The following is a 56086-nucleotide window of genomic DNA, read 5'->3' on the forward strand; positions in this document are numbered from 1 at the left end:
GGAGCGTCCAAAGAGCCCCCAGGAGCATCTGACCTTGCGCGGCAAGGACAGCGTGGGGGCGGCTTCTCGCTCAGGGGGCTTTGCCGAACAGCGCCTCGTGCAGCGGCACATAGCTGGCGGGGCTGGCAGCCTCGCGCAGGCGCGGGGCCAGCGCCACGAGCTGGTCGTAGCCCATGGCCGCCTCCACGGCCAGGTTGAGCCGGAATCCCTTGAGCCCCATATTGGCCGTGATGGCCACCGCCAGCGGATAGGCGTTGCGGTAGCGCACGGCCAGCGAAGGCTCGGATGGCGCAGACGCATCGCCGGCAGGCTGGGCCGGCGATGCGGCGGCAGCAGTGACGGCAGGCGCCGCAACGGCCACCACGCCCAGCCGGGGTTCGGCTGCATCGCGGGGCGCCAGCCATTCACGCTCCACCAGCGCCAGGATTTCGTCCTGGGTCACGCCCATGCCGGCAACGGCCTGCAGCACCTGCGCCACGCTGCGTTGGCCGTCAAACAGCAAAAAGGCCGAGCGCAGCCGGGGAGAGAGATCGGCATGGCGTTCCTTGAATGCCTGTTGGCCGGCGGACGTTTTCGCAAGATGCATGGCGGACGCAATTTTCTGCAGGGGATCGGATCGGACACGGCTCGCAGCGTGTCATGAGCCTCCGGCTCCCAAAAGCGGGTTTTCCAGCACGCGCGGGCTTCAGTTGGGCCGGGACTGATCCAGATCTGCCATCAAGACAAAAATTGGCAATTTCGTTGGCAATGTCGTCGGCCCATGGAGCCCATGCCGCGTCAGGCCACGCGCCCTGGCACGGAGCGCGCCGCAGCGCGCCGGCGCGGGTCCAGGCAGCTGACCAGCCAGGTCACCAGCAGGCCCGCCGGCACGCCGAAGACACCCGAGGAAATCGGCTGTATGCCCCACCACAGGCGGGCATGCAGCGCCTCGGGCAACACAGGCTGCAGCGCGGGCACGTGCGAGACCATGTAGTAGACGGTGATGCCCAGGCCGGCCAGCATGCCGGCCACCGCCCCGCGACGCGTGGTGCCGCGCCAGAAGATGCCCAGCACCATGGCCGGAACAAAGGCCGATGCCGCCAGCGAGAACGAGGCCGTGACCATGGGCAGGATGTCCGAGGAACGGCGCGAGGCCACGAAGGCGGCCGACAGCGCCACCACCAGCAGCGCGAACTTGGACAGGATCACGCGCTGCTCGGGCGAGGCGCGGCGCCGCCGCGCGCGAAAGTACAAGTCGCGCACCAGCGCATTGCTGATGGTCAGCAGCAGGCCATCGGCCGTGGACAGCGCGGCGGCCAGGCCGCCCGCCGCGACCAGGCCCGAGACCACGTAGGGCATGCCACCCAGCTCGGGCGTGGCCAGCATGATGAGGTCGGCGCCCATGCGGATCTCGCCGAACTGCAGGACACCGTCGCCATTGACGTCTTCCACGGCCAGCAACGAGGCATCGACCCGGGCCCACTGCGCCATCCAGGTGGGCAATTCGTCGAAGCGTATGCCCACCAGGTTGTTCATGACCTCGAACTTGACCAGCACGGCCAGGGCCGGCGCGCTCATGTACAGCACGCCGATGAAGAACAGCGTCCAGCCCACCGAGGCCCGCGCCCCCGACACCGAGGGCGCCGTGTAGTAGCGCGTGAGCAAATGCGGCAGGCCTGCCGTGCCGGCCATGAGACAGAACATCAGCGCCAGGAAGTTGCGCCGGCTGTCCTCGTAGACCTGACGTTCCTCGGCCGATCCATCGGGGTTGCCGGCAAAGGGCAGGCTGTGCAGCGGAATGCCGCCCAGCGGCTTCTCGCGCTCGCGCATCTCCTGCAGCTGGCGTGTCCACAGGGCGCGCGCAGTCGCTTCGTCGCGCGGCATGGCGGCCAGTTCGCGGCTGGCCGCCATGATGGCGCCAATGTCGCCGCTGCGCGTGCGCAGATCGCGTATGCGCTCGGAAAGCTGCTGGCGCTCGGCGGCCAGCACGCGCGGCACGTCCTTGAGCTTGTCCTCCAGCACCTCGGCGCGCAGGCGGTAGGCGGCGACCACTTCCTGTTCGGCCGGCGAGTCCAGCAGGCGCTGCTCCATCTCCGCAATCTGGCCGAGCTGGGCCGTATAGGCCAGCGGCGCCACGGGATTGCCCATCTGCCGGTAGGCCAGCCAGGACACGGGGATCAGAAAGGCCAGCAGGATGACCACGTACTGCGCGACCTGGGTCCAGGTGATGGCACGCATGCCGCCCAGGAAGGAGCACAGCAGCACGCCGCCCAGGCCCAGCATGATGCCGATCTCGAACTGCACGCCCGTCAGCCGCGAGGCAATGAGCCCCACGCCGTAGATCTGGGCCACCACGTAGGTGAACGAGCAGGTCACGGCAGCCAGCGCCGCGATCACGCGCGGCCAGCGCCCGCCGTAGCGCTGCTGGAAGAAGTCGGGAATGGTGTAGAGCTTCATCGCCCGCAGATGCGGCGCGATCAGCATGGCGACCAGGCAAAAGCCGCCCGTCCAGCCCAGCAGGTAGGCCAGTCCGCCGGCCTGCCCCGGCACGCCGGCAAAGCCCTGCAGGTACAGCGCCCCCGACAGGCTGATGAAGGACGCCGCGCTGACCCAGTCCGCCGCTGCCGCCATGCCGTTGTAGAAGGGCGGGATGCGCCGGCCCGCGACGTAGTACTCCTCGGGATCGCTGGTGCGCAGGTACACGCCGATGGCCGCGTAGACCATGACGGTGAAGAACAGGAAGATGGGGCCTATCCAGTGGCGCGACAGGCCTTGCTGCTCGGCCCAGAACATGAGGGCCAGAAAGCCGAGCACGCCCAGCGTGTACAGGGCCACGATGCGGTGCAGCCGCCAGCGGGAGGCGGCCGTCAGCAGCGAGCGCTCAGCCATGGCCGGGAGGCGACGGCGGGGCGGACGGTTGCGGGGCGGCGGGTTCAGACGGGGCAACGGCCCGGGCCTCGCGGCGCTCGAAATGGTCCATGGACAGACAATAGACGATGACGATGGCCAGGAACATCAGGACTGCCCCCTGGGCCGCGAACCAGTAGGCCAGCGGCCAGTCGGGGACCAGCGCCTGCAGGTCGCGTGCGTAGTAGCAGGCACCGAAGGAGACGGCGACCCAGACCGCGAGCAGCACGGCCTTGAGCCACAGATGGTGGATGTCGTGCAGGTCGGGGGCGAAGGTCTCGCCTTCGGACGGTCCCCCGACTGCGTCGTCATGCAAGTGCGCGTCCGGCGTATGCATGGCGACGCTGCCAGCCCTTACTGCGCCAGGCGCTGCCAGGTGGCGACCACGCTGTCGGGATTCAGCGAGATGGAGGCAATGCCTTCGTCAGCCAGCCATTGGGCGAAGTCAGGGTGGTCGGACGGGCCCTGGCCGCAGATGCCCACGTACTTGCCCTGGTCCAGGCAGGCCTTGATGGCGCGCGACAGCATCTTGCGCACGGCGGGGTCGCGCTCGTCGAAGTCGGCGGCCAGCAGCTCCAGGCCGGAGTCGCGGTCCAGGCCCAGCGTGAGCTGGGTCAGGTCGTTGGAGCCGATGGAGAAGCCGTCGAAGAACTCGAGGAACTCGTCCGCCAGGATGGCGTTGGAGGGCACCTCGCACATCATGATGAGCTTGAGTTCGTTGTCGCCGCGCTTGAGGCCGTTGGCCGCCAGCAGCTGGGTGACGCGCTCGGCCTGCTTGAGCGTGCGCACGAAGGGAATCATGATCTGCACGTTGGTCAGGCCCATGTCCTCGCGCACGCGGCGCAGTGCCTCGCACTCCATGCGGAAGGCCTCGCCGAAGTCCTCGGAGATGTAGCGCGCCGCGCCACGGAAGCCCAGCATGGGATTCTCTTCCTCGGGCTCGTAGCGGCTGCCGCCGATGAGCTTGCGGTACTCGTTGGACTTGAAGTCCGACATGCGCACGATCACGGGCTTGGGCCAGAAGGCGGCGGCAATCGTCGCCACGCCTTCGGCGACCTTGTCCACGTAGAAGGCGCGCGGCGAGGCATGGCCACGGGCCACGGACTCCACGGCCTTCTTGAGGTCGGCATCCACGGCGGGATAGTCCAGGATGGCCTTGGGGTGCACGCCGATGTTGTTGTTGATGATGAACTCCAGGCGGGCCAGGCCCACGCCCTCGTTGGGCAGCTGGGCGAAGTCGAAGGCCAGCTGGGGGTTGCCCACGTTCATCATGATCTTGGTCTTGATGGCGGGCATCTCGCCGCGCTGCACCTCGGTGACCTCGGTCTCGATCAGGCCGTCATAGATCTTGCCGGTATCGCCTTCGGCGCAGCTGACGGTGACCAGGGTGCCGTCCTTGAGCAGATCGGTGGCGTTGCCGCAGCCGACCACGGCCGGAATGCCCAGCTCGCGCGCAATGATGGCCGCGTGGCAGGTACGGCCGCCGCGGTTGGTGACGATGGCCGAGGCACGCTTCATCACCGGCTCCCAGTTGGGATCGGTCATGTCGGTCACCAGCACGTCGCCGGGCTGGACCTGGTCCATGTTGGCGATGTCATTGACCAGGCGCACCGGGCCCGTGCCGATCTTCTGGCCGATGGCGCGGCCTTCGGCCAGCACATTGCCCGTGCCCTTGAGGGCGTAGCGCTGCTCGGCCTGGCCCTTGGCCTGGCTCTTCACGGTCTCGGGGCGGGCCTGCAGGATGTAGAGCTGGCCGTCCGTGCCGTCCTTGCCCCACTCGATGTCCATGGGGCGGCCATAGTGCTGCTCGATGACCAGGGCATAGTGGGCCAGCTGCTGCACGTCCTCGTCGGACAGCGAGTAGCGGTTGCGCAGCTCATGGGCCACGTCGGTGGTCTTGACCAGGCGGCCGCTGGCGGCCTTTTCCTCGGGCGAGGCAAAGACCATCTGGATCAGCTTGGAGCCCAGGTTGCGGCGGATCAGGGCCTTCTTGCCGGCCTTGAGCATGGGCTTGTGCACATAGAACTCGTCAGGATTGACGGCGCCCTGCACCACGGTCTCGCCCAGGCCGTAGCTGGAGGTGATGAAGACCACGTCCTCGAAGCCCGATTCGGTGTCGATGGTGAACATCACGCCGGCCGCGCCCAGGTCGGAGCGCACCATGCGCTGCACGCCGGCCGACAGGGCCACCACGTCATGGGCAAAGCCCTTGTGCACGCGGTAGGAGATGGCGCGGTCGTTGTACAGGGAGGCGAACACCTCCTTCATCTTGTGCAGCACCGACTCGATGCCCACCACGTTCAGGAAGGTTTCCTGCTGGCCGGCGAACGAGGCGTCGGGCAGGTCTTCGGCCGTGGCCGAGGAACGCACGGCGAACGAGGCCGCCTCGTTGCCGCCCTGCAGGCGCACGAATTCCTCGCGGATGGCCTGCTCCAGATCGGCCGGGAAGGGCTGGTTCTCGACCAGGGCACGGATCTCGGCACCCACCTGGGCCAGGGCGCGGACATCCTCCACGTCGAGGGCGGCCAGCTTGGCACTGATCTTGTCGGCCAAGCCGTCGTGGGCCAGGAACTGGCGGAAGGCATGGGCCGTGGTGGCAAAGCCCGTGGGCACGCGCACGCCCTGCGGCAGCTGCGAGATCATTTCGCCGAGCGAGGCGTTCTTGCCGCCTACGGACTCGACATCGGTCATCCTCAGTTGTTCAAACGGAACGACGAGGGCGGTGGCCTCGAACAGTTGAGACATGGGAAAGCTCCAGAAGTTGAAAACCGTAGTGCGCCGCCCCGGCTGCCAAAGCCGGGCACGGTCGATCCACCCACGCAGGCGTGCGCGAGGCTTTGCTGTTCTGGTTGGAGGCCGGCAGCGAGCATGGATGGGAAATTGGGAATAATGGGCGCCATTGTAGGCGTTTGCCGTGAACCGACGGCAGCCCCCTGTCCAGAGCCCGACCACCATGCACACCCACACCATCTTCGTCATCTCCGATGGCACTGGCATTACAGCCGAGACCTTTGGCACGGCCATCATGGCCCAGTTCGACACCAAGTCGCGCCTGGTCCGCATCCCCTTCGTGGACACCATGGACAAGGTCCACCAGGCCGTGCGGCAGATCAACCATGTGGCCGAGTCGGAAAGCCACAAGCCCATCGTCTTCACCACCCTGGTCAACCAGGACATGCTCGACCTGATCGAGAGCCAATGCAAGGGCAAGGTATTCGACATGTTCGGCACCTTCGTGCGGCCGCTGGAGCTGGAGCTGGGCCAGAAGTCGCTGCACCGCGTGGGCCGCTTCGCCGACATCAGCGAAAGCAAGGAATACCTGGAGCGCATGGAGGCCATCAACTACACGCTGGCCCATGACGACGGCCAGACCCACCAGGACCTGACGGGCGCCGACGTGATCCTGGTGGGCGTCTCGCGCAGCGGCAAGACGCCCACCAGCCTGTACCTGGCCATGCAGTTCGGTCTCAAGGTGGCCAACTACCCGCTGATTCCCGAGGATTTCGAGCGCAAGCAGCTGCCGCCCGCCCTGGTGCCCTACCGCAAGAAGCTGTTCGGCCTGACCATCGACCCCCAGCGCCTGTCCAGCATCCGCAACGAGCGCCGGCCCGACTCCAAGTACGCCAGCCTTGCCAACTGCCGCTACGAGGTGGCCGAGGCCGAGTCCATGATGCGCCGCAGCGGCATCCAGTGGCTGTCCAGCACCACCAAGTCCATCGAGGAAATCGCCACCACGATCCTGCAGGAAGTCCTGCCCCAGCACCTGGGGCACTGAACCCTGTCTCAGGCCGAGGCGTTCCAGCGCAGCATGGGCTGCTGCGGCAGCGTCTCGACCAGGTAGTCCACCAGGGCACGCACCTTGGTCGGCACGTACTGGCGGTCGCGAAAGCAGGCGAAGAAATCCAGCGTGGTGTCATCGAAGTGCAGCTGCCCCTTGCGCGCCGGGCCCAGGGCCAGCGGCTGCAGCAGCCCTTCGCGCATGTACCGGTGGGCGATGAAGCTGCCGATCCAGACGATGCCGCCACCGGCCACGGCCATTTCGGTGAGTGCATCGACATCGCTGGCGATGGCGGTCACGCGCAGCTGCGGGTCCACGCGCTTGCCGTCGCGCGAAAACGGCCAGCGCATGAAGCGGCCATCGGCCTCGCGCCGGTACAGCAGGCAGGCATGGTCGAGCAGGTCCTGCGCGGTCTGCGGCCTGCCGTGGGCCTGCAGGTAGGCCGGCGAGGCGCACAGCACGCGCGGCACGGCCGCCAGCTGGCGCACGGCCATGCCGGGCTCCAGCACATCGCGGTAGCGCACGCTGATGTCCACGTCTTCCTTGAGCACATCCACCTGCCGGTCCACCACCAGCAACTCCAGCTCCAGCCGGGGATGCCGCGCGGCAAAGGCCGGCAGCAGCGGCGCCAGCACATGGCGGCCAAAGGCGGCCATGCAGGCGGTGCGCAGCCGGCCCTGCAGTTCGCCATGCAGCTGCGACAGGTCGGACTGCGCTTTTTCCAGCTCCTGCAGCACAGGGCCCACGCGCGCCAGATAGCGCTCGCCGGCTTCGGTCAACGCCATGGAGCGCGTGGTGCGCGTGATCAGGCGCGTGCCCAGTTCGCGCTCCAGCCGGGCGATGTTCTGGCTGGCCGCTGCAGGAGAAATACCCAGCTGGCGCGCGGCCGAGGCGATGGAGCCGCCTTCCAGGGCTTTGACGAAGGTCTCGATGGAGCGCAGATTAGGCACAAAAACCTATGGATGAAAAATCAATTCATCAATATAGCTTACGAGTGCACCAAGCTGCAGCCCTCTACACGGCGGCCCGGGCCTTGCCTACAGTTGCGCACTTGCCGCGCCGAATCGACAAGCGGCCTGACCGGATACGCCTTCATGCCCGATACCTCTGCCTCCATCGCTCCCGCAACCCCTGCGGCGCCGCGCAGCCGCAAGCTGCACCGCCGCTTCGCGCCCATCGTCTTTGGCTTCTACATGTCGGCCATCATGGCGTTTCTGATGTGCTGCGCCATCGTCGGCGCCAACAGCGGCCTGGGCGCCGACTACCTGCGGCGCGTGATGCAGACCTATGTGCTGGCCATGCCCGTGGCCTTTGTCTGCGTGATGGTGGTGCGTCCGCTGGTGGGCAGGCTGGTGGCCGCCACCGTGCATCTCTGAGGCGGCCCGGCCGGCTCTTTCCAGGGCCTGGGCCGCTCAGGCCAGTGCCTGCACTGCCAAGCGCGGCAAGCCCGCCACCAGCTCGCGCCATCCCGGCAGTTCGGCCAGGCCCGGTTTGCGCTCGCCAAAGAACATGGCCATCAGATCGCCCTGCGCGTCGAAGGCCTCGACCGAGGTGACCACGCCATCGGCCGTGGGCTTTTGCACGGCCCAGACGCTGGCGATCATGTCGCAGCGCAGATGCAGGTTGAAGCCCGGGTCCAGCACATTGATCCATTGCGCTCCGCCGGGCGTGCCCATGGGCTGGATGTTGTGCACGGGGCCGGTATGGATCTGGATGCAGCCGCCGCTGTCCACGAAGACCATGATGGGCAGCCCGTCCACCGCCGCATCGCCCAGCAACTGGGCCACGGACTCGGGTGCCAGCCGCGCGCAATGGCCGGGGACCAGGCGGAAGGCTTGCTGGCGCTCCACGCCGAACCGGCGCAGCAGGTCGAAGAATTCATGCGTGTCCTGAAGGGCATCCCAGGCGGCGCTCAGGCCGTGCACGTCGATGACCTTGTCGGACTGCGGCAGCGCTCTGGGCCGGGCATGGCGAAACAGGTATCCCGCGCTGGGCTCGGCAAAGCGCCGTACCAGCGCATCCCACGCTGCCATGTCGGTGGACTCGCGCGCATGGACCTTGTGCACGGCGCGGCCGTGGGCATTGAAGAACTGCAGGCTGTGCGTGGCCGGCCTTCCAGCCTGGGCGTGCTGCTCGGTCACGGCATAGCCGGCATGCCATTGGGCAAAGAACAGGCGCAGGTCGATCTCGCGGCCCAGCGCCAATCCCACGCCGCCGCTGGCCGAGAGCTTCTGGTACACGCCCGTCTTCTCATGCACCGTGGATTCATTGCGCGTGAGCGCCATCACGGTGCCGCAGTCCTGCAGCGCGCGCAGCACCTGCAGCCACTGCGCGCGCAGCGGCACGACCTGCAGGCCGCCGTCATGCAGGCCCGCGTGGGCGCCGATGGCGGCGCCTTCGGGCAGGCCCATGGATTCGGCGGCCTCCTTGGCACGCAGGCCGCTCTGGCGTGCCTGGGCAAAGCGCTGGCGCACGTCGGGCGCATTGACGGGAATCAGCAGGTCATCGCAGGCTGCGGCGGCGGTGGTGATCATTGCAGGGTCTCCAAAGGGGCATGCCAGAGCGCGTGGGCAACGGAGGGATGGCGGGTCTCGGCCGCCGCCTCGGCCCGGGGTGCGCGCTGCACGGCGCTGGCCTCGGAGACCGCCTGCCAGCGCCGCTGCAGGCGTTGCAGCAAGGCCCGCATGTCCGGCGAAAAGCTGCTGTCGCCGGACAGGCCCTGCAGTTGATCGGCCACCTTGCCGGCAATGGCGGGCCGGTGGGCCTCGCAGCAACCGTGGCCGAAGCCGGTCATCAGCGCCAGCGTGGCGGCCAGCTGGGCCTCGCCTTCGGCCAGCAGGTATTCCTCGTCACGGGCAAGGCTTTCACTCTCGGTACGGTGCATGGGGCTCTCCTTGCGTTGCAAAACATCGTTGGGACACGGGTCGCGGCGCCTGGCCTTCAGGCGCCGGGCTTCAGAAATCCTTGATCAGCGAGACGCGCGCATGGCGCCCCGGCTGGCTGTAGGCGTCGGCAATCGCCGTGGTGGCCAGCAGGCCGCGCACATCGGACCAGCGCCAGTACTTCCTGTCGGTCAGGTTGTAGATGCCGGCGTTCAGGCGCAGGTCGGGACGGATGCGCCATTGCGCGCTCAGGTCCAGCACCGTGGCCGAGGGGCTGAGCCAGGCCGTGCTGCCGTTGGACACGTCGCCGGCCTTCTTGCCGCTCCAGTGCGAGACGTTGAACTGCACGCCCACGACAGAGCGCTCGTAGCGCACGCCCAGCACCAGTTGCTGGGGCGAGATGGTGTCCAGCGGCTTGTCGGACTGCGTGTCCTTGCCGTCGGTGTAGCCGTAGGCCAGGCGCGTCTGCCAGTCGCCGCCGGCCCAGCGGCCCCAGTCGTAGTCGGCCTTGAGTTCGAAGCCGCTGATGCGGGCGCGGCCCACGTTGATGGACTGGTAGATGGCGGGGTTGGCCGCGTTGCCGGGCTGGCCCGCAACCAGTTGCTGGTCGACGATGAAGTCCTTGTAGCGTCCCCTGAACACGGCGGCGTCCAGGCGCAGCCTGTCCATGCGCCCGCGCAGGCCCAGCTCGAAGGTCTGGCTCTTTTCGGGCCGCAGGTCGGGATTCGGAATGTTGCGGTAGAACGCCACCGGGTTCTCGAAGAAGGCGTTGATCTGGCCGGCATTGGGGGCCCGGAAACCTGCCGCATAGTTGCCATAAACGGACCAGACCGGGCTGGCCTGCAGCATCACGCCCAGCTTGGGAGAGAGCGCGGAGTCCGAGTTGCTGACCACGGTGGGCACAAAGCCGTTCTGCCGGGGCTTGATGCTGTAGTGCTCTGCGCGCAGGCCCGGGGTCACGCTCCAGGGGCCGTTGTGCAGTTCGGCCTGGGCGAACAGGGCGGTGGCGCTTTCGGTGGTGTCGGGGAAGCGCTTGAGCGGGAAGCTCTCGCCCACGGGCGGCGTGATGCCGTTTTGCACGTTGACCACCTTGTTGCGGAGGTAGTCCAGCCCGTACGTGAACTTGCCGCTGGCCGAGGAACTCCAGCGCAGCAGGCGGCTGGCCTGGGCGTGCAGCTGGATCGCGTCCTCGTCATAGGTCACGTCGCGCTCGCGGTACGGCAGACCGATGCGCGTCTCGGTGACGAATTCGCGCGCGTCGGACTTCTGGTAGCTGGCCATCAGCTGCAGTTCGTCGGCCAGCGCCGTGCCCAGCTGCTGCCACTGGCCCTGCCAGCTGGCCCGCCAGCGCTTCATGTCGGTGCGCGAGTCGGAATTGGCCACGGTGGCCGAGCGCGCGGACAGCAGGGCGTAGTCGGCGCGCTTGTCCACGTTCTCGAAGGTGAAGACATGCTTTTGCACGGCGCTGGGCGTGAAGACCAGGCGGCCCATCAGCGATTCGCTGCGGTCTTTCTCGGGATTGGGCGTGGTGCGCGCCGCGCCCGTCACGTTGTTCGTGCCCATGTTCTCCAGCGCACGGGAGCGGCCCAGGCCCGCCGACAGCAGCCAGGCCCATTCGGGGCTGACTCGGCCCGCCACGGTGGCGCCCAGCTTGCGGCCGTTGTCCGAGCCGTCATAGCCGGCAGCCACGCGGCCGGCGATGCGCTTGTCCCTGCCCAGCAGATCGTCTGGCTGCACGGTCACGAAGTTGACCAGGCCGCCCATGCCGTCCGATCCATACAGCGCGGGCGTGGAGCCGCGCAGGATTTCCACGCGCTGCACCAGGCCCAGGTCCAGGTAGTCGCGGCCGAAGCTGTTGGCGCTGAAGCTGTAGCTGCGCGGCAGGCGCACGCCATCGACCAGCATGAGCACGCGGTTGCCATCCAGGCCACGGATGTTGAAGCCGCTGTTCTGGTCACGCCCGGCCGACGAGGCCGCCAGCGAGAAGCGCGCCGGGGCGCGCGGCACATCGACATTGGGCAGCAGGTTGACCATCTCGCGGATGTCGCTGGCCTGCTCGCGCTCCATGCGGCCGGCGTCGATCACGTCGATGCTCATGGGCAGGGTGTCAGGGTCCTGCACCTCGCGCGAGGCGCTGATCACCATCTCCTTGAGGGCCGGGGCACGGGTCCGTGCCCCGGGTGCGGCCTGCGCCAGCAATTGCGTGTCGGCATCTCCGGCGTTTGCGGCATTTGCCGCGTCTGCGGCGGCCTGCCCCGGCCCCTGGGCCAGGGCAGCGGAGGCGCACAGCAGCGCGCAGGCGGCGGCCAGGGGATGGCGCGCCCGCCGGGCGCATGATTGCATTGCGAAGTCGTAAGCCATTGCGAAGCCCTCTCTCTCTGATCAACATGGATGTGCGAGAGCTGGCTTCTGGTTGCAGCGGCTGGCGGTCGGCCCGCCAGCCGTTGGCGCGTCATGTGCTGGCTGGATGAAGAAAAATTATATGCGAATAGTTCTCATTCATTGATTTGATCTGGCGCATAGGCCCTGGAGCAATCCCTGCTGGCACACCGGGCTGCTGGACAGCCATCTGTGTGCCACCTGCGCCGGCAAGGCACGCGCCTGACAGCGCCGGAATGAAAAAAGGCCCGGATGCCGAGGCATCCGGGCCCTTTCTCACGCCTGTTCAGCTCAGTGGCGGATCAGGTGGTCGAAGGCCGACAGCGCAGCCGTGGAGCCGGCACCGGCAGCGATGATGATCTGCTTGTACGGCACGTTGGTGCAGTCGCCTGCGGCGAACACGCCGGGCACGCTGGTGTGGCCCTTGGCATCGATCACGATCTCGCCGAAGCGGGTCAGCTCCACCGTGCCCTTGAGCCAGTCGGTGTTGGGCAGCAGGCCGATCTGCACGAAGATGCCTTCCAGCGCCACGGTCTTGACCTCTTCCGTCGTGCGGTCCTTGTAGGTCAGGCCGGTGACCTTCTTGCCGTCGCCGTTGACCTCGGTGGTCTGGGCGTTGAGGATGACGGTCACATTGGGCAGGCTCTTGAGCTTCTTTTGCAGCACGGCATCGGCCTTGAGCTCGCTGGCGAACTCCAGCAGCGTCACGCTGCGCACGATGCCGGCCAGGTCGATGGCCGCTTCCACGCCCGAGTTGCCGCCGCCGATGACGGCCACATTCTTGCCCTTGAACAGCGGTCCGTCGCAGTGCGGGCAGTAGGTCACGCCCTTGGTGCGGTACTTGTCCTCGCCCGGCACGTTCATGTTGCGCCAGCGCGCGCCGGTCGAGAGGATGACGGTCTTGGCCTTGAGGCTGGCGCCCGAGGCAGTCTGCACCTCGATCAGCCCGCCTTCCGTGGCAGCCGGAATCAGTTTGGAGGCCGTCTGCAGGTTCATGATGTCCACCTCGTAGTCGCGCACATGGCGCTCCATGGCGGCGGCCAGCTGAGGGCCTTCGGTCTTGGAGACCGAGATGAAGTTCTCGATGTCCACGGTGTCCAGCACCTGGCCGCCGAAGCGCTCGGCGGCAATGCCGGTGCGGATGCCCTTGCGTGCCGCATAGATGGCAGCGGCCGCGCCGGCGGGGCCGCCACCGACGATCAGCACGTCGAAAGCGTCCTTGGCGGAAATCCTGGCCGCTTCACGCGAAGCGGCGCCGGTGTCGACCTTGGCGACGATCTCGGCCAGCTCCATGCGGCCCTGGCCGAAGCGCTCGCCATTGACGAAGACCGTGGGCACGCCCATGACTTCGCGCTGCTCGACTTCCTTCTGGAACAGCCCGCCGTCGATGGCGGTGTGGCTGATCTTGGGATTGAGCACGGACATCAGGTTCAGCGCCTGCACCACGTCCGGGCAGTTGTGGCAGGACAGCGAGTAGTAGGTCTCGAAGTGCAGCGGCACGTCGATATTGCGCACCTGCTCCAGCAGTTCGGCCGATTCCTTGGACGGATGGCCGCCGACCTGCAGCAGGGCCAGCACCAGCGAGGTGAATTCATGGCCCAGGGGGACGCCTGCGAAACGCACGCCGCTGTCCACGCCGGGATTGGTGATCAGGAACGAGGGCTTGCGCACCTCGGCGTCGTTGTGCTCGACGACGGTGATCTTGTCGCTCAGCTCGCGGATTTCCAGCAGCAGTTCCTTCAGCTCGCGCGCACCCTGGCTGTCATCCAGCGAAGCCACCAGCTCCACCGGACGCTGCAGGCGCTCCAGGTAGGCCTGCAATTGGGCTTTCAGGTTGTTGTCAAGCATGTCGGACTCCTAGGGAAATACGAATTTTCGGAAAAAAAAGCCCGGGCGCCAGGCACCCGGGCGTCTTCAACAGTTCAACTGTGAACAGGAAGCGGTGTACCGCTTAGATCTTGCCGACCAGGTCGAGCGAAGGAGCCAGGGTCTTGTCGCCTTCTTCCCACTTGGCGGGGCAGACTTCACCGGGGTGGTTGCGGACATACTGGGCAGCCTTGACCTTGCGCAGCAGGTCGACGGCGTTGCGGCCGATGCCTTCGGCGGTGATTTCCACGGCCTGGATCACGCCATCGGGGTCGACGATGAAGGTGCCGCGGTCAGCCAGGCCCTGGCCGGGACGCAGGACTTCGAAGTTGTTGCTGATTTCCCAGGTGGGATCGCCCAGCATCGTGTACTTGATCTTGCGGATGGTGTCCGACGCGTCGTGCCATGCCTTGTGCACGAAGTGGGTGTCGGTGGACACGGAGAACACTTCCACGCCCAGCTTTTGCAGTTCGTCGTAGTGGTCGGCCACGTCGCCCAGCTCGGTGGGGCACACGAAGGTGAAGTCAGCGGGGTAGAAGAAGAACACGGCCCACTTGCCCAGGACGTCCTTTTCGGTCACTTCGATGAACTTGCCATTCTTGAAGGCCTGCGTCTTGAAGGGCTTGATTTGGGTGTTGATCACGGACATTGCTGTTTCCTTTGTGGTTGGTGAGTGAACACAGGACGAAGTCTAGGCCCAGGCCATCGATTGATCCAATGAATTGATTGAATTCATCCGATTGCCAAAAACTATGTGAACATCCTTGTCTCCAGGCCTGCGGGCTTGACCAGCCCGCCACCGGCCTGAAGAGGCTATTTTGGGCCGAAATATGACAAGGCAATGCAGCAACCCCGCAGCCGCGTCAGCATGCCGGCCCGCAAACGAGAACGCGCCTCATAAGCAGCCAATGCGTGATAACAGGGGTTTGCTTGATCTGACGCAGAAACCCTAGACAATCCACCCCTATAGCGGCCGGCGATCGGCGCGGTCCCCCACGTACAACAAAGGAGTTCCCCATGCAAGGCGACGCACAAGTCATCACCTGGCTGCAAGCCCAGCTCAAGAACGAGCTGACGGCCATCAACCAGTACTTCCTGCACTACCGCATGTACAAGCACTGGGGCTTCGACAAGCTGGCCAAGAAGGAATACAAGGAGTCCATCGGCGAGATGAAGCACGCCGACTGGCTCATGGACCGCATCTTCGTGCTCGACGGCCTGCCCAACCTGCAGGACCTGGGCAAGCTGCAAGTCGGCGAGGACGTGCCCGAAGCCCTGGCTTGCGACCTGAGCAGCGAGAAAACCGCGCAGCAGACCATCAAGGACGGCATCGCCCACTGCGAAAGCGTGCGCGACTACGTCTCGCGCGACCTGCTGCAAAAGATCCTGGACGATACCGAGGAGCACATCGACTACCTCGAAACCCAGCTGGACCTGATCGACAAGGTCGGCATCCAGAACTATCTGCAGTCGCAGATGGACGAAGAGTCCTGAGCACCGGACTCAGGGGCGGCGGCACAGGCTGCGCCCCGCACGCGAAACGACGGGCCTGTGTGCCCGTTTTTTCATCTCATGGCCCAGCTATCGGTCACTCGTCGGCGTATCGCAGCGGAAACAGAAGCAGAAAGGTCGTGCCGGTCTGCGCGGCCGACTGCACCTCGATCGTGGCGTCCAGCAATTCCGCCAGCCGCTTGACGATGGACAGGCCTATCCCCTCGCCTGCGCCGCTGCGGTAGCGGGCCGCCGCGACGCCGGGCCGTGGCTCGCCCCCGGCGCGGACCTCTGCGGAGGCCGCCGACGTCAGATGGCCCGAAGGGTCCAGGTCCGTGGCGTGCTTGAGGGCGGCAACCAGGGGCGCCGCCGGCTCCATGCCGGGGCCCGTATCCCCGATGGAGAGCATCCAGCGGCGCTGGTCCTCCCCATCACCAAGGGCCCACTTCACCGTGACGCCGCCCTCCTGGGTGTACTTGAGCGCGTTGAGCACCAGGTTCTGCGCGATGCGGCGCAGTTTCAAGGCATCCCCCTCCACCGGCATCGTCCCCGGCCCCTGCAGGTGCAGGTACAGGCCGCGATCGTTGGCCAGGGCCTGCAGTCCCTCGCACAGATGGGTGATCACCTGGGCTGCGTCAAAGGAGGTCAGCTGGCGATGCTCGCGCCCGGCATGCAGCTTGGCCAGCTCCGTCACGTCATCCAGCAGATGTCGCAGCGACTGGACGTTGCGGTCCAGCATGCGCAGGAGTTTCTCGCGGGACTGCGCCGGCGCATGCTGCATGCCCAGGCCATGCGTCACATTGGCCACCACGCCGACGTTGCTGCGCAGGTCATGCGCAACCTGCTCCCACAGTTGCGAGCGCTGCAGGTCCAGCGCGCTCAGGTCATGCAGCGCCGCTTCCAGGTCCCGGACATGACCCTCGGCCTCCTGCTGCTGCAGGCGGAAATACTGGGTGCTGCTGTCCTGAACGTCGCGGGTATAGGTGGCGGCCCAGGCCTTGCGCGCAACGGGCATGGCGACGTGCGCATCAGGGCGCCCCTGGGCATAGTCCTCCAGCTGCGCCACCATGACTTCGTTGAGCAGCCCCAGCTCGCGCACGACTTCATGCAGGTCATAGCCCTGCTGCCAGCGGTGCAGGCCGTGGGCGGCGGCCTGCTCGCCATCGCCCGGCGGCTCGGCGGTGTCTGCCGGTGCACCACCCAGGGTCCGCAGTTGCTGCTCGAACGCGGCCAGCACGGCCGGGATGTGATCGTTCAGCTGGGTTCGGGGAAGCGCCTCACCAGCGGTCAGCGCCGGGTCCCGCCTGACGGCCTTGCGCCATGTCTGCAAGAGTCCTTCGCGCTGCGCCTCTAGGGCGTCTGCCAGTATGCAGAGTTCATTTCCTTGGCTTGTCATGGATCGGCATCCGGGCGGTCTGTGGATAGGGAAAAAATGCGCTGCGCCGATGATGGTAAGGCCAAAAACCCGGCCGATCAGGCACGGGCTGGCGTGCCTACAGGCCGGTGGGAAAGTGCACGCCCGCGCGCTGGGCCGCCTGCACGATGTGGGTGGCCATGGCCTGCTGGGCCAGTTCGGGATGGCCGCGGGACAGGGCATCGATGATGGCCGCATGCTCCTCGGTGGTCGCATGCCGTGCGCCCCGCTTGTAGAACGGCAGGCGCTGGCTTTCCTGCATGACCTCGCCGCTGCCGCGCAGCACGTCGGCGATGGCATGGTTGCCCGAGATGGTGGCGATCTGCAGGTGGAACTCGAAATCCAGTCGCGTGGCCTGCACGAAATCGGCCCGCTCTATGCTCTGCTGCATGGCCTGCAGATTGGCCTGCAGGGCCTGCACATCCTCAGGCTGCACCACCAGGGCCGCCAGGCGCGCCACAAAGCCCTCCAGCGCGTAGCGCAGCTGATAGACATCGGTGAGCGCATGCGAGTCGGCAAAGCGCCAGGCGTCTGCGGCCGCAGCCTCGGGCGCCTCGGTCACGTACATGCCCTTGCCAGGCCGGGCCACGACCAGGCCCAGCCCCTGCAGCGTGGACAGCGCCTCGCGCAGCGAGGTGCGGCTGATGCCCAACTGCTCCGACAGGTCGCGCTGCGAAGGCAGGAGCGAGCCCACCGGATACACGCCGCCCTCGATCCACTCGCGGATCACGCGGGCGGCATTGCCGGCAACGGCGGTGCTGGCAGGGTTGCCGGCGGGTGTGCTGATGGCGGTGCTGGGTTCCATGCGTTGGCGGATCTCTGGCCCGGGGGCGGTGCGCCGATCTTAGCGACTGCGCGCCTCGCCCGCCGGTTCACGCGCCCTGTCCGGCGCTACTTGTTGACCAGTTTGGCGGGCACGGTATAGGTCAGGAAGGCCCCGAACAGCAGCACGCCGGCCAGCACGAACATGGCCGCATTGGTGCTCTGCGTCGCATCCTTGATGAGGCCGATCATGTAGGGGCTGATGAAGCCGGCCAGGTTGGCGAAGGAGTTGATCAGCGCAATGCCGGCCGCAGCGCCTGCGCTGGACAGGATGGCCGTGGGCAGGCTCCAGAACAGTGGCGAGGTTGCCAGGCTGCCGCCCGCGGCCAGCGCCAGGGCGGCCAGCGACAGGTAGACGTTGCCGCTGAAGATGGCCGACAGCATCAGGCCCGCCGCGCCCACGCAGAACGGAACGATCAGGTGCCAGCGGCGCTCGCGCATGCGGTCCGAGCTGCGGCTGACCAGGTTCATGGACACCACGGCCACCGAAAACGGCACGGCCGTCAGCAGGCCGATCTGGAAGGCACCCTCCACGCCCGACTGGCGGATCAGGCTGGGCAGCCAGAACGTGAGCCCGTACTGGCCCATGACGGTGCAAAAGCAGATCATGGCCATCTTGATGATGCGCGGGTCGGAAAACAGTGCGCGCAGCGTGACGTGGCTGTCGCTCTTGCTGGCGTTCTCGCGAGCGATGTTGCGCTCCAGCAGGGTCTTTTCCGCCTCGGTCAGCCAGCGCGCTGCGCGGATGCTGTTGTCCAGGTACCAGAGCACGGCCAGGCCCAGGATCAGCGAGGGAATGGCCTCGATCAGGAACAGCCATTGCCAGCCGCGCAGCCCCGCCACGCCCTGCATCAGGTCCATGATGCCGCCCGACAGCGGTCCGCCCAGGATGCCCGAGACCGGGATCGCGCACATGAACAGCGCCACCATGCGGGCGCGCCGGTACGAGGGAAACCAGTAGGTCATGTACAGGATCATGCCGGGGTAGAAACCGGCCTCGGCCGCGCCCAGCAGGAAGCGCAGCACGTAGAACTGCGTGGGCGTGGTCACGAACATCATGGCCGCCGAGATCAGGCTCCACATGATCATGATCCGCGAGATGGTGGCCTTGGCTCCTATGCGGTGCATCAGCATGTTGCTGGGCACCTCGAAGAAGAAATAGCCGATGAAGAACAGCCCCGCGCCCAGGCCGTACATGGCCTCGCTGAACTGCAGGTCGGCCAGCATGTGCAGCTTGGCAAAGCCCACGTTCACCCGGTCCAGATAGGCCGCCACGTAGCAGGCCATGATGAAGGGCAGCAGGCGCCAGGCCACCTTGCGGTAGACGGCTGCCTCGGCCGGCGTTTCGCTGGACAGCGCCGGGGCCGCGCCGGCGGCCTCGGCGGATGCGGGAAGTGATGACATCAGGAAGTCCTTGGTTGAAGGGTTGCGATCAACTGGTATGACCGGTCTGAAAATACGGAGCGAATGTTGCCCTCCCCGCCGGCCAATGCACACTCGCATTTACCCGAACCACCGCAAATGACGCGCAGGACATAGGCTGGCGTCACTCAGGTTTGACAAAATCCCCAGGCAACAGCAAACTGGTAATACCAGTATGAAAACAAGAGGCAATACTTCGTGAGTACCTTGTCAGAAACCCGCCCCGCCCGCCTTCGCCTGCGCGTCCAACCGCTGACCGCCGAAGCCTTTGCCGAGTTTGGCGAGGTCATCGACAGTGCAGGCCACACGCCGCTGCTGATCAATGACGGCATGACCGAGCGCTACCATGCCCTGGCCCGCGTGGACACGGGCGGCAGCGAGGGCCATGCGCTGATCAACCTGTTCCACGCCCGCCCCTATGCGCTGCCCCTGCAGCTGACGAGCATGGAGCGCCATCCCCTGGGCAGCCAGGCCTTCATGCCGCTGGACGCCCAGCCCTTCATCGTGGTGGTTGCGCCCCTGGGAGAGCAGGTGGCGCCCGGCGACCTGCGCGCCTTCATCACCAACGGACGCCAGGGCGTGAACTACCGCCGCGGCGTCTGGCACCACTCGCTGATTGCCCTGAACGCGCCCGCGCGCTTCATCGTGGTGGACCGGGGAGGCCCTGGCGACAACTGCGACGTGGTGCCCATCGGCGATGCCGAAGGCGTTGTGCTGGAGCTGGACAGCGCGCAGGACTGAATGGCCCTGCCCCAATGAACAAAGCCGCCCGAGGGCGGCTTTGTTCATTGGGCGACGGCGGCTCAGGCAGGCACCAGGAAGTCGCGGCTGATGCCCTGACCCAGGTCGTGCACGCGATCCAGGAACTGCGTGAGATAGGCGTGCAGGCCCGTGGCCAGGATTTCGTCGATGCGCGCATAGCGCAGGTCAGCCAGCAGGCGGCCCGCCTTGCGCTGGGTCTCGCGCGACTGGTCGTTGGCCACGCTTTCCAGGTTGGCCACCACTTCCAGCATGCTGGCCAGCAGCGAGCGCGGCATGTCGCTGCGCAGCATCAGCAGCTCGGCCACGCGCTCGGGCGTGATCACGTCGCGGTAGACCTTGCGGTAGACCTCGAAGGCCGAGACGCTGCGCAGCAGCGCGCTCCAGTGGTAGAAGTCGAAGGGCGTGGCCCCTTTGCCCGACGCTCCGTTGCGCGCGCTGCCATGGTAGTCGCGCTCGATGGCGTGGAATTTCACGTCCAGCAGGCGCGCCGTGTTGTCGGCGCGCTCGATGAAGGTGCCCAGGCGCAGGAAGTGGAAGGCCTCGTCCTGCAGCATGGTGCCCAGTGTCACGCCGCGCGACAGGTGCGAGCGGTGCTTGACCCATTCGAAGAACTGGCCCGGATCGCGCTCCCAGTCCCCCTCGGCCAGCAGGCGCTTGAGTTCCAGCCAGGTCTGGTTCTGGGTCTCCCAGGCCTCGGTGGTCAGCGCCCCGCGCACGGCACGCGCATTCTCCCGCGCAGCGCGCAGGCAGGAGGCGATGGACGATGAGTTGCTCTCGTCGCGCACCATGAAGTGCAGCACGGCCTCTCGCTGCACCTCGCCGTGGCGGGAGGCATAGGCGGGGATCAGCTCGCTGATGGACAGCACGCCCTGCCAGGCCTTGCGCGCCGCCTGAGGCGCCTGGGGCAGCATGGAAGTGTCATAGGAGACGTTGAGCATGCGGGCAGTGTTCTCCGCACGCTCCGTGTAGCGGGACATCCAGTACAGATGATCGGCAGTACGGCTGAGCATTCAATGTCCTCCCTCGTTTGACTCACCGGCCCCGAGCACCCAGGTGTCCTTGGTGCCGCCGCCCTGTGATGAATTGACCACCAGCGAGCCTTCCTTGAGCGCCACGCGCGTGAGGCCGCCGGCCACCATGCGTACCTGATTGCCGCTGAGCACGAAGGGACGCAGGTCGATATGCCTTGGCGCGATGCCCTGCTCCACCAGGGTGGGGCAGGTGGACAGCGCCAGCGTGGGCTGCGCGATGTAGCCGCCGGGATTGGCGATGAGCGCGCGGCGGAAATCCTCTATCTCGCCGCGCGAGGCAGCAGGCCCGATCAGCATGCCGTAGCCACCGGCGCCATGGACTTCCTTGACCACCAGCTCATCCAGGTGGTCGAGCACGTAGCGCAGGTCGTCGGGCTTGCGGCACAGCCAGGTCGGCACGTTCTGCAGAATGGGTTCCTCGCCCAGGTAGAAGCGGATCATCTCCGGCACATAGGGATAGACCGATTTGTCGTCGGCCACCCCCGTGCCCGCCGCATTGCAGATGCTGACGTTGCCCGCGCGGTAGGCGCGCATGAGGCCGGGGCAGCCCAGCGTGGAGGTGGGACGGAAGACTTCGGGGTCCAGAAAATCATCGTCCACGCGCCGGTAGATCACGTCCACGCGCTGCAGGCCGCGCGTGGTGCGCATGTAGACCACGTCCTTGTCCACCACCAGGTCCTGGCCCTCGACCAGCTCCACGCCCATCTGCTGGGCCAGGAAGGCGTGCTCGAAGTAGGCGCTGTTGTACATGCCGGGCGTGAGCACCACCACCGTGGGCTCGGGCGTGCCGGCCGGAGCGCTGGCGCGCAGCGTCTCCAGCAGCATGTCGGGATAGTGGGCCACGGGCTCCACGGGATGACGGGAGAACAGGTCGGGGAACAGCCGCATCATCATGCGGCGGTTCTCCAGCATGTAAGACACGCCCGAAGGCACGCGCAGGTTGTCCTCCAGCACGTAGTACACGCCCTCGCCCTGGGCATTGGCGGCACGCACGATGTCGATGCCGGCGATGTGGGCGTAGATGCCGCCCTGCACGGCAAGGCCCCGCATCTCGGGGCGGTACTGGCTGTTGTTCAGCACCAGCTCGCGCGGCAGCAGGCCCGCGCGCAGGATTTCCTGGTCGTGGTAGACGTCGTGCAGAAAGCGGTTGAGCGCCGTCACGCGCTGCACCAGGCCTGCCTGCATGCGCTCCCATTCATGGGACGGGATGACGCGCGGAATCAGGTCGAAGGGAATGAGGCGCTCGGTGCCGGCGCCACTTTCATCCTTGTCGCCGTAGACGGCGAACGTGATGCCTACGCGCCGGAAGATGATCTCGGCCTCGGCGCTGCGCGCTCGCAGCGTCTGTTCGGACTGGCGCGCAAGCCATTGCGCATAGTCCTTGTAGTGCAGGCGCACATCGCTGCCGTCGAACGGCGTCATCGTGTACATCTCGTCAAATGGATGCATTCGTCACCTCCTGTCGCTGCATGTGTACGAGGTAAAGCAAGCTGCGGGCCAGCCCTCGTATCGCACCAGTGTAGCGATAGGTAACCTCAATCCGGACAAGCGGTATCCAGCATATGCCGGCTGCGCGGCCATCGGCACCCGTCCTATCCGCCCTGCCTCTGCGTGATGTGCCTGACGTGCGTGACATGCATGTCCCAGTAACGGCGCGCCCGCTCGCGCTCGCAGACCAGCTGTGCGGGATCGGCAGAGCGCCAATGCGCTGCGCCGCAGCGGGCCGACTGCACCACACTGGAGCCGTTGGCCTCATAGCGCCGCACCACCTCGGGGACCGGGTGTCCATAACGGCTGCGGTATCCCGCCTGAACCATGGCCCAGCGCGGTGCCAGGGCCTGCACCAGAGCGGTGCTCGATGAGGTGCGGCTGCCGTGGTGCGGCACCAGCAGCCACTGCACGGGCGTGAAGGCGCCGGCCTGCGCCAGCGCCCTTTCCTGTGCAGCCTCGATATCGCCGGCCAGCAAGGCCTGCACCCCGGATGCCGAACGCAGCAGCAGCACGCAGCTGCCCGCATTGGCGTGGGCCAGGGCCTGCGCGGCCGGCAGCGGTTCGCCCGCGGGTGGATGCAGCACCTGCATCTGCACGCCATCCCACTCCCACTGCTGGCCGGCCTCACATCGGCGCACGGCGCCCAGGCCGGCCAGAGCGGGGTCCAGGATCACGGAGTCCGATCCCCAGACCTCGGCCTGCGGCTGCGCGGCATGCACGGCCAAGGCACCGCCCGTATGGTCGCCGTCGCGGTGGCTGAGCCACAGCGCATCCAGGCGCAGCCCCAGGGCCTGCAGCAGCGGCACCAGCACCCGTTCGCCGGCATTGCTGTCCATGCCGTACTGCGGACCCGTGTCATACAGCAGGGCGTGCCGGGCCGTGCGCAGCAGCACGGCATTGCCCTGGCCTATGTCCACGGCCATCAAATCGAACTCGCCATGTGCCGGTGCGGCCGGCGGCCACCACAGGGCCGGCAGGCACATGGCCAGGCCCCAGCAACGCCATCCGGCCGGCACCGGAGCCACCAGCGCCAGGCCTGCACCCAGCGCAGCCAGCCCCGCCCACAGCGGCGGCTGCGGCAGCTGCAACACGGCCCAGCCCCACCGGTCCAGCCACTGCAGCAGTTCCAGCAGCGGCGCCAGCGCCAGCGCCGCGCCCGTCCAGAACGGGGGCCACAAGGCCCCCAGCAAGGCCAGTGGCGTGGCCACGAAAGTCACCCAGGGAATCGCGGCCAGATTGGCCAGCAGCCCCGACAGCGACAGCTGGCCAAACAGCATCAGCCCCAGCGGCGCCAGCGCCAGAGTGATGCGCCACTGCTCACCCCACAACGCCAGGGCACGGGCGGGCAGCGACGGCCGCACCGCGCCCTGCATGCGTGCATCGGTCGCCAGCAGCACGCCCACGGCCACAAAACTCAGCCAGAAGCCCGCCTGCCACAGGGCCCAGGGATCGAGCACGACAACCACGGCCAGCGCCAGGCACCACACGGCGGGCCAGGGCCAGCGCAGCCCTGTGACGCGCAACGCGGCCACCGTTGCCAGCATGCACACCGTGCGCTGCGCCGGCAGACCCCAGCCGCTGAACAGGGCGTAGCCGCCCGCCAGCAGCACGCCGGCCAGCAGCGCCGCCTGCGGTGCCGGGCACCACAGGCAGGCCCGGGCACTGCAACGCCACAGTCGCCCCACGACCAGCGCAGCCAGCCATGCGAACAGGGTGATATGCAGTCCGGAAATACTCATCAAATGGGCCACGCCGGTATGGCGGAACAGCGTCCAATCGTCACGCGCAATGGCCTGCTGATCGCCCATGGCCAGGGCGGCCACCACGCCCAGCATGCGCGGCGACTGCGCGGGGTCCATGCCTACGCGCTGCATGGCTTGCGCGAGTGCGGCTGCCCGGTTCACGATGGCCTCGCGCATCTGCTGGCGCCAGCGCTGCAGGGCGTAGGCGCCGGTGTCGGCCAGCAGGCTCGCCGCTGGCTGTTCGCGCACATAGCCCGTGGCCTGCACGCCCTGCTCCCACTGCCACAGCTCATAGTCGAAACCGTGGGGATTGCGCGCGCCATGCGGGCGCTTGAGCCGCACGGACAGGTCCCAGCGCTGGCCCGGGCGCAAGACGGGCAGCGACTCTGCGGCGCCCTTGGACGCCCGGCCCCGGGCTGCGTACCAGGACAGCTCGATCAACCCGGGAAACGGCGCCAGGGCCTCTTCGCGGCCCGCGATCTGCGCCTGCTCCACGGCCATGCGCCAGCGCACGCCCTGGGCCATGTTCTGGGGCAGCGATGCCACGACGCCGACGATGCGCAGGTCACGCCCTTCCAGCTGCGGCGACAGCGCGTGGCCCGCAAAGTCCTGGGCACGCCAGCCTGTCAGGCCGGCCACCAGCGAGGCTGCGCAAGCGGCGACCCACAGGCCGCTGACCGCGCCGCGGCGGCCGCCGGCCCGGGCCGGCCGGACCTGTCCTGACAGACACAGCAAGGCCAGCAAGGCCAGGCCCATCATCAGCAGATACATCCACAGCGGCCACAGCTGCGGCTGCGTGACCTGCCAGGCGGCACCGACCACGCAGCCGAGCAGCCACGGCGTCCACGAAGACGATGAAGGAGTGGGTGCAGGGACCACAGCGCGCATCCAGGCATGCTAGAAGCAGGTGCCTCGAAGCCGCCGTGCTCCGACTCAGATTCGGACAAGAATCAGACTGGCGCATGCCCATCCCCTGACATGCCAGGGTGCACGGGGGCTGTGTCACACTGTCCGCCACCCCGGCACTGGCGCCGGATTTTTCTTGTCTCGAAGGAATCAACGATGAGCGTTTACGAACAACTGAAGGCCCTGAACATCGAACTGCCGTCGCCTGCCATCCCGGCGGCGGCCTACGTGCCCTATGTGCAGACGGGCAATCTGGTGTTCCTGAGCGGACATATCGCACGCAAGGACGGCAAGGTCTGGGCAGGCCAGCTGGGCCGTGATCTGCAGACTGCCGACGGCCAGCAGGCCGCGCGCGCCATCGCCATCGACCTGATGGGCACGCTCCAGCACGCCGCCGGCGGCGACCTGGGCCGCGTGCGCCGCATCGTCAAGCTGATGTGCCTGGTCAACTCCACGGGCGACTACACCGAGCAGCACCTGGTGGCCAACGGCTGCAGCGAGCTGCTGGGCCAGGTCTTCGGCGATGCCGGCACGCATGCGCGCAGCGCCTTCGGCGTGGCCCAGATCCCGCTGGGCTCCTGCGTGGAAATCGAGCTGATCGCCGAACTGGCCTGATCGGCATGCCGCCGCACGGCGCCGCCGTGCTCGCAGGCGGCTAGAAACTCTCCCATTGGCCATCCTCGGCTGCCGGTGCGGCGGGCCGGGGCGCCGAGGCCAGCTTGGGCGCCGCCTCCCTTGCTGCAGCAGGCCGCGCGGCAACCGGCCCGACAGCCGCAGGCGCCACGGCTGCTGCCGGCCGCCTTGGCGCTGCGGCCGCGCTGTGCGCAGTGCGCACCGCCGGCGCAGCCTGCCTTGCGAGCGTCGTCGGCGAGGGCGCCAGGTGCGCCACCTTGAACACCGCCACAGTCCGCGACAGCTGCTCGGCCTGCTCACGCAGGCTTTGCGCCGCGGCCGCGCTTTGCTCGACCAGGGCCGCGTTCTGCTGCGTCATCTGGTCCAGCTGTCCCACGGCCTGATTGACCTGGGCCACGCCCGCGCTTTGCTCCGAAGAGGCCGCCGTGATCTCGCCGATGGTGTCGGCCACGCGCTGCACGGACTGCACGATGCCCTCCATGGTGGTGCCGGCATCGCCCACCAGGCGGGCGCCGTCCTCCACCCGCTCCACCGAAGCGCCGATGAGCTGGCGTATCTCCTTGGCAGCCGCCGCGCTGCGCTGGGCCAGCGTGCGCACCTCGCTGGCCACCACGGCAAAGCCCCGGCCCTGCTCGCCGGCGCGGGCCGCCTCCACGGCGGCGTTCAGCGCCAGGATATTGGTCTGGAAGGCAATGGAGTCGATGACGCCGACGATGTCGGCAATCTGCCGGCTGCTGTCGTTGATGCCTTTCATGGTCTCGACCACCCGGGCCACGACCTCACCGCCGCGCTGGGCCACCTGTGACGCGCCCGCCGCCAGGCTGCTGGCCTGCTGCGCACTGCTGGCGCTTTGCTGCAGCGTACTGGTGAACTGCTCCATGGCGGCAGCGGTCTCCTGCAGGTTGCTGGAGGTCTGCTCGGTGCGCACGGACAGGTCGTGGTTGCCGGTGGCAATCTCGGCACTGGCGATGGCAATGCTGTCCGTGCTCTGGCGCACCTGCTGCACCATGCCCGACAGCGATTCGCTCATGGCCTGCAGCGAGCGCAGCAGGTCGCCGAATTCGTCAGCGCGCTGTGTCTGTCCCTGCGCGGCTGCGCTCAAGTCGCCTGCGGCAATGCGTTCGGCCAGTTCCCTGGCCTGGGCCAGGGGACGGCGGATGCTGGCAATCAGGAAATGGGCGCCGATGACGATGCACAGCAGCAGCACGCCCACGGCCGCAGCGGCAAAACCCACGGTGAGCCTGCGCGAGGCTGCCGTCTCTTCCTGGCTGCTGCGCACCACCTGCTCCTGCATCTGCACGAAGTCGCGCAGCGACTGCAGATAGGCATCCACGGCAGGGTTGTAGGATTGCTTGACCAGGGCCAACGCCTGCTCCTGCCGGCCGTCGGCCTTGAGCTGGCGTGCCTGGGCACGCAGTTCGATCATGGTCTTGCGGGCTGCCGCAATCCTGGCCATCTGCGCCTTGTCTGCGTCGGACAGGGGCATGGCTTCCAGTGATTTCTGCACTTCGGTGATCCGCGCCGAGGTGGCGCTGATCACGTCCTTGAACTCGGCCTCGACGGCAGCATCACTGCTGACCACCAGGGCCTGGGTGCGGGCCGCATTGGTTTCGGTCAGCCCCATCCAGCGCACGGCGGCCTGGACCCGCGCCTGCATCTCCTGGGTGACGGCCTCGGACCGGGCCTGGACCTGGGCCGAGCGATAACCCGACAAGCCGACCACGCCCACCAGCGCCACCACGATGGCGGCCACGGCAAGCCACAGCTTGTGTGCCATGCGAAGTCGCAGCATATGCAGTCTCCCTCATGTTGGAAGACTCCATGTTGAGGCCTGCAGCAGGGCCCGGAGGCCGGAAAAACCCAGAGAAAACCCCTGATCCGCCCCTTTCGCGGAAGGCATTGCAGGGGCAGATGCGCTCTTTACTCCACGCGCGTCACGCTTTGCGGCTTGAAGCCCAGGTCGGCCGACTTGCCCTTGCGGCCGCGCGTGCCACGGGCATTGTTGAGACTGCGGATCTCCAGCGTCTCGCTGCGCTCCTTGCCGCCGCGGCCCAGGCCATCGATGCGGATGCTGCGCGTGTAGGCGGCAGCGCCCGCCAGGGTGTCCTTGTCCTCCAGGTCGAGCAGCATCAGCCCGCGGCCGCCCTTGGCCATGTGCTTGAGGCTGGCGATCTCGAAGGTGAGGATGCGGCCGCCCGTGGAGGCGCAGATCACATGCGTGGCCGGCAGCAGCAGGCCCGCGCCCTGCTCGCCTTCCTGCGGCTCGGCGCGTGCACCCATGGGCACGCCGTAGGCCGTGGACGGGGCGCACAGCGTCTCGCCGTCGGCCAGCGTCACGAAGGCCTTGCCCGCCTTCTGGCGCGAGACCATGTCGCCCACCATGGCCACGAAGCCGTAGCCGCCCGACCCCGACAGCAGCAGCGCCGTTCCTTCGGCTCCCGCGAAGTAGTACAGGATCTGGGTGCCGGCCTCCAGCTCGATGAGCGTGGTCACGGGCTGGCCATCGCCGCGCCCGCCGGGCAGCTGCGACACCGGCACCGAATAGACCCGGCCATTGCTGCCGAAGGCCAGCAGCTGGTCCACCGTGCGGCACTCGAAGGTGCCGTGCAGGCTGTCGCCGGCCTTGAAGCTGAGCGTGCCCGCATCGACGCCATGGCCCTGGCGCGTGCGCACCCAGCCCTTGTCCGAGATGATGACCGTCACGGGCTCATCGACCACCTTGACTTCGGCGACCACCTTCTTTTCTTCCTGGATCAGCGTGCGGCGCGCATCGGCGAACTGCTTGGCGTCGGCCTCGATCTCCTTGCAGATCAGGCGGCGCATGACGCTATCACTGCCCAGGATGTCTTCGAGCTTGCCCTGCTCGACGCGCAGTTCCTTGAGTTCCTGCTCGATCTTGATGGCCTCCAGCCGCGCCAGCTGGCGCAGGCGGATTTCCAGAATGTCGTCGGCCTGGCGCTCGGACAGCGCAAAGGCATCGATCAGCGCCTGCCTGGGCTCGTCGCTGGCCCGGATGATGGCGATGACCTTGTCGATGTTCAGCAGCACGGCCTGACGGCCTTCGAGGATGTGGATGCGGTCCAGCACCTTGGCCAGCCGGTGCTGGCTGCGCCGCGTGACCGTGGTCTGGCGGAAGGCGATCCATTCCTCGAGCATCAGGCGCAGGCTTTTCTGCACCGGCCGGCCATCCAGGCCGATCATGGTCAGGTTGATGGAGCTGGACGACTCCAGGCTGGTGTGCGCCAGCAGCGCCGTGACCAGCTCCTGCTGCGGCACCTTGCCGGTCTTGGGCTCGAAGACCAGGCGCACGGGCGCATCCTTGCTGGACTCGTCGCGCACGCCGTCGAGCACGGCTAGCATGCTGGCCTTGAGCTGGGTCTGTTCCTGGCTCAAGGCCTTCTTGCCGGTCTTGACCTTGGGATTGGTGATGTCCTCGATCTCTTCGAGCACCTTCTGCGCCGAGACGCCGGGCGGCAGCTCGGTCACCACCATCTGCCACTGGCCGCGCGCCAGCTCCTCGATCTTCCAGCGCGCGCGCAGCTTGAGGCTGCCGCGCCCCGTGCGGTAGGCATCCTGGATGTCGGAGGCGCTGCTGATGATCTGCCCGCCACCCGGATAGTCGGGGCCGGGGATGATCTGGAACAGTTCCTCGTCGCTGAGCTGCGGCCGCTTGATCAGGGCCACGCAGGCGTCGGCCACCTCGCGCAGGTTGTGGCTGGGGATTTCCGTGGCCAGGCCCACGGCAATGCCGCTGGCGCCGTTGAGCAGGGCGAACGGCAGGCGCGCGGGCAGCTGCTGCGGCTCCTGCGTGCTGCCGTCGTAGTTGGGCACGAAGTCCACCGTGCCCATGTCGATCTCGTCGAGCAGCAGGCCCGTGATCTTGGACAGGCGCGCCTCGGTGTAGCGCATGGCCGCTGCGCCGTCGCCGTCGCGGCTGCCGAAATTGCCCTGGCCATCGACCAGCGGATAGCGCTGGTTGAAGTCCTGGGCCATGCGCACCAGCGCGTCGTAGGCCGACTGGTCGCCGTGCGGGTGAAAGCGCCCCAGCACATCGCCGACCACGCGCGCGCTTTTAACGGGCTTGGCCGCCGTGTTGTGGTTGGGGCCGCTGTAGCTCAGGCCCATGCGGTCCATGGCGTACAGAATGCGCCGCTGCACGGGCTTGAGGCCGTCGGTGACATCGGGCAGTGCCCGGCCCTTGACGACAGACAGTGCGTATTCAAGGTAGGCGCGCTGTGCGTACTGGCCCAGGTCCAGGGCATCGCCGGCCGCCTGTTGGGCCAGATCCAGAGTGTTTTGATCGCTCATGAAGAAATTCGTGATCTCAATAAATGCAGTGAAGGCCGCTCATCGCGGCGATGGCAGCCCTGTGGACAAGGTCATCCGTATCCGGGGCGCTGTGCCAGGCTGTGCCGCCACCGCAGGCGCTGCCTGGCCCGCACGCTGGCGCCCGCCCTGCAGCTGCTCGTAGATACCGAGCACGGCCTTCACGTAATTGCGGGTTTCCTGATAGGGAGGAATGGCCTGCCCCGCACGCCGCACGGCACCCTCGCCCGCGTTGTAGGCGGCCAGCACCAGGTCCAGCCGCCCGGGGAACAGCCCCATCAGATGGTTGAGGTAGCGCGCGCCGGCCGGCACGTTGACGGCCGGGTCGGCCAGTTGCTGCTGCACGCTGCGCTGGCGGCTGGCCTCCACGCCGAAGCGCTGGGCCGTGGCGGGCATCAGCTGCATCAGGCCGACTGCGCCCTTGGGCGAGATGGCCTGCGCGTCAAAGCCCGACTCGACGGCAATCACGGCTTTGAGCAGGTCGTAGTCCACCCCCGTGTGGTCCGCCGCCTTGCGCAGGTGGCCGCGCACGCTCTTGTAGCGCGGCGAGATGTCGAAGAAGCTTTGCATCCGCGTGCTCGCCTGCAGCCTGCGCCCGGCATCGCTGCCGCCGTCATCGTCGGCAGCGGCCTCGGCTTCCACCAGCGGAGGCTTGAGTCCCTGCTCGGTGCTGTCATACAGCGAGCCGCGGAAGTAGAGCTTGTAGCGCTCGTCCAGCGCCTGCGCGGCGAAGTGCGTGATGCCGCGCTCGTCCACGAAGGCCCAGAGATCGGCATGCGCGGGCTGCGCCACCCCCCACAGCGCCAGGGCCGCGCCCAGCGCTGCAAGCGCGCGCGCGGCAGCGGCGCGCGCAGGGTCCGGGCGGTGCGGAAGGTGCTGTGGGGCAGCCGGGCGCAGGGGCATGGGGATCAGATATCCACTTCGATGGCGTCGCCGTGCAACTCCATCAGCTCGCGGCGCGCCGCAGCCTCGCCCTTGCCCATCAGCTTGGTGACGACCTGCTCGGCCGCCGCAAAGTCCAGATTCATGAACTGCACGGGCAGCAGGCGGCGCGTGTCGGGGTTGAGCGTGGTTTCCCACAGCTGCTCGGCATTCATCTCGCCCAGGCCCTTGAAGCGGCTGATCTGGCATTTCTCGCGCGGCACGCCATCCTTGGCGGACTTGTCGAGGATGGCGGTCAGCTCGCCCTCGTCCAGCGCGTACATCTTGGCTGCTGGCTTCTTGCCGCGCGCAGGCACATCGACGCGGAACAGCGGCGGAAGCGCCACATGGATGTGGCCGGCCTCGATGAGCTTGGGGAAGTGGCGGAAGAACAGCGTGAGCAGCAGCACCTGGATGTGCGAGCCGTCCACGTCGGCATCCGAAAGAATGCAGATCTTGCCGTAGCGCAGGCCGGACAGCTCAGGCGTGTCATGGGGGCCATGCGGGTCCACGCCGATGGCCACCGAGATGTCGTGGATCTCGTTGTTGGCGAACAGGCGGTCACGGTCGACTTCCCAGGTGTTGAGCACCTTGCCGCGCAGGGGCAGCACGGCCTGGGTTTCCTTGTCGCGTCCCATCTTGGCGCTGCCGCCGGCCGAGTCGCCCTCGACCAGGAAGACCTCGTTCAGGCTCAGGTCGCGGCTTTCGCAATCGGTGAGCTTGCCGGGCAGCACGGCCACGCCCGAGCCCTTGCGCTTTTCGACCTTCTGGCCCGCCTTCTGGCGTGTCTGGGCGGCCTTGATGGCGATCTCGGCCAGCTTGCGGCCCCATTCCACATGCTCGTTGAGCCACAGCTCCAGCGCAGGGCGAACGTAGCCGCTGACCAGGCGCACGGCATCGCGCGAGTTCAGGCGCTCCTTGATCTGGCCCTGGAACTGCGGGTCCAGCACCTTGGCATTGAGCACGTAGCTGGCGCGCGCGAAGACGTCGTCAGGCATGAGCTTGACGCCCTTGGGCAGCAGCGAATGCATCTCGATGAAGGCCTTGACCGCCTGGAACAGGCCGTCGCGCAGGCCGCTGTCGTGCGTGCCGCCGGCCGTGGTGGGGATCAGGTTGACATAGCTTTCGCGCAGCGGCGCGCCATCCTCGGTGAAGGCCACGCACCAGGCGGCGCCCTCGCCTTCGGCAAAGCTGTCGTGGTTGCGGTCGGCAAAGCCCTCGCCTTCGAACAGGGGGATGACGGCCTCGCCATGCAGGCTTTGCTGCAGATAGTCGCGCAGGCCGCCCTTGAACTGCCAGGTCTGGGTGTCGCGCGTCTTCTCGTTGACCAGGGTCACCGACACGCCGGGCATGAGCACGGCCTTGCTGCGCAGCAGATGCATCAGCTCGCCCATGGGCAGCTGGGAGGATTCGAAGTAGCGGGCATCGGGCCACACGCGCACGGTCGTGCCCTGCTTGCGCTCGCCCGCGGCCAGCGGCCGCGACTGCAGGGGTTCGACCACGTCGCCGCCCGAGAAGGCGATGGTGGCCACCTTGCCCTCGCGGTGGATGCAGGCCTCAAGGCGCGTGGCCAGCGCATTCGTGACCGAGACGCCCACGCCATGCAGGCCGCCCGAGAAGCTGTAGGCGCCGCCCTTGCCCTTGTCGAACTTGCCGCCCGCATGCAGGCGGGTGAAGACCAGCTCCACCACGGGCGCCTTTTCCTCAGGGTGCATGCCGAAGGGGATGCCCCGGCCGTCGTCCTCGACGCTGTAGGAGCCGTCGGAATGCAGGGTGAAGCGGATTTTCTTGCCGAAGCCGGCCAGCGCCTCGTCGGCCGCGTTGTCGATCACCTCCTGCAGCACATGCAGGGGGTTGTCGGTGCGCGTGTACATGCCGGGACGCTGCTTGACGGGCTCCAGGCCCTTGAGCACGCGTATCGAGCCTTCGGAGTATTCGCTGGCGGAAGTGGGAGATGGTTTGACTGCCATGGGGGCGGATTGTAGTGCGCGGCCCGGCTCAGTGCTGGATACATTCACAGTCATTGACATTGACTATCCCGAAAAAGCCAGTGCCGCCAAGGGCTACGAAGTGCCGCGCTGGCGCATGGGCGACCCACGCGTCGCAGCGCAAAACCCGGAGTTTCGCTAAAGTTTGCCGCATGCACAAAAACAACCAACCCATGTCCATGGTGCAGATACTGCTGTGCGGGGGCGCAGTCGTGACGCTGTCCATGGGAATCCGGCACGGCTTCGGCCTGTGGCTGCAGCCCATCACCCAGGAGATGGGCTGGACGCGCGAGTCCTTCGCGCTGGCCATTGCCATCCAGAACCTGTCCTGGGGCGTGCTCGGCATCTTCGGCGGCATGCTGGCCGACCGCTTCGGCGCCTTCCGCGTGCTCCTGGTGGGCGCGCTGCTGTATGCGCTGGGCCTGGCCGGCATGGCCATGGCGCCCACGACAACCTGGTTCGCCCTGACGGCCGGCGTGGTGATAGGCGCAGCCCAGGCCGGCACCACCTATGCCGTGATCTACGGCGTGCTGGGCCGCCAGATTCCCGTGGCGCGGCGCAGCTGGGCCATGGGCGTGACGGCGGCGGCGGGCTCCTTCGGCCAGTTCTTCATGGTGCCCGTGGAAGGCAGCCTGATCTCGAACTTCGGCTGGTCCAACGCCCTGCTGCTGCTGTCGCTGTGCGCCCTGATGATCATTCCGCTGGCCTTCGGCCTGCGCGAGCCGGGCTTCACGGCCGGCAATACCCGACCCGTGCGCGACCAGAGCGCGGGCCAGGCCGTCGCCGAAGCGCTGCGCACGCCCAGCTTCGTGCTGCTGACGGCCGGCTACTTCGTCTGCGGCTTCCAGGTGATGTTCATCGGCGTGCACATGCCCAGCTACCTCAAGGACTACGGCCTGGCACCGCAGGTGGCCAGCATCTCGCTGGCGCTGGTGGGGCTGTTCAACATCGTCGGCACCTACGTGGCCGGCAACCTGGGCCAGCGCCTGCCCAAGCGCTACCTGCTGTCCACCATCTACTTCACGCGCTCGGTGGTGATCGTGCTCTTCCTGCTCGCGCCGCTGACGCCCTGGTCGGTCTACATCTTCTCGGCCGCCATGGGACTGCTGTGGCTGTCCACCGTGCCGCTGACCAATGCCACCGTGGCCCAGATCTTCGGCGTGCAGCATCTGTCCATGTTGAGCGGAATGGTGTTCTTCAGCCACCAGGTCGGCAGCTTCCTGGGTGTCTGGCTGGGCGGCTATCTATATGACCACACCGGCAGCTACCAGGTGGTCTGGTACCTGGCCATCGGCCTGGGCGTGGCCGCCGGCCTGCTGAACCTGCCGATACGCGAAGCCCCGGTGGCAAGGCCGCGTGCGGCGCAGGCGGCGGCCTGACATGACGACAGCCACCACGCCCCGCCCACAGCTGCTGCGCAGGCTGGCGCTGTGGGCCGCCGTGCTGCTGGTGCTGGGCCTGGTCTTCATGCTCTATCTGCAGCCCGAGTTCATGCTGGGCATGGCCGACCAGCTCTGGGCCTGCTTCTGAAATTGAAGCGCGGCAAAGGCCTGGCGGCACAATGGCGGCCGCTTTCAATTCATTTCCGAGATTTCACATGCACGCAGCCACGCCGCCTTCGCCCTGGATCCAACGCTGGTCGCATCTTCTGGCACCCGAGGCCACCGTGCTCGACGTGGCCTGCGGCCCTGGCCGCCACATGCGCTGGTTCCATGCACGCGGCCATGCAGTGACGGGCGTGGACCGCGACGCCCAGGCCCTGGCCGGCCTGCAGGGCGTGGGCGAGCTGCTGTGCGCCGACATTGAAAACGGCCCCTGGCCCCTGCCCGGCAGGCAGTTCGGCGCCGTGGTCGTGACCCACTATCTGTGGCGCCCGCTGTGGCCGGCGCTGCTGGGCAGCGTGGCACCCGGCGGCGTGCTGCTGTACGAAACCTTTGCCCAGGGCAACGAGGCCTTCGGCAAGCCTTCCCGGCCCGATTTCCTGCTGGCGCCCGGCGAGCTGCTGCAGGCCTGCGCGGGCTGGCACATCGTGGCCTACGAGCACGGCCAGCTGGGCGAGCCCGATCGCATGGTCCAGCGCATCGCGGCACTGCGCCCCGATGCAACAGGCCGGGAACCCGTGGCCATGCTGGCGCATCAGAAGGCGTCAGGCTCTGCAATCGCCTGAATCCCTACAGGCGACCGCCTTGGGCCTGCCTCCGACACTCGTTAGAATGATCCTTTCCCGTTTTTTCTTGCGGACATGACATCCTCCTCCGTCGCTCTCACTGGCAGCATCGTTGCCCTCATCACGCCCATGCACGAGGACGGTAGTGTTGACTACCCGGCGCTGCGAAAACTCATCGACTGGCATGTGGCCGAGGGCACGGACTGCATCGGCGTGGTGGGAACGACAGGCGAATCCCCCACCGTCAACGTGGAGGAACACTGCGAAATCATCCGCGTGTCCGTCGAGCAGGCTGCGGGCCGCGTTCCCGTGATGGCAGGCTGCGGCGCCAACAGCACGCACGAGGCCATCGAGCTGGCCCGCTACGCCAAGAAGGTCGGTGCCGACAGCCAGCTGCAGGTCGTGCCCTACTACAACAAGCCCACGCAGGAAGGCCAGTACCAGCATTTCAAGGCCATTGCCGAAGCGGTGGGCGACCTGCCTGTGGTGCTCTACAACGTGCCCGGCCGCTCGGTGGCCGACATGCAGCACGACACCGTGCTGCGCCTGGCGCAGATTCCCGCCATCATCGGCATCAAGGAAGCCACGGGCAACATCGAACGCGCCCAGTGGCTGATCCGTGAAGTGCCCGAAGGCTTCGGCGTGTACTCCGGCGATGATCCGACCGCTGTGGCACTGATGCTGTGCGGCGGCCACGGCAACATCAGCGTCACGGCCAACGTGGCGCCGCGCCTGATGAGCGATCTGTGCAAGGCGGCCCTGGCCGGCGACGTGCGCACCGCCATGGACATCCAGATGCGCCTGATGCCTGTGCACAAGAACCTCTTCGTCGAGGCCAACCCCATTCCCGTCAAGTGGGCCGCAGCCCGCCTGGGCCTTTGCGGCCCGGCCATGCGCCTGCCGATGACACCCCTGAGCAAGAATCTGGAAGCCACCGTGGAAGCCGCCCTGAGCTCCGCTGGCCTGCTGTGAGGCGCCCCGCCCCACCGACCGAACGCACCAAGGATATTCGCGTGAAACAGCCCATTGCACGTCTGAGCCTGCTGAGCCTGGCCATCGGCCTGACAGCCTGCACGACCACGTTCCAAGAGAGCAAGATCGACTACAAGAGCGCCGGCAAGCAGCAGGCGCCCACCCTGGAAGTCCCGCCAGACCTGACACAGCTGTCCACGGACTCCCGCTACGCCGTGCCCGGCGGCGTGGTCTCCGCCGCCGCCATGGAAGCCAACTCCAAGGCGCAAAAGCCGGCAGAGGGCCGAACGGCCACCGCCGCCCTGGGCGATGTGCGCATCGAGCGCAATGGCGAGCAGCGCTGGCTGGTGATCAAGCGTCCGGCCGACCAGCTGTGGGAGCCCGTGCGCGACTTCTGGCTGGAAAACGGCTTCATCTTCACCACCGAAGACCGCCAGCTCGGCATCATCGAAACCGATTGGGCCGAGAACCGCGCCAAGATCCCGCAGGACGTGATCCGCAAGACGCTGGGCAAGGTCTTCGACGGCCTGTACTCCACCAGCGAGCGCGACAGGTTCCGCACCCGCCTGGAGCGCTCGGCCGACGGCTCCACCGAGGTCTACATCACGCACCGCGGCATGCAGGAGGTGTACACCAGCGCCCAGAAGGACCAGACCATCTGGCAGCCGCGCCCCTCCGATCCGGAACTGGAAACCGAATTCCTGCGCCGCCTGATGGTCAAGCTCGGCGTGAGCCAGGAGCAGGCCGACGCCGTGGCCAAGGCCAACACCACCACGGCAGCCGCCACCGGCAGCGTGCGCATGGAATCCGCCAACGGACAGCCCGTGCTGCAGATCGACGAAGGCTTTGACCGCGCATGGCGCCGTGTCGGCGTGGCCCTGGACCGCACGGGCTTCACCGTGGAAGACCGCGACCGCAGCCGCGGCATCTACTTCGTGCGCTATGTGGCGCCCGATGCCAAGGTCGAGCCCAAGGGATTCTTCAGCAAGCTGTTCAGCCGCTCGCCCGACGCGGCCGCGCCGGTCAAGTACCAGATCCAGGTGCGCAGCGAGGGCGACAAGTCCACCGTCACCGTGCTCAACACCCAGGGCCAGCCAGAGACCTCGGCCAATGCCCAGCGCATCGTGCGCGTCATCACCGACGACATGAAGTAGGCGATCCTCACGTCGGGATTGAGGCGGCAGCCGCCGCCCTCGCCTGCAGCCACCGCGCATTCACTTGCCGGTGGCTTTTTTGCATCCGGGCCGTCGTGCATAAACCATGGATTTGCATGACCGGGCCCCGGTGGACGAAAAAAACCGCAGCCCGAAGGATGCGGTTTTTTCGCAGCACAAGCCTAAGCCTGTGCCATCGGCGAAGGCCGGATTACTGCTTGGTGGCTTCCTTGGCGGCAGCGTCGGCAGCCGCCTTGGCGGCGTCTGCAGCAGCGCCTTCAGGAGCAACCGCTGTAGGTGCAGCTGCGTCAGCGGCGGGCGCTGCGGGAGCAGCTGCGTCGGCGGCGGGAGCAGCAGGAGCGGCTTCTGCGGGAGCGGGAGCTGCCGGTGCGGGAGCTTCAACAGCAGGAGCGGGAGCGGGGGCCGGAGCCTCTTCCTTCTTGCCGCAAGCGGCCAGAGCTGCAGCAGCGATCACGGTAGCCAGGATCAGAGAGTTCTTCATCACAGTTTCCTAGAGAGTAGGTAAGAAGACAGTAAACAGGAGGGCCCCGCCGTTGCGACACCGGATGCAGGCAACCGGAGCGCTACGGCCAAGCCGCGTCAAAACATTCATTCGACTCGCGTCAGATTATAGGGAGGTTTTCCCGAAGCTGACCGAAACTGACAGCCTCAGAACAATTCCGCACAAATCCTCTTGCAAAGTCCGGATGGGGCAGTGGATTGACTGCCTTGACATGCACTGTGTAACAAAAGCAGGTGGCTGTCAATTTACTGACGGACTCAAGACAATTCTTTACAAATCTAACGAAGTCCGCCCTTGTTCAGCAGCACGCTGTCAACAGTGAATGCCCGAACTTAGCATGCCTGTGGCGCAGCGTCTACCCGGTTCAGGACAGCTTGCCGCCACGCACCCAGCCTGCGTCAAACCACGAGGACAGCAGCTCCAGCGCATCGTCGCTGGCCTTGGCCAGATCGGTGCGCGACAGCGCGCGCGTGTCGGCCAGCTTGCGCATCAGCGTGGCATCGCGGCCACCGGCCAGATAGCTTTCTCCGTTGATGAAGATGTGCCTGGCGTCATACATCATGCGGGTGCGGCGGTCCAGGACCACGCTCTCGAACATGCCGTTTTCCTCGCCATGCTCGAACCACACATTGGCCTTGGGCTCGGTCATGTACTCGCCCAGAGCGCGCTCCAGCGCCAGCGGCTCGGCCAGCGCGCGTTCCAGCGACTTGCGGGCGAAATCGTGCAGGCTGGCGGGAATCTCGCCCGGGGCTTCGACGGCCGGCTGGTCGGGATCGCGGTAGACGACCGGCACTTCGGGCTCATCGGGCTCGTCGGACATGCGCAGCAGCAGCTCGCGGGCCAGCTCGTCGCGCGCGGGCGAGCGAAAGCCGATGGAGTACGTCATGCACTCGCCTTCGGCGATGCCGTCATGGGCCCACTTCGGGGGCAGGTAGAGCATGTCGCCGGGCTCGAGCACGAACTCCTCTTCCGGCTCGAAATGCGAGAGCACCTTCAGCGGCACATCGGGCTGCAGCGACAGGTCCTTCTGGCGGCCGATGCGCCAGCGCCGGCGGCCATGGGCCTGCAGCAGGAAGACGTCGTAGCTGTCGAAATGCGGGCCGACGCCGCCCTGGTCGGTGGCAAAGCTGATCATCAGGTCGTCCAGCCGCGCCTCGGGCACGAAGCGGAACTGCTGCATCAACTGGTGCACGCCGTCGTCGTGCAGGTCCACGCCCTGCACAAGCACGGTCCAGCCGGGCTTTTGCAGCGAAGGCAGGCTGCGGCGCGACAGCGGGCCGTGGCTGAGCTTCCAGCTGCCGCCGTCGTGCTGCTGGATCAGGCGCGATTCCACCCCGTCCTCGCCTGCCATGGCCAGCAGCCTGGCGCGCGGAATCAGGGGCTTGAAGCCGGGGATTGCCTGGCGCACCAGCAAGGGCTTCTTGTGCCAGTGGCGGCGCATGAATTGGGAAGCGGTAAGCCCGCCCAGCAGGGCAAGCGGGGTGTTGGTGTCCATGGAATGGTCCGAAATGAGCAGAAAGACAGGGCGGCATTGTCCTATGCGGCCATTGCCCTGTCCTGGCGCCAGCGCAAGCCGGCCCGAAATGGCCGGACGACGCTCAGCCCGCAGCCTTGCGCATGGCCCTGAAATCCGAGGGCGCCAGGCCCGTATAGGCCTTGAAGGCCCGGCTGAAATGCGCGCTGCTGCCAAAGCCGCAGTCCATGGCGACTTCGGTGATGGTGCGCTGCGCGTGCTCGGGCAGCAGCAGCTCGCGCATGCACAGCTCCAGCCGGCTGTGCTGTATGAAGGCGCCCAGGCTGGTCTGGCTGTCCGCAAAGGCGTTGTGCAAATGGCGCTTGCTGCAGTTGAGCGCGGCGGCCACGGACTCCACCGACAGGCCCGGATCGCGCAGATGGGCCACCACATGGGCGCGTATGCGGTCCTGCAGCGCCAGTTGCTGGGTGCCTGCCGTGCCCTGCCCGGCCAGCTCCTGCAGCGAAAGATGGACCATGTCCACCAGCAGCTCGCCCGCGCGGCGCGCCAGGTGCGGTGCCATGCCGGGCAGCTCCTGGTAGGTGCTGCGCATGGTCTCCAGCGCGATGCGGGCGATGCCCGAGCTGCCGCCCACATTGCGCCCCATCAGCCCTTCCAGCCGGATGCCCCGTTCCACGATGGCCTGGCGCGGCAGCATCACGATGAGGTGCTCCGACCATTCGGGATTGGCCACCTCGTACTCCTGCGCCGTGTCATAGATCACCCAGCTGCCCTTGCGCACGCTGGCCTCGCGGTTGTGCTGGCGCACGCTGGCCACGCCCTCCCAGGGCGCGACGATCTTCAGATAGGGGGACTCATGGGCGCGCAGGCCCTGCATGCTGCGCATGACGCGATGGCGGCCCGCCTCCAGCCGGGTCAGGACCACATCGCCGGCATTGGCCACGCGCACATGGCCCTCGAACAGGCGTTCGCCATAGAGATCGGTATCCAGGCCCGCAAACAGGCTCGACATCCAGGCATGCCAGGCCGACGCCGTCTCGCCGGGCGGCAGTCCGTCGGTGCTCAACACCATGGCATCGGTCATGTGCGGTCTCTCCTGCTCGCCGCACGGGTGAAGGATCTGTGTGCGGCCATGGACGTGATTATGGGAAAGTGCAGGCCCGTCGCGCCCCATGGCTTTCCCCGCGGACAGCCAGGACAAGGGTAAACCCCGGAGCCCGTGCACGATCCGTCATGCGCTTTGTGCGCCCAGCGGGCTGCCTGCGCCATCGCCTGCTTCTACGATGACCGGCACGCCCGGCTGCGCCAACGCCCAGGCCACAACCGCATACCAAGGAGACAGTCATGATCGAACAAACCATGCTCATCGCAGGCCAGGCCGTCCAGGCCGGCAACGGCGCCACCTTCGAGCGCCGCAATCCGCTGGACGGATCGGTGGCCACGCGCGCCCCGGCCGCGACGCCGCAGGATGCCGTGCGCGCCGTCGAAGCCGCGCAACAGGCCTTCCCCGCCTGGGCCGCGCTGGGCCCGACCGAACGCCGCCAGATGCTGATGAAGGCATCGCAGGCGCTGGAGGCCAAGACCGAGGCCTTTGCCGCCGCCATGGCCGCCGAGACGGGCGCCTCTGGCATCTGGGCCGGCTTCAACGTGCACCTGGCCGCCAACATGTTCCTGGAGGCCGCATCGCTGACCACCCAGATCAACGGCCAGATCATTCCCTCTGACGTGCCCGGCAGCCTGGCCATGGCCGTGCGCCAGCCCGCTGGCGTGGTGCTGGGCATTGCGCCCTGGAATGCGCCCGTCATCCTGGCCGTGCGCGCCATCGCCACGCCGCTGGCCTGCGGCAACACCGTGGTGCTCAAGGGCTCGGAGCTGTGCCCTGCCACGCACGGCCTGATCATCGAGGCCCTGCAGGAAGGCGGCCTGCCGCCCGGCGTGGTCAACTTCGTGACCAATGCGCCCGAAGATGCCGGCGCCGTGGTCGAGGCCATGGTGGCCCACCCGGCCGTGCGCCGCGTGAACTTCACAGGCTCCACGCGCGTGGGCCGCATCATCGGCCAGACCTGCGCCAAGTACCTCAAGCCCGCCATCCTGGAGCTCGGCGGCAAGGCGCCCTTCGTGGTGCTGGACGATGCCGACATCGACGCCGCCGTGGCCGGCTGCACCTTCGGTGCCTTCGCCAACTCGGGCCAGATCTGCATGTCCACCGAACGCATCATCGTGGACGAGGCCGTGGCCGGCGATTTCCTGGACAAGCTGGTGGCCCGTGCCACCTCGCTGCCGCTGGGCGATCCGCGCAAGGGTCCCGTGGTGCTGGGCTCGGTGGTGGACATGGCCACCGTGGAGCGCGCCAACCGCCTGATCGACGACGCGCTGGCCAAGGGCGCAAAGCTGCTGTGCGGCGGTAAGGCCACCAACACGCTGATGGCCGCCACGCTGATCGACGGCGTCACGCCCGAGATGGACATCTTCCGCGAGGAAACCTTCGCCCCTGTCAAGGCCATCGTGCGCGTGCGCGGCGAGGAGCAGGCCATCGCCATGGCCAATGACAACGAATTCGGCCTGTCCTCGTCCGTCTACACCCGCGACACCGCACGCGGCTGGCGCGTGGCTGCGCGCATCGAGGCCGGCATCTGCCACGTCAACGGCCCCACCGTGCATGACGAGGCACAGATGCCCTTTGGCGGCGTGAAGAACTCGGGCTACGGCCACTTCGGCGGCCAGGCAGGCATCGACGCCTTCACCGAGACGCGCTGGATCACCATGCAGACCGCGCCCCGCCACTACCCGTTCTGATCGGCAGGACTCGCCGCCCGGCCTGCGCAGCGGCCGGGCCGCCGTGGGAAAATCGCGCCAACGCGGCCGCCGGCACGCCTTCGTCAAACACGGGCGCGCGCGGCGGTCTTTCTTTTTCCCCACTGCGGCATGGGCCGCACAAGCTGCACACCATGGAAATCACAGAACAATGCGTGGTCGCTCTGACCTGGACCCTCAAGGACACCCTGGGCGAGGAACTGGACGTGCTCGATGAGCCCGTGGAGTTCCTGGTCGGCGGCGACGATCTGCTCAAGCGCATCGAGGAGGCCCTGCAGGGCCACGGCCAGGGCAAGGTCCTGGACCTGCACCTGGAGCCCGAGGAAGCCTTCGGCGACTACAACGAAAGCCTGATCTTCCTGGAGCCGCGCGCCCTGTTCCCGGCCGAGCTGGAAGAAGGCATGAGCTTCGAGGCCAGCGCCCTGCCCAAGGGCTGCAGCGCCGTGCCGCCCGACCTGCTCTACACGGTGACCGAAATCTATCCCGAGCATGTGGTGCTGGACGGCAACCATCCGCTGGCCGGCATCGCGCTGCGCCTGCACCTGAAGGTCGAAGGCGTGCGCGAAGCCACCGAGGAGGAAATCGGCCGCGGCTCGGCCGGCACCGGCTTCTTCCGCATCCAGCCCATGGCACCGGGCAACGACACGCTGCACTGAAATTGCCGCGCTGAAATGGCAAAGGGCTCCCTTCGGGGAGCCCTTTTGCATGGAGCGAGCCTGGTACTCAGCGCAGAAGCTGGTTGTTGTCCACGCGCACGCTCTCGCCTACGCGCAGCTGCGGATTGCTCTGGTAGTCGAACACGCGCGTGCTGCCGTCGTTCAACTGCACGGTGACACGGTAGACATCGCGCAGGTCGCCAGGGCCGGTGTTCTTCTCGATGGCATTGCCCGCCATGGCACCGCCCACCACGCCCGCAATGGTGGCGATGTCGCGCCCGCTGCCCTTGCCCACCTGGCGGCCCAGCACGCCGCCGACCACGCCACCCACCACAGCCCCTGCACCTATGCCCGAGCCACCGATGCCGCTGGGCTGCTGGATCTGAACCAGTTGCACATTGGTCACGCGCCCCTGCTGCACATAGCCACCGCCGCCCGGGTAGGCCGTGCCGGGCTGGCCGCTGGCGGGATAGCCCCCGCTGGGGTAGCCCCCGGCGGGATATCCGCCAGCGGGATAGCCACCTGCAGGGTAGCCGCCACCCGGATATCCGCCCTGCTGTGGATAGCCCGCGCAGGCGCTGAGCATCAGCGCTGCAATGCAGCTGGTGCCGATGGCGCCCAAGCGATGAATGGAAGGGGGCATGGAAATCTCCTGTGTACTGTCCGTGGATCGATCAAGGGCAGCCGCCGACCTTGCCTGCGGCTGCATACCACTGCAACGCCCCAGGCTGCATGTGCGCCGACCGGACTGAACACTTGCTGACAAAAATCAGCCCGCCGGCCCGGCCTCAATTGCGTGCGCGAATGCTGAGCACGTTGCCGTTGTTGCCATCGACGTAGAGCTTCACAGGGCGGCCATCGCCGGTCTGGCCCTTGACCTGGTAGAGGCCGTCCTCCCACTCGATCTCGCGCAGGTCGCGGTAGCCCAGGCCTTCCATGCGCTCGAAGATTTCGCGGATGCTCAGCCCCGGCCCCTGGAAGGCGCCGCGCACGGAGGCCACCGTGGTGGCCACGGCTTCGCCAGCCTGCACGGTCACCGAAGGACCGCCCGTGGCGGCGGCCTGGGCCTGCACCTGGGCGACCAGCCCGGCAGTGGCGATCAGAACAATGCCCAGGCCCGTCAGGCCATGGCGTGCAGCGCGGGAAATCAGTTGTCGGATGGAAGGCATGAGGTTCTCCTTGGCATGTGAAGGTCGGCGACTGGGCCGGCGATTGGGCCGGCGATTGGGCTGGCGATGCATTCGAAAAGGCCGCATCTGCCGGCTGCTGCGCCTTCGTTTCCGGTGGATTGCGACGGCGTGCAGCCATTGTTCGATGCAGGCCATGAACGCAAGCTGAAGCAGCCGTTCATCCGAGGTTCATCCACGCTGGGCTATAAAGTTTTCCATGCCCACTCCATCCTTCTCCATTCCTCGCAGGTCCTGGATACTGCTGGCCGCACTGCTGCTGATGGCGGCGGCCCTGGCCTCCTGGACCACGCCCTCGGATGCCGGCGACAGCGACCATGAACTCGCGCGCCAGGCCCTGCAGCAAGGCCGCGTGCTGCCGCTGCGCACCGTGCTCGACCAGGTCGAGCGCGACTACCAGGGCCAGGTCATCAAGGTCGAGTTCGAGCATGACGACGGCCGCTTCATCTACGAGATCCGGCTGCTGCAATCGGGCGGCCGCGTGGCCAAGCTCAAGATCGATGCACGCGATGGCAAGGTGCTGAGTTTCAAGCGCAAGGACTAGACGCAGATGCGAATCCTCGTGGTGGAAGACGAGCCCACGCTGAGCAGCCAGCTCGTGCAGGCGCTGCAGCAGGCCGGGCATACGGTGGAGACGGCGGCCGACGGCGCAACGGCCCAGTACCTTGGCGAGGTCGAGGAGTTCGATGCCGCCGTGCTGGACCTGGGCCTGCCCGTGCGCGATGGCCTGACGGTGTTGCGCGCCTGGCGCGAACAAGGGCGGGTCATGCCGGTGATGATCCTCACGGCGCGCGGCGCCTGGCATGAGAAGGTGGCCGGCATGGATGCCGGCGCCGACGACTATCTGGCCAAGCCCTTCCACATGGAAGAGCTGATGGCCCGCCTGCGCGCCCTGCTGCGCCGGCTCAGCCCGCACGCCAGCGCCCAGTGGCAATGCGGCCCCATCGTGCTGGACTCGCGCCATGCCCGCGTGAGCGTCGCCGGCCAGCCGCTCACGCTGACCAGCCATGAATTCAAAGTGCTGGCCCTGCTGATGCAGCGCGTGGGCCAGGTGATATCGCGCACCGAGCTGTCCGAACACATCTACCCGCAGGACAGCGACCGCGACTCCAACACCATCGAGGTCTTCGTCGGCCGCCTGCGCAAGAAACTGCCGGCCGGCAGCATAGAAACCGTGCGCGGAATGGGCTACCGGCTGGTGGAAGGCGCGCCCGCTGCATGAACGCACCACAGGAAGGACAGGTATCCCGGCTTGGCGATTCGCTGCGCCTGCGCCTGCTGGCCGGCACGCTGGCCTGGGTGCTGGCGGCCGTGCTGCTGGCCGGCTGGGGACTGCGCGGACTGTTCCGCGATCACATCGCGCAGCAGTTGCAGGCGCAGCTGGTGCTGCAGCTCGACCAGCTCAGCGCAGCCGTCAACAGCCTGCCCGGCGGGCGCATTGAGGTAGGACTGGCCGTGGGCGATCCGCGCCTGGCGCAGCCGCTGTCGGGCTTGTACTGGCAGATCGACCAGGTGAGCGATGGGGCGGGTCCGCCCGAGAAGGCCGGCTTGCTGCGCTCTCGTTCGCTGTGGGACCAGACACTGGACTGGCGCCAGTTCCGTGCCGATGCCGGCAATCCCGGCGAACACCGGGAAGACACGGCGTTGAGTACGGGCATGCTGCCCGATGGTCAGGGCCACCCGCTCGTGGCCGTGGCACGCCCCCTGCAATTGCCCGAAGCCGACGCGCCGCCGTTGCGCCTGATCGTTGCGGCCGACAGCGCCCTGCTGGCCGAGCCCATGCAGCGCTTCACCACCATGCTGATCGCCGCACTGGGCACGCTGGCGGCCGGGCTGGCGCTGGCCGTGGTGCTGCAGCTGCGCCTGGCGCTGCGGCCGCTGCAGTTGCTGCGCACAGGCCTGGCCGACGTGCGCAAGGGCGCCACGCCGCGCCTTGAAGGCCGGTTTCCGCAGGAACTGCGCCCCCTGGTGCAGGAGTTCAATCATGTGCTGGATGTGAACGCCGACATGGTCCAGCGCGCGCGCACGCAGGCCGGCAATCTGGCCCATGCGGTGAACACGCCGCTGTCCATCCTCGGCAATGCCGCCGCGCAGGAAGGCGGGACGCTGGCCGAGTTGGTCCGCGAGCAGGTCGCCAGCGCCAGCCGCCAGGTGGACCACCATCTGGCACGCGCCCGCGCTGCGGCCCGCCAGGCCACAGGCCTGCGCACGCCGCTGGAGCCGCCGCTGGCCTCGCTGGTGCGCACCATGGAGCGGCTGCACGCCGGCCGCGGCATCCGCTTCACGCTGAAGGGGGATGCGCAGCCTTGGGACTTTCTGGGCGACGGCCAGGACCTGATGGAAATCCTGGGCAACCTGCTGGACAACGCCGGCAAATGGGCAGCCCAGGCCGTGAGCCTGGAAGTCCAGGGCCTGGAGCCAGATCAGGCCGGCGGCCCCTTGCTGCTGACGGTGGACGATGACGGCCCCGGCATCGAAGACGCCGACCTTGGCCGCATCTTCGAGCGCGGCGAGCGCCTGGACGAGCGCAGGCCCGGCGCAGGGCTGGGCCTGGATATCGTGCGTGACCTGGTGCAGACCTATGGCGGCAGCATTGCAGCCAGCCGCTCGCCGCTGGGCGGCCTGCGCATGCAGCTGCACCTGCCCGGAGCGCGACGAGAGGCATGAGCGCGGGAGGCCGCAGGACAGCGGCTCACCCCCCTCTCAGCGCTCGCAGCACCTGCACCAGGGTGTCTGCCTGGGGAAACAGCCAGTCGGCCGCAGCGCCCAGCGCCACGGCGCCCACCAGCGCGCCCAGCACCGGCTTCCAGCTCAGGCGCAGCGCGGCCAGCAGCCAGCCTTCGCGCTCCACCACGTAGAGCGTGCGCGCCATCAGCAGCGCAAAGGCCACCTCCACCGCCACGGCCAGGAACAGGTCGGCCCCAAAGACCAGCCACAGCAGCGACCCGGCGCCCGTGACCGCGACCAGCAGCGCCGCAAACACCAGCAGCACCGGCACCAAGACGACAGCGCCTTCGTCCAGCCCATCGATGCCGGGCACGTCAAAGCCTTGCGACGCCGAGGAAGCGGCTTCGGACATGGCACCGCCGTCGTCCCAGCTGCCGCTGGAGCCACCGCCGCCATAAGAGCCGCCCTGCCCGCTCTCGAATCCGCCAGCCTCGGGCGTGCGGGCCGGTGAAGAACCGCTGCCGCCTGGCGCGGCATCGGGCACATCCGGCCCATCCCAGTCGCGGCGCAGCATGCACTCGGCCCACAGGCGTACCAGCAGCAGATACAGCAGATAGCCGCAGACCAGGGCCACGCCGTAGCGCAGCGCCATGCTGTGCACGCCCGCATGCAGCAAGGCCAGGCTCAACAGCGACATGCCGGCCAGGCTGAGGCCGCCCGTCAACGCCGCATGCAGTCGCAGCCAGTGGCGCTGCTGCAGGCGGCGGCGCATGCGGTCTTCCTGCGTGAGCACCACGCGCGTCCACGACGCGGATGGGCGATGGCGCGTGCGCCGGGATGGCCTGGCCATGCGGACTCCTCCCTGAAGCGATGCCCTGGCAGCGCAGCTGCGGGCGATGTCTGGCGGAAAGCCTTATTGCTTGCCGGTGGAGCCGTAGCCGCCCGCACCGCGCTCGGAAGCCGACTCGAACTCCTCGACCACATTGAAGCTGGGCTGCACCACGGGCACGATGATCAGCTGGGCCAGGCGGTCCATGGGCTGCAGCGTGAAGGCCGTGGCCGAGCGGTTCCAGGCGCTGACCATGAGCTGGCCCTGGTAGTCGCTGTCGATCAGGCCGACCAGGTTGCCCAGCACGATGCCGTGCTTGTGGCCCATGCCCGAGCGCGGCAGGATCATGGCGGCGTAGCCGGGGTCCTTGAGGTACATGGCCATGCCCGTGGGCACCAGTTGCCATTGGCCGGGCTCCAGCGTCAGCGGCGCATCGATGCAGGCGCGCAGGTCCAGGCCCGCGCTTCCCGGCGTGGCGTAGGCGGGCATGTTCTCGCGCAGGCGCGCGTCAAGGATTTTGATATCAACGTTCATGGAAACAATCTGGGGAGCGCCTCACGGCAGGCTCTCTTGAAAAGCAAAGCGCGCATTGTGCCCCGCGCCGTCACCCGGACGACTTGAGCCCGCTGCGAAAGCCTTTGACGATGGCATTGATGATGGTGAGCAGCAAGATGAAGGGGCCGACGCCCGGAATCACCACGGCCAGGATCAGGCCGATCACGATACCCAGCAACTGGCCCGGACCTATCTTGAAGACCGTCTTCTTGACAGCCTTGGCGGCGGAGGAGGCCTGGGCTTGCTGTGCCCGCGCCGCCTGCCGGCCGCGATCGGCCCTGCCACCATTCCTGTCGCCTGCAGACGGCGGGCGCCCCGGCAGGGCAGGCACCGACGCCTGCTGCGCAGCAATGCGCGCCTTCTCGGCCGCAGCCTGCACCTGCTCGCGCACGCGCTCGACCACGGACTGGGACTGCGCGCCCGGAGTGGCCACCGCGTCGGTGAAATCGCTGCGTCCCTGCGCCATCCAGCCATGGGCCGCAGAGCGGTACAGGGGGCTGGCGCGCAGCAGCTCATCCACATAGCGCACATAGTCGCCGTGGCGGGGGCCTTCGTAGGTGTTCTGTGACATGCGGGCCTTCGGTGGTGTCAACGGACGGGCGGCAGGCGCCGGGCGATCTCGGCCACCAGCTGGCGCGCCAGCAGGGACTTGGCGGCGTGCGGCAACTCCTGGGTGCCGGACTCGTCGATCAGCAGCAGGGCATTGTCATCCCGCCCAAAGGTTGCGGGACCGATATTGCCCACCAGCAGCGGCACCTGCTTGCGCAGGCGCTTGGCGCTGGCGTGCTGCAGCAGGTCATGGCTCTCGGCGGCGAAGCCCACGCAGTACAGCCGGCCGCTGCGTGCGGGCTCGGACTGCGCGGCGGCCGCCAGGATGTCGGGGTTCTCGACGAAGGTCAGCGTGGGGGTCTGGCCCGAGCCGTCCTTCTTGATCTTCTGGTCTGACGCCGTGGCCGGGCGCCAGTCGGCCACGGCCGCCGTGGCGATGAACACGCCAGCCTGGGGCAGTTGCTGCTGCACGGCATCGAACATCTGCTGCGCCGACTGCACGTCGATGCGCTGCACGCCACGCGGCGTGCGCAGGTGCACGGGCCCGGCCACCAGGGTCACCTGGGCGCCCGCCTCGCGTGCGGCGCGCGCAATGGCAAAGCCCATCTTTCCGCTGGAATGGTTGGTAATGCCGCGCACGGGGTCGATGGCCTCAAAGGTCGGGCCCGCCGTGACCAGCACCTGGCGGCCCTGCAGCAGCTTGGGCGTGAAGAAGGCAGCCAGCTCCTCCATGATTTCCTCGGGCTCCAGCATGCGGCCGTCGCCCACCTCGCCACAGGCCTGGTCGCCCGTTCCCACGCCCAGCACCAGCGCGCCGTCGGCGGCCACCTGCGCCAGGTTGCGCTGCGTGGCCGGGTGTGCCCACATCTCGCGGTTCATGGCCGGCGCCAACAGCAGGGGCACGCGGTCCATGGGGCGCGCCAGGCACATCAGGCTCAGCAACTCGTCGGAGCGGCCCTGCACCAGGCGCGCGATGAAGTCGGCGCTGCAGGGCGCGATCAGCATCGCGTCGGCCTCGCGGCTGAGGTTGATGTGGGGCATGTTGTTGGGCTCGCGCGCGTCCCACTGCGATCCGTAGACAGGGCGGCCCGACAGCGCCTGCATGGTCACCGGCGTGATGAACTGCTCGGCCGCCTCGGTCATCACCACCTGCACGGTGGCCCCGGCCTGTACCAGCAGGCGCACCAGCTGGGCAGATTTGTAACAAGCCACGCCTCCGGAGAGGCCGAGCACCAGATGTTTACCAGCGAACACTTCAGTCATGGCGCGCAATTTAGCAGAGCCGCAACGTCCGAGCAGCCCCGCGCGGCGCGGCGAATTCGGCGGCGCATCTATAATCCTGCTTTACCACCACCAATAAAAGACATGACCAAATTTGTCTTCGTCACAGGCGGTGTGGTGTCTTCCCTGGGCAAGGGAATCGCCTCAGCCTCCCTTGCTGCGATCCTCGAATCGCGCGGCCTCAAAGTCACTCTCATCAAGCTGGACCCGTACATCAACGTGGACCCGGGCACCATGTCGCCCTTCCAGCACGGTGAAGTGTTCGTGACCGACGATGGCGCAGAGACCGATCTGGACCTGGGCCACTACGAGCGTTTCATCGAAACGCGCATGAAGCAGTCCAACAACTTCACCACCGGCCGCATCTACCAGAGCGTTCTGGAGAAGGAGCGCCGCGGCGACTACCTGGGCAAGACCGTGCAGGTGATCCCTCACGTGACCAATGAAATCCAGGAGTACATCAAGCGCGGCGCCGGCATCGGCACGCCGGATGCCGTGGACGTGGCCATCTGCGAAGTCGGCGGCACGGTGGGCGACATCGAGTCCCTGCCCTTCCTCGAAGCCGTGCGCCAGCTGGCCCTCAAGCAGGGCCCCAACAACACGGCCTTCGTGCACCTGACCTACCTGCCCTGGATCGCCACGGCCGGCGAGCTCAAGACCAAGCCTACGCAGCACACCGTGCAGAAGCTGCGCGAGATCGGCATCCAGCCCGACGCCCTGCTGTGCCGCGCCCAGCACCGCGTGCCGGACGAGGAAAAGGAAAAGATCTCGCTGTTCACCAACGTTCCCGAATGGGGCGTGATCTCCATGTGGGACGTGGACACCATCTACAAGGTACCCCGCATGCTGCACGAGCAGGGCCTGGACGGCCTGATCTGCGACAAGCTGCGCCTGAACACGCCGCCCACCAACCTCAAGCGCTGGGATGACCTGGTCCACGAGACCGAGCACCCGCAGGGCGAGGTCAAGATCGCCATGGTCGGCAAGTACGTCGAGCTGTCGGACGCCTACAAGTCCGTCAACGAGGCGCTCAAGCACGCCGGCATGCAAAGCCATGTGGCCGTGAAGATCACCCATGTGGACTCCGAGACCATCAGCGACGCCAATGCGCGCGACAAGCTCTCGCAGTACGACGCCATCCTCGTGCCCGGCGGCTTCGGCTCTCGCGGCGTGGAAGGCAAGATCTCCACGGCCCGCTACGCCCGCGAAAACAAGGTGCCCTACCTGGGCATCTGCCTGGGCATGCAGGTGGCCACCATCGAATACGCCCGCCATGTGGCCGGCCTCGAAGGCGCCAACTCCACCGAGTTCGACCCCAAGTCCGCCAACCCCGTGATCGCCCTGATCACCGAGTGGAAGGATGCCGACGGCACGGTCAAGACCCGCGACGAGAACTCCGACCTGGGCGGCACCATGCGCCTGGGCGCGCAGTCCTCCGACGTGCAGGCCGGCACGCTGGCCCACAGCATCTACGGTGACGTGGTCACCGAGCGCCACCGCCATCGCTACGAAGCCAACGTCCAGTATCTGGACCAGCTGCGCGAAGCGGGCCTGGTGATCTCGGCGCTGACCCAGCGTGAGCAGCTGACCGAGATCGTCGAACTTCCCAAGGAAGTTCACCCCTGGTACATCGGCGTGCAGTTCCACCCCGAGTTCAAGTCCACGCCGTGGAGCGGCCACCCGCTGTTCAATGCCTTCGTGAAGGCTGCGATCGAGCGCCAGAAGGCACCGCGCAAGTCCTGAGCCCCGCAACGCCGCCCACCATTTCCCAAGGAATCCCCACCATGAAACTCTGCGGCTTCGACGTCGGCCTCGACCGGCGCTTCTTTCTCATTGCAGGCCCCTGCGTCGTCGAGTCCGAACAGCTGCAGATGGACGTGGCGGGGCAGCTCAAGGAAATCACGGCGGCCCTGGGCATCCACTTCATCTTCAAGAGCAGCTACGACAAGGCCAACCGCAGCTCGGGCGCCAGCTTTCGCGGCCCGGGCATGGACAAGGGCCTGGAGATCCTCGCCAAGGTGAAGAAGGACCTGCAGGTCCCCATCCTGACCGACGTCCACACCGAGGCCGAGATACCGGCCGTGTCCCAGGTCGTGGACGTACTGCAGACGCCGGCCTTCCTGTGCCGCCAGACCGACTTCATCCGTGCCGTGGCCCAGTCGGGCCGGCCGGTGAACATCAAGAAGGGCCAGTTCCTGGCCCCGCATGACATGAAGAATGTCATCGACAAGGCCCGCGCTGCCGCCAAGGAGGCCGGCCTGTCCGAGGACAGCTTCATGGCCTGCGAGCGCGGCGCCAGCTTCGGCTACAACAACCTGGTCTCGGACATGCGCAGCCTGTCCATCATGCGCGAGACCGGTGCGCCCGTTGTCTTCGATGCCACGCACAGCGTGCAGCTGCCCGGCGGCAACGGCACCAGCAGCGGCGGCATGCGCGAGATGGTGCCCGTGCTCTCGCGTGCGGCCGTGGCGGTGGGCGTGGCGGGCCTGTTCATGGAAACCCATCCCAATCCTCCCTGCGCCCTCAGCGACGGCCCCAACGCCGTGCCACTCAAGCACATGAAGGCCCTGCTCGAAACCCTGGTCGCGCTCGACGACGTGACCAAGAAGAACGGCTTCCTCGAAAACGATTTTGGAGTCTGACCCATGGCCAGCGGCTACATCATTGCGTCCGTCACCGTCACCAAGCCCGAGCAGTACGAGGAGTACCGCAAGTGGAGCACCGAGGCCATGCGCGCGCATGGCGCCGAAGTCTGCGTGCGCGGCGGCAAGGTCGAAGTGCTCGAAGGCGACTGGAATCCCGGCCGCACCGTGATCCTCAAGTTCCCCAGCTTCGAAGCCGCCAAGGCTTTCTACGACACGCCCGAGTACCTGCGTGCCCGCGAAGCCCGCGAAGGCGCGGCCATCATGCGCATGGTCTGCGTCGAGGGTGTCTGACCAGATCAATCAATCCATCACTTCCGGAGGAGGACACATTGAAAAAAGCCACAAAAATTATTTCATCGACGAGCATTGCCTTCATCCTGGCCGCTTGCGGCGGCGGCAGCGATGGTCCTCACGAGACAGTATCTGCGGAAAGCTGTTTTGACATCGCAACGTATTCCCCTGGGAGCGCGATCCAGCAAAAATACGAGGATACGAGGTCAAGCCCACCAGGAAGATCTCTCTCGATCAGCATTGCAAGCACCAATGCCACATTCAATGGAAAATCGGATCTTCTTGCATATGAGGAGATGAGAAGTCCTACCGAATATCTGCCAATGGGATTTGGTAGCTCACTCCAGACAAGCTACCTAAGCCCAATAACAGAAAAGGAGCTTACAACTCATGGAAAAGAATCAGAATTTACCGCAGCGCAATTAAAATCATTTGAAAAAGTAATCTACACCCCCGCGTGGACAGATAAAAAATTCAAGCTAAAGCAAGGCGAATCTCTGAAATATTCCATAGCCGGCAATAGCACAACATCCTCCATCAGTAGCCCCATCCCGGTGAGCAAGGACATCAGCACTGAAATAGAGGTGGTTTTTGAAGGAAAAAATGCAGTAGCCATTGGATCCAGATCGGTCACTGCCTGCAGATTCAATTACAGCACACACCGCGAATGGATCTATAAAGGAATACTCATCAAGATGGATGATGGCACTGGCAAGACCATCTTGACAACTGAAGAACTGACCCGGAACGGTCAGCCTTATTAATCGTATTCTCCAACTCTCTGACAAGAGGTAAAAATTGAGTGCAATCGTTGACATCGTAGGCCGCGAAGTGCTGGATAGCCGCGGCAACCCCACCGTCGAGTGCGACGTGCTGCTGGAATCGGGCGTGATGGGCCGCGCGGCCGTGCCTTCGGGCGCGTCCACCGGCTCGCGCGAAGCCATCGAGCTGCGTGACGGCGACAAGAGCCGCTACCTGGGCAAGGGCGTGCTCAAGGCCGTCGAGCACATCAACACCGAGATCTCCGAAGCCGTGCTGGGCCTGGACGCCTCCGAGCAGGCCTTCCTGGACAAGACCCTGATCGACCTGGACGGCACGGACAACAAGGGCCGCCTGGGCGCCAACGCCATGCTGGCCGTCTCCATGGCCGTGGCCCGCGCCGCTGCCGAAGAGGCCGGCCTGCCGCTGTACCGCTACCTGGGCGGCATGGGCGGCATGCAGCTGCCCGTGCCGATGATGAACGTCATCAACGGCGGCGCGCACGCCAACAACAGCCTGGACCTGCAGGAATTCATGATCATCCCCGTGGGCGCGCCTTCGTTCCGCGAAGCCGTGCGCTGGGGCGCCGAAGTCTTCCACGCGCTCAAGAAGATCATCCACGACAAGGGCATGAGCACGGCCGTGGGCGACGAAGGCGGTTTTGCGCCTTCCGTGGAAAACCACGAAGCCGCCATCCAGCTGATCCTGCAGGCCATCGAGAACGCAGGCTACAAGGCCGGCGAACAGATCGCCCTGGGCCTGGACTGCGCCGCCAGCGAGTTCTACAAGGACGGCATGTACGTGCTGGCCGGTGAAGGCAACCTGACGCTGACCGCCACCCAGTGGACCGACATGCTGGCCGGCTGGTGCGACAAGTACCCCATCATCTCCATCGAGGACGGCATGGCCGAAGGCGACTGGGATGGCTGGAAGATCCTGACCGACCGCCTGGCCGCCAAGGTCCAGCTGGTGGGCGACGACCTGTTCGTCACCAACACCAAGATCCTGAAGGAAGGCATCGACAAGAAGATCGCCAACTCCATCCTGATCAAGATCAACCAGATCGGCACGCTGACCGAAACCTTCGCCGCCATCGAAATGGCCAAGCGCGCAGGCTACACGGCCGTGATCTCGCACCGCTCGGGTGAAACCGAGGATTCGACGATTGCCGACATCTCCGTGGGCACCAACGCAGGCCAGATCAAGACCGGCTCGCTGAGCCGTTCGGACCGCATCGCCAAGTACAACCAGCTGCTGCGCATCGAGGAAGACCTGGGTGACATCGCCCACTACCCCGGCCGCGAGGCTTTCTACAACCTGCGCTGAAAAGCGTTAGGCTTGCAAGCCATCCGGCCTGCAAGCCTTTTTCCTTTCCGCAACATCTGCTGCCATGGTCAACCGCGTCGTCCCCCTTGTCCTGCTCGCCCTGCTGGCTGCCGTGCACGCGCAGCTGTGGCTGGGCCACGGCAGCGTGGCCTATGTGAAGGAACTGCAGCAGCAGATCCACGACCAGAACGTGGCCAACGCGCTGGAAAAAGCCGAGAACGACCGCCTGGCCTCCGAGGTCAACGACCTCAAGGACGGCCTGGCCATGGTCGAGGAAAAGGCCCGCAGCGAGCTGGGCATGGTCAAGCCCAACGAGATCTTTGTGCAGATCGTGCGGCGCTGAGCGTCGGGCTTTCCTGCATCAAGGCCGGCTTCATGCCGGCCTTTTTACACGCTCAGTTTGGCCGGCTCCTCGCCCTGCGTTCTGGGACCGGTTCACTACATGAGATAGGCGTTTGTTTCAGGCCTCATAAATCGGACCGTACTTTCCAGAGTGCATGCATCGCGGATAGAATCCTTTGCTTCAATAAGGAGGGAGTATCCAAATGCAATTCAAAACAAACACAGCCGCAGCTCTTTGCACGCTTCTGGCATCATTTTTTCTCACCGCTTGTGGTGGCGGGGGCAACGATAGCAACGAGCCCTTACCTCTAACCGCTGCTCATTGCTTTGATGACACCAGATATCAGCTGGGAAAAAAGATACAGCAAGAATATTTGGAGGGCAACCTTAAATATCCTCTTTTGCGCACAGTGGAAACCACTACAAGAAATACCAACTTCGGCGGCCATAAAAATCTCATAGAATACACTGCAACAATCAGTATTGCAGAAGAACCATCAATTCAACTCAGAAGAACTCTTGTCTATCTGACTCCGGAGGCACCTTTCGTGTATTGGACCTACGGCTCCATCACGGAGATACTTGGCGACTTCCCCGCAAAGTACAGTACTGTATATTCCGAGCCTGTCATCAACCGAAGGGCCATGCTGAAGCAGGGAGAATCTCTGAGCTATCGCATACGCGGAGAACAAACCAGCGATCAGTACACTGAAAAACATCCCGTAGATGAAACTTATACCCAGACCTATCTTGGTGATGAAACCGTGATGATCGGTGACCGAAAAGTCAATGCATGCAAATTCGACATCGTAACCGGCAACAGAAGCTCTCGTGAATTTATATACAGAAGCTTGCCGGTTCTGCGAAGCAGCATTGATGAGAAATCTATTTATGAAAAAACCGTCAAACTGACTCTTGATGGAAAAGATTACTGATTTTTCGAGCCTAACCCACTGATAGAAAGGCACCTTCAAGAGGTGCCTTTCTTATAAAAGCAGAGATAGTCAGCGTCCCCATGAATACTATGAGGCCTCTACCATCACGCGCCATGCATTGCGCGACCGCATTCCCCAGCATGCTCCTGCTGGGCCCACCAGCGTTGGCACGATCTATGGCTAACGCACTGAACCACTCTTGGCTCAAGCACCAAGGCAA

At 66.5% G+C, this 56086-nt stretch carries 51 protein-coding genes; 22 read left to right on the top strand and 29 right to left on the bottom strand.

Annotation, left to right across the window (positions count from 1 at the left end):
• Nucleotides 1-70 precede the first annotated feature (70 nt).
• The 4 genes from ACN20X_RS23760 to ppsA form a co-directional block, all read right to left on the bottom strand.
• A complete protein-coding gene (locus ACN20X_RS23760) occupies nucleotides 71-586 on the bottom strand; it encodes a hypothetical protein (RefSeq protein ID WP_034364171.1) in 516 nt (171 codons plus the stop codon).
• A gap of 191 nt (nucleotides 587-777) precedes the next feature.
• Nucleotides 778-2868 carry a VC_2705 family sodium/solute symporter gene (locus ACN20X_RS23765; RefSeq protein ID WP_016447599.1) on the bottom strand — a complete coding sequence of 697 codons (2091 nt, stop codon included), beginning with the start codon at nucleotides 2866-2868 and terminating at the stop codon, nucleotides 778-780.
• Nucleotides 2861-3223, bottom strand: a complete 363-nt coding sequence (locus ACN20X_RS23770; RefSeq protein ID WP_047326682.1) for a DUF4212 domain-containing protein — start codon at nucleotides 3221-3223, stop codon at nucleotides 2861-2863. The genes ACN20X_RS23765 and ACN20X_RS23770 overlap by 8 nt, the downstream gene beginning before the upstream one ends.
• A gap of 17 nt (nucleotides 3224-3240) precedes the next feature.
• Nucleotides 3241-5631 carry a phosphoenolpyruvate synthase gene (gene ppsA / locus ACN20X_RS23775; RefSeq protein WP_043791857.1) on the bottom strand — a complete coding sequence of 797 codons (2391 nt, stop codon included), beginning with the start codon at nucleotides 5629-5631 and terminating at the stop codon, nucleotides 3241-3243.
• Between the two features lie 208 nt (nucleotides 5632-5839).
• Here ppsA and ppsR point away from each other — a divergent pair, with 208 nt between their 5' ends.
• Nucleotides 5840-6661, top strand: coding sequence for a posphoenolpyruvate synthetase regulatory kinase/phosphorylase PpsR (ppsR, locus tag ACN20X_RS23780; protein WP_016447602.1), 822 nt, complete (start codon nucleotides 5840-5842; stop codon nucleotides 6659-6661).
• An 8-nt stretch (nucleotides 6662-6669) separates the two neighbouring features.
• Here ppsR and ACN20X_RS23785 read toward each other — a convergent pair whose 3' ends face one another.
• The gene (locus ACN20X_RS23785; protein WP_473209978.1) at nucleotides 6670-7614 is read right to left on the bottom strand and encodes a LysR family transcriptional regulator; all 945 of its coding nucleotides are present in this window, start codon (nucleotides 7612-7614) and stop codon (nucleotides 6670-6672) included.
• 144 nt (nucleotides 7615-7758) lie between these two features.
• On the opposite strand from ACN20X_RS23785, the gene ACN20X_RS23790 reads away from it, so the two are divergent.
• A complete protein-coding gene (locus tag ACN20X_RS23790; RefSeq protein ID WP_473209979.1) occupies nucleotides 7759-8040 on the top strand; it encodes a DUF2798 domain-containing protein in 282 nt (93 codons plus the stop codon).
• A 36-nt stretch (nucleotides 8041-8076) separates the two neighbouring features.
• On the opposite strand, the gene ACN20X_RS23795 is transcribed toward ACN20X_RS23790, so the two are convergent.
• The 5 genes from ACN20X_RS23795 to ahpC all read right to left on the bottom strand — a co-directional run bounded on the left by ACN20X_RS23795 (nucleotide 8077) and on the right by ahpC (nucleotide 14440).
• The gene (locus ACN20X_RS23795) at nucleotides 8077-9198 is read right to left on the bottom strand and encodes a hemin-degrading factor (protein ID WP_473209980.1); all 1122 of its coding nucleotides are present in this window, start codon (nucleotides 9196-9198) and stop codon (nucleotides 8077-8079) included.
• Nucleotides 9195-9548, bottom strand: coding sequence for a hypothetical protein (locus ACN20X_RS23800; RefSeq protein WP_209801596.1), 354 nt, complete (start codon nucleotides 9546-9548; stop codon nucleotides 9195-9197). Before ACN20X_RS23800 ends, ACN20X_RS23795 begins: the two co-directional genes overlap by 4 nt.
• 70 nt (nucleotides 9549-9618) lie before the next feature.
• The gene (locus ACN20X_RS23805) at nucleotides 9619-11907 is read right to left on the bottom strand and encodes a TonB-dependent hemoglobin/transferrin/lactoferrin family receptor (RefSeq protein WP_473209981.1); all 2289 of its coding nucleotides are present in this window, start codon (nucleotides 11905-11907) and stop codon (nucleotides 9619-9621) included.
• Nucleotides 11908-12216: 309 nt separating this feature from the next.
• Entirely contained in the window at nucleotides 12217-13773 is a 1557-nt protein-coding gene (ahpF, locus tag ACN20X_RS23810; protein ID WP_016451263.1) for an alkyl hydroperoxide reductase subunit F, read from the bottom strand.
• Nucleotides 13774-13876: 103 nt separating this feature from the next.
• A complete protein-coding gene (gene ahpC, locus ACN20X_RS23815; RefSeq protein WP_016447610.1) occupies nucleotides 13877-14440 on the bottom strand; it encodes an alkyl hydroperoxide reductase subunit C in 564 nt (187 codons plus the stop codon).
• Nucleotides 14441-14808: 368 nt separating this feature from the next.
• Here ahpC and bfr point away from each other — a divergent pair, with 368 nt between their 5' ends.
• On the top strand, nucleotides 14809-15285 hold the full coding sequence (bfr, locus tag ACN20X_RS23820) for a bacterioferritin (RefSeq protein ID WP_016447611.1): 477 nt from the start codon (nucleotides 14809-14811) through the stop codon (nucleotides 15283-15285).
• A gap of 94 nt (nucleotides 15286-15379) precedes the next feature.
• On the opposite strand, the gene ACN20X_RS23825 is transcribed toward bfr, so the two are convergent.
• The 3 genes from ACN20X_RS23825 to ACN20X_RS23835 all read right to left on the bottom strand — a co-directional run bounded on the left by ACN20X_RS23825 (nucleotide 15380) and on the right by ACN20X_RS23835 (nucleotide 18922).
• Complete coding sequence (locus tag ACN20X_RS23825; protein ID WP_232356984.1) at nucleotides 15380-16612, bottom strand: sensor histidine kinase; 1233 nt, start codon at nucleotides 16610-16612, stop codon at nucleotides 15380-15382.
• A gap of 163 nt (nucleotides 16613-16775) precedes the next feature.
• Nucleotides 16776-17501, bottom strand: a complete 726-nt coding sequence (locus tag ACN20X_RS23830) for a FadR/GntR family transcriptional regulator (protein WP_016447613.1) — start codon at nucleotides 17499-17501, stop codon at nucleotides 16776-16778.
• Between the two features lie 86 nt (nucleotides 17502-17587).
• On the bottom strand, nucleotides 17588-18922 hold the full coding sequence (locus ACN20X_RS23835; protein ID WP_016447614.1) for an MFS transporter: 1335 nt from the start codon (nucleotides 18920-18922) through the stop codon (nucleotides 17588-17590).
• 216 nt (nucleotides 18923-19138) lie between these two features.
• On the opposite strand from ACN20X_RS23835, the gene ACN20X_RS23840 reads away from it, so the two are divergent.
• Nucleotides 19139-19681 carry an ureidoglycolate lyase gene (locus ACN20X_RS23840; RefSeq protein WP_016451261.1) on the top strand — a complete coding sequence of 181 codons (543 nt, stop codon included), beginning with the start codon at nucleotides 19139-19141 and terminating at the stop codon, nucleotides 19679-19681.
• A 62-nt stretch (nucleotides 19682-19743) separates the two neighbouring features.
• On the opposite strand, the gene ACN20X_RS23845 is transcribed toward ACN20X_RS23840, so the two are convergent.
• From ACN20X_RS23845 to ACN20X_RS23855, 3 genes are all read right to left on the bottom strand, one after another.
• Complete coding sequence (locus tag ACN20X_RS23845; RefSeq protein ID WP_016447616.1) at nucleotides 19744-20712, bottom strand: alpha-E domain-containing protein; 969 nt, start codon at nucleotides 20710-20712, stop codon at nucleotides 19744-19746.
• Nucleotides 20713-22182, bottom strand: coding sequence for a circularly permuted type 2 ATP-grasp protein (locus ACN20X_RS23850; protein ID WP_016447617.1), 1470 nt, complete (start codon nucleotides 22180-22182; stop codon nucleotides 20713-20715).
• 143 nt (nucleotides 22183-22325) lie between these two features.
• Nucleotides 22326-24854 (bottom strand): DNA internalization-related competence protein ComEC/Rec2, encoded by a 2529-nt coding sequence (locus ACN20X_RS23855; protein WP_473209982.1) that lies wholly within the window; start codon nucleotides 24852-24854, stop codon nucleotides 22326-22328.
• Nucleotides 24855-25028: 174 nt separating this feature from the next.
• On the opposite strand from ACN20X_RS23855, the gene ACN20X_RS23860 reads away from it, so the two are divergent.
• Nucleotides 25029-25487: a RidA family protein gene (locus ACN20X_RS23860; RefSeq protein WP_012206880.1), complete on the top strand. Its 459-nt coding sequence runs from the start codon at nucleotides 25029-25031 to the stop codon at nucleotides 25485-25487.
• A gap of 40 nt (nucleotides 25488-25527) precedes the next feature.
• Here the strand turns inward: ACN20X_RS23860 and ACN20X_RS23865 are convergent, their stop codons facing one another.
• From ACN20X_RS23865 to ACN20X_RS23880, 4 genes are all read right to left on the bottom strand, one after another.
• Complete coding sequence (locus ACN20X_RS23865) at nucleotides 25528-27297, bottom strand: methyl-accepting chemotaxis protein (protein WP_074920989.1); 1770 nt, start codon at nucleotides 27295-27297, stop codon at nucleotides 25528-25530.
• A 128-nt stretch (nucleotides 27298-27425) separates the two neighbouring features.
• Complete coding sequence (parC, locus tag ACN20X_RS23870; RefSeq protein WP_016451257.1) at nucleotides 27426-29813, bottom strand: DNA topoisomerase IV subunit A; 2388 nt, start codon at nucleotides 29811-29813, stop codon at nucleotides 27426-27428.
• Nucleotides 29814-29852: 39 nt separating this feature from the next.
• A complete protein-coding gene (locus ACN20X_RS23875; protein WP_016447622.1) occupies nucleotides 29853-30734 on the bottom strand; it encodes a lytic transglycosylase domain-containing protein in 882 nt (293 codons plus the stop codon).
• Nucleotides 30735-30739: 5 nt separating this feature from the next.
• Nucleotides 30740-32722, bottom strand: coding sequence for a DNA topoisomerase IV subunit B (locus ACN20X_RS23880; RefSeq protein WP_473209983.1), 1983 nt, complete (start codon nucleotides 32720-32722; stop codon nucleotides 30740-30742).
• Nucleotides 32723-32892: 170 nt separating this feature from the next.
• On the opposite strand from ACN20X_RS23880, the gene ACN20X_RS23885 reads away from it, so the two are divergent.
• The 5 genes from ACN20X_RS23885 (at nucleotide 32893) to bamC (ending at nucleotide 37033) form a co-directional block, all read left to right on the top strand.
• Complete coding sequence (locus tag ACN20X_RS23885; protein WP_017404391.1) at nucleotides 32893-34119, top strand: MFS transporter; 1227 nt, start codon at nucleotides 32893-32895, stop codon at nucleotides 34117-34119.
• A 1-nt stretch (nucleotide 34120) separates the two neighbouring features.
• Complete coding sequence (locus ACN20X_RS23890; RefSeq protein WP_016447625.1) at nucleotides 34121-34270, top strand: hypothetical protein; 150 nt, start codon at nucleotides 34121-34123, stop codon at nucleotides 34268-34270.
• A 67-nt stretch (nucleotides 34271-34337) separates the two neighbouring features.
• The gene (locus ACN20X_RS23895; RefSeq protein WP_034364188.1) at nucleotides 34338-34907 is read left to right on the top strand and encodes a class I SAM-dependent methyltransferase; all 570 of its coding nucleotides are present in this window, start codon (nucleotides 34338-34340) and stop codon (nucleotides 34905-34907) included.
• Nucleotides 34908-34982: 75 nt separating this feature from the next.
• A complete protein-coding gene (gene dapA / locus ACN20X_RS23900) occupies nucleotides 34983-35879 on the top strand; it encodes a 4-hydroxy-tetrahydrodipicolinate synthase (RefSeq protein WP_016447627.1) in 897 nt (298 codons plus the stop codon).
• Between the two features lie 41 nt (nucleotides 35880-35920).
• Nucleotides 35921-37033, top strand: coding sequence for an outer membrane protein assembly factor BamC (gene bamC / locus ACN20X_RS23905; RefSeq protein ID WP_016447628.1), 1113 nt, complete (start codon nucleotides 35921-35923; stop codon nucleotides 37031-37033).
• Nucleotides 37034-37244: 211 nt separating this feature from the next.
• On the opposite strand, the gene ACN20X_RS23910 is transcribed toward bamC, so the two are convergent.
• The 3 genes from ACN20X_RS23910 to ACN20X_RS23920 form a co-directional block, all read right to left on the bottom strand.
• On the bottom strand, nucleotides 37245-37535 hold the full coding sequence (locus tag ACN20X_RS23910; RefSeq protein WP_082001612.1) for a hypothetical protein: 291 nt from the start codon (nucleotides 37533-37535) through the stop codon (nucleotides 37245-37247).
• A 385-nt stretch (nucleotides 37536-37920) separates the two neighbouring features.
• Complete coding sequence (locus ACN20X_RS23915) at nucleotides 37921-39051, bottom strand: cupin domain-containing protein (protein WP_016447629.1); 1131 nt, start codon at nucleotides 39049-39051, stop codon at nucleotides 37921-37923.
• Nucleotides 39052-39154: 103 nt separating this feature from the next.
• Entirely contained in the window at nucleotides 39155-40114 is a 960-nt protein-coding gene (locus ACN20X_RS23920; protein ID WP_047326671.1) for an AraC-like ligand-binding domain-containing protein, read from the bottom strand.
• Nucleotides 40115-40374: 260 nt separating this feature from the next.
• On the opposite strand from ACN20X_RS23920, the gene ACN20X_RS23925 reads away from it, so the two are divergent.
• Together ACN20X_RS23925 and ACN20X_RS23930 are read left to right on the top strand one after the other, a co-directional pair.
• Nucleotides 40375-41826 carry an aldehyde dehydrogenase gene (locus tag ACN20X_RS23925; RefSeq protein WP_047473835.1) on the top strand — a complete coding sequence of 484 codons (1452 nt, stop codon included), beginning with the start codon at nucleotides 40375-40377 and terminating at the stop codon, nucleotides 41824-41826.
• Nucleotides 41827-41978: 152 nt separating this feature from the next.
• Complete coding sequence (locus ACN20X_RS23930) at nucleotides 41979-42500, top strand: FKBP-type peptidyl-prolyl cis-trans isomerase (protein WP_043789867.1); 522 nt, start codon at nucleotides 41979-41981, stop codon at nucleotides 42498-42500.
• 67 nt (nucleotides 42501-42567) lie between these two features.
• On the opposite strand, the gene ACN20X_RS23935 is transcribed toward ACN20X_RS23930, so the two are convergent.
• Nucleotides 42568-43143, bottom strand: a complete 576-nt coding sequence (locus ACN20X_RS23935; RefSeq protein WP_043789866.1) for a glycine zipper 2TM domain-containing protein — start codon at nucleotides 43141-43143, stop codon at nucleotides 42568-42570.
• Nucleotides 43144-43288: 145 nt separating this feature from the next.
• Nucleotides 43289-43669: a PepSY domain-containing protein gene (locus ACN20X_RS23940; RefSeq protein WP_203400539.1), complete on the bottom strand. Its 381-nt coding sequence runs from the start codon at nucleotides 43667-43669 to the stop codon at nucleotides 43289-43291.
• A gap of 256 nt (nucleotides 43670-43925) precedes the next feature.
• Between ACN20X_RS23940 and ACN20X_RS23945 the strand changes: the two genes are divergently transcribed.
• Genes ACN20X_RS23945 through ACN20X_RS23955 form a run of 3 tightly spaced genes read left to right on the top strand, consistent with a single transcriptional unit; the run spans nucleotide 43926 to nucleotide 46354 of the window.
• A complete protein-coding gene (locus ACN20X_RS23945; protein ID WP_012206897.1) occupies nucleotides 43926-44231 on the top strand; it encodes a PepSY domain-containing protein in 306 nt (101 codons plus the stop codon).
• Nucleotides 44232-44237: 6 nt separating this feature from the next.
• Nucleotides 44238-44909, top strand: a complete 672-nt coding sequence (locus ACN20X_RS23950) for a response regulator transcription factor (protein ID WP_209671973.1) — start codon at nucleotides 44238-44240, stop codon at nucleotides 44907-44909.
• Nucleotides 44906-46354: a sensor histidine kinase gene (locus tag ACN20X_RS23955; protein WP_473209984.1), complete on the top strand. Its 1449-nt coding sequence runs from the start codon at nucleotides 44906-44908 to the stop codon at nucleotides 46352-46354. Before ACN20X_RS23950 ends, ACN20X_RS23955 begins: the two co-directional genes overlap by 4 nt.
• A 25-nt stretch (nucleotides 46355-46379) precedes the next feature.
• Here the strand turns inward: ACN20X_RS23955 and ACN20X_RS23960 are convergent, their stop codons facing one another.
• The 4 genes from ACN20X_RS23960 to coaBC all read right to left on the bottom strand — a co-directional run bounded on the left by ACN20X_RS23960 (nucleotide 46380) and on the right by coaBC (nucleotide 49550).
• Nucleotides 46380-47204 (bottom strand): hypothetical protein, encoded by an 825-nt coding sequence (locus ACN20X_RS23960; RefSeq protein WP_203400537.1) that lies wholly within the window; start codon nucleotides 47202-47204, stop codon nucleotides 46380-46382.
• A 63-nt stretch (nucleotides 47205-47267) separates the two neighbouring features.
• The gene (gene dut / locus ACN20X_RS23965; RefSeq protein WP_017404378.1) at nucleotides 47268-47717 is read right to left on the bottom strand and encodes a dUTP diphosphatase; all 450 of its coding nucleotides are present in this window, start codon (nucleotides 47715-47717) and stop codon (nucleotides 47268-47270) included.
• A 70-nt stretch (nucleotides 47718-47787) separates the two neighbouring features.
• On the bottom strand, nucleotides 47788-48309 hold the full coding sequence (locus ACN20X_RS23970) for a hypothetical protein (protein WP_203400536.1): 522 nt from the start codon (nucleotides 48307-48309) through the stop codon (nucleotides 47788-47790).
• Nucleotides 48310-48326: 17 nt separating this feature from the next.
• Nucleotides 48327-49550 (bottom strand): bifunctional phosphopantothenoylcysteine decarboxylase/phosphopantothenate--cysteine ligase CoaBC, encoded by a 1224-nt coding sequence (gene coaBC / locus ACN20X_RS23975; protein WP_160851768.1) that lies wholly within the window; start codon nucleotides 49548-49550, stop codon nucleotides 48327-48329.
• Between the two features lie 102 nt (nucleotides 49551-49652).
• Between coaBC and ACN20X_RS23980 the strand changes: the two genes are divergently transcribed.
• From ACN20X_RS23980 to ACN20X_RS24010, 7 genes are all read left to right on the top strand, one after another.
• Nucleotides 49653-51311 (top strand): CTP synthase, encoded by a 1659-nt coding sequence (locus ACN20X_RS23980; protein ID WP_016447642.1) that lies wholly within the window; start codon nucleotides 49653-49655, stop codon nucleotides 51309-51311.
• Between the two features lie 41 nt (nucleotides 51312-51352).
• On the top strand, nucleotides 51353-52210 hold the full coding sequence (gene kdsA / locus ACN20X_RS23985) for a 3-deoxy-8-phosphooctulonate synthase (protein WP_016451250.1): 858 nt from the start codon (nucleotides 51353-51355) through the stop codon (nucleotides 52208-52210).
• Between the two features lie 3 nt (nucleotides 52211-52213).
• The gene (locus ACN20X_RS23990) at nucleotides 52214-52504 is read left to right on the top strand and encodes a DUF1330 domain-containing protein (protein WP_016447644.1); all 291 of its coding nucleotides are present in this window, start codon (nucleotides 52214-52216) and stop codon (nucleotides 52502-52504) included.
• A 38-nt stretch (nucleotides 52505-52542) separates the two neighbouring features.
• Nucleotides 52543-53268: a hypothetical protein gene (locus ACN20X_RS23995; protein WP_133073136.1), complete on the top strand. Its 726-nt coding sequence runs from the start codon at nucleotides 52543-52545 to the stop codon at nucleotides 53266-53268.
• A 34-nt stretch (nucleotides 53269-53302) separates the two neighbouring features.
• Nucleotides 53303-54589, top strand: a complete 1287-nt coding sequence (gene eno / locus ACN20X_RS24000) for a phosphopyruvate hydratase (protein WP_012206907.1) — start codon at nucleotides 53303-53305, stop codon at nucleotides 54587-54589.
• Nucleotides 54590-54653: 64 nt separating this feature from the next.
• The gene (ftsB, locus tag ACN20X_RS24005; protein WP_012206908.1) at nucleotides 54654-54932 is read left to right on the top strand and encodes a cell division protein FtsB; all 279 of its coding nucleotides are present in this window, start codon (nucleotides 54654-54656) and stop codon (nucleotides 54930-54932) included.
• 202 nt (nucleotides 54933-55134) lie between these two features.
• On the top strand, nucleotides 55135-55866 hold the full coding sequence (locus ACN20X_RS24010; protein ID WP_016447645.1) for a hypothetical protein: 732 nt from the start codon (nucleotides 55135-55137) through the stop codon (nucleotides 55864-55866).
• Nucleotides 55867-56086 lie beyond the last annotated feature (220 nt).

The sequence above is a fragment of the Delftia sp. PX-1 genome (genome assembly GCF_055797465.1).

What these genes read in the sequence shown, in the direction of transcription:
- ACN20X_RS23760 (WP_034364171.1), bottom strand. Translation starts at nt 586, where the DNA reads ATGCATCTTGCGAAAACGTCCGCCGGCCAACAGGCATTCAAGGAACGC.
- ACN20X_RS23765 (WP_016447599.1), bottom strand. Translation starts at nt 2,868, where the DNA reads ATGGCTGAGCGCTCGCTGCTGACGGCCGCCTCCCGCTGGCGGCTGCAC.
- ACN20X_RS23770 (WP_047326682.1), bottom strand. Translation starts at nt 3,223, where the DNA reads ATGCATACGCCGGACGCGCACTTGCATGACGACGCAGTCGGGGGACCG.
- ppsA (WP_043791857.1), bottom strand. Translation starts at nt 5,631, where the DNA reads ATGTCTCAACTGTTCGAGGCCACCGCCCTCGTCGTTCCGTTTGAACAA.
- ppsR (WP_016447602.1), top strand. Translation starts at nt 5,840, where the DNA reads ATGCACACCCACACCATCTTCGTCATCTCCGATGGCACTGGCATTACA.
- ACN20X_RS23790 (WP_473209979.1), top strand. Translation starts at nt 7,759, where the DNA reads ATGCCCGATACCTCTGCCTCCATCGCTCCCGCAACCCCTGCGGCGCCG.
- ACN20X_RS23795 (WP_473209980.1), bottom strand. Translation starts at nt 9,198, where the DNA reads ATGATCACCACCGCCGCCGCAGCCTGCGATGACCTGCTGATTCCCGTC.
- ACN20X_RS23800 (WP_209801596.1), bottom strand. Translation starts at nt 9,548, where the DNA reads ATGCACCGTACCGAGAGTGAAAGCCTTGCCCGTGACGAGGAATACCTG.
- ACN20X_RS23805 (WP_473209981.1), bottom strand. Translation starts at nt 11,907, where the DNA reads ATGGCTTACGACTTCGCAATGCAATCATGCGCCCGGCGGGCGCGCCAT.
- ahpF (WP_016451263.1), bottom strand. Translation starts at nt 13,773, where the DNA reads ATGCTTGACAACAACCTGAAAGCCCAATTGCAGGCCTACCTGGAGCGC.
- ahpC (WP_016447610.1), bottom strand. Translation starts at nt 14,440, where the DNA reads ATGTCCGTGATCAACACCCAAATCAAGCCCTTCAAGACGCAGGCCTTC.
- bfr (WP_016447611.1), top strand. Translation starts at nt 14,809, where the DNA reads ATGCAAGGCGACGCACAAGTCATCACCTGGCTGCAAGCCCAGCTCAAG.
- ACN20X_RS23830 (WP_016447613.1), bottom strand. Translation starts at nt 17,501, where the DNA reads ATGGAACCCAGCACCGCCATCAGCACACCCGCCGGCAACCCTGCCAGC.
- ACN20X_RS23835 (WP_016447614.1), bottom strand. Translation starts at nt 18,922, where the DNA reads ATGTCATCACTTCCCGCATCCGCCGAGGCCGCCGGCGCGGCCCCGGCG.
- ACN20X_RS23845 (WP_016447616.1), bottom strand. Translation starts at nt 20,712, where the DNA reads ATGCTCAGCCGTACTGCCGATCATCTGTACTGGATGTCCCGCTACACG.
- ACN20X_RS23850 (WP_016447617.1), bottom strand. Translation starts at nt 22,182, where the DNA reads ATGCATCCATTTGACGAGATGTACACGATGACGCCGTTCGACGGCAGC.
- ACN20X_RS23855 (WP_473209982.1), bottom strand. Translation starts at nt 24,854, where the DNA reads ATGCGCGCTGTGGTCCCTGCACCCACTCCTTCATCGTCTTCGTGGACG.
- ACN20X_RS23860 (WP_012206880.1), top strand. Translation starts at nt 25,029, where the DNA reads ATGAGCGTTTACGAACAACTGAAGGCCCTGAACATCGAACTGCCGTCG.
- ACN20X_RS23865 (WP_074920989.1), bottom strand. Translation starts at nt 27,297, where the DNA reads ATGCTGCGACTTCGCATGGCACACAAGCTGTGGCTTGCCGTGGCCGCC.
- parC (WP_016451257.1), bottom strand. Translation starts at nt 29,813, where the DNA reads ATGAGCGATCAAAACACTCTGGATCTGGCCCAACAGGCGGCCGGCGAT.
- ACN20X_RS23875 (WP_016447622.1), bottom strand. Translation starts at nt 30,734, where the DNA reads ATGCCCCTGCGCCCGGCTGCCCCACAGCACCTTCCGCACCGCCCGGAC.
- ACN20X_RS23880 (WP_473209983.1), bottom strand. Translation starts at nt 32,722, where the DNA reads ATGGCAGTCAAACCATCTCCCACTTCCGCCAGCGAATACTCCGAAGGC.
- ACN20X_RS23885 (WP_017404391.1), top strand. Translation starts at nt 32,893, where the DNA reads ATGCACAAAAACAACCAACCCATGTCCATGGTGCAGATACTGCTGTGC.
- ACN20X_RS23890 (WP_016447625.1), top strand. Translation starts at nt 34,121, where the DNA reads ATGACGACAGCCACCACGCCCCGCCCACAGCTGCTGCGCAGGCTGGCG.
- ACN20X_RS23895 (WP_034364188.1), top strand. Translation starts at nt 34,338, where the DNA reads ATGCACGCAGCCACGCCGCCTTCGCCCTGGATCCAACGCTGGTCGCAT.
- dapA (WP_016447627.1), top strand. Translation starts at nt 34,983, where the DNA reads ATGACATCCTCCTCCGTCGCTCTCACTGGCAGCATCGTTGCCCTCATC.
- ACN20X_RS23910 (WP_082001612.1), bottom strand. Translation starts at nt 37,535, where the DNA reads ATGAAGAACTCTCTGATCCTGGCTACCGTGATCGCTGCTGCAGCTCTG.
- ACN20X_RS23915 (WP_016447629.1), bottom strand. Translation starts at nt 39,051, where the DNA reads ATGGACACCAACACCCCGCTTGCCCTGCTGGGCGGGCTTACCGCTTCC.
- ACN20X_RS23920 (WP_047326671.1), bottom strand. Translation starts at nt 40,114, where the DNA reads ATGACCGATGCCATGGTGTTGAGCACCGACGGACTGCCGCCCGGCGAG.
- ACN20X_RS23925 (WP_047473835.1), top strand. Translation starts at nt 40,375, where the DNA reads ATGATCGAACAAACCATGCTCATCGCAGGCCAGGCCGTCCAGGCCGGC.
- ACN20X_RS23930 (WP_043789867.1), top strand. Translation starts at nt 41,979, where the DNA reads ATGGAAATCACAGAACAATGCGTGGTCGCTCTGACCTGGACCCTCAAG.
- ACN20X_RS23935 (WP_043789866.1), bottom strand. Translation starts at nt 43,143, where the DNA reads ATGCCCCCTTCCATTCATCGCTTGGGCGCCATCGGCACCAGCTGCATT.
- ACN20X_RS23940 (WP_203400539.1), bottom strand. Translation starts at nt 43,669, where the DNA reads ATGCCTTCCATCCGACAACTGATTTCCCGCGCTGCACGCCATGGCCTG.
- ACN20X_RS23950 (WP_209671973.1), top strand. Translation starts at nt 44,238, where the DNA reads ATGCGAATCCTCGTGGTGGAAGACGAGCCCACGCTGAGCAGCCAGCTC.
- ACN20X_RS23955 (WP_473209984.1), top strand. Translation starts at nt 44,906, where the DNA reads ATGAACGCACCACAGGAAGGACAGGTATCCCGGCTTGGCGATTCGCTG.
- ACN20X_RS23960 (WP_203400537.1), bottom strand. Translation starts at nt 47,204, where the DNA reads ATGGCCAGGCCATCCCGGCGCACGCGCCATCGCCCATCCGCGTCGTGG.
- dut (WP_017404378.1), bottom strand. Translation starts at nt 47,717, where the DNA reads ATGAACGTTGATATCAAAATCCTTGACGCGCGCCTGCGCGAGAACATG.
- ACN20X_RS23970 (WP_203400536.1), bottom strand. Translation starts at nt 48,309, where the DNA reads ATGTCACAGAACACCTACGAAGGCCCCCGCCACGGCGACTATGTGCGC.
- coaBC (WP_160851768.1), bottom strand. Translation starts at nt 49,550, where the DNA reads ATGACTGAAGTGTTCGCTGGTAAACATCTGGTGCTCGGCCTCTCCGGA.
- ACN20X_RS23980 (WP_016447642.1), top strand. Translation starts at nt 49,653, where the DNA reads ATGACCAAATTTGTCTTCGTCACAGGCGGTGTGGTGTCTTCCCTGGGC.
- kdsA (WP_016451250.1), top strand. Translation starts at nt 51,353, where the DNA reads ATGAAACTCTGCGGCTTCGACGTCGGCCTCGACCGGCGCTTCTTTCTC.
- ACN20X_RS23990 (WP_016447644.1), top strand. Translation starts at nt 52,214, where the DNA reads ATGGCCAGCGGCTACATCATTGCGTCCGTCACCGTCACCAAGCCCGAG.
- ftsB (WP_012206908.1), top strand. Translation starts at nt 54,654, where the DNA reads ATGGTCAACCGCGTCGTCCCCCTTGTCCTGCTCGCCCTGCTGGCTGCC.
- ACN20X_RS24010 (WP_016447645.1), top strand. Translation starts at nt 55,135, where the DNA reads ATGCAATTCAAAACAAACACAGCCGCAGCTCTTTGCACGCTTCTGGCA.